Source organism: Burkholderia sp. MR1-5-21, assembly GCF_053427715.1.
In genome coordinates this window covers 111,147-167,410 of sequence record NZ_JBSAXD010000009.1, presented here as the reverse complement: position 1 = coordinate 167,410, position 56,264 = coordinate 111,147, and the positions used below count along the sequence as shown (strand labels likewise).

Below are 56,264 nucleotides of genomic sequence, written 5' to 3'. Positions count from 1 at the left end.
CAGGTCGGGAAAGTTGAGGATGCGGAACGAAATCAGCACCCCGAGGGCGACGAGGCTGAAGATCAGGCCGATCTCCAGTGCGCCCAGTAACGAGAACAGAGACATGGTGGGAAATCCTGTTGCTTCCCGGCCGTACGGATGCGGCCGGGCGAAGCGGACGGGCCGCCCCGGTAAGGGCCGCCCGTCCAGCGGTTTCATGCAGGCCCGGTCGGGGCCTTCGAGCCCGGCGTTCGGCCGGCGACGGCTTACCTGATGACCGTCTTCGCTTCCTTGACGAGCTCCGGCGACAGCGTCGCGCCCTGCTTCGCGGCCGCCGACGTGTTCACGAACAGTTCGAGGTTGCTGCTCGTCTCCGACGCGATCGCGCCCGGCTTCTCGCCCTTCAGGATCCGCGCGACGACCTTGCCCGTCTGGCGGCCGAGGTCGCCGTAGTTGATGCCGAGCGCCGCGATGCCGCCGCGCTTCACGCTGTCGGTGTCGCCCGCGACGAGCGGGATCTTCGCTTCGTTCGCGACCTTCACGAGCGCTTCGTACGCGGATACGACGTTGTTGTCGGTATTCGTGTAGATCACGTCGACCTTGCCGATCAGGCTCTTCGCGGCCGGGCCGATGTCGACGGTGCGCGGCGCGGCCGCCTCCTTGAGCGTCATCCCCTGCTTCGCGAGGATCTCCTTCAGCGCCTTCACGACGACGACCGAATTCGCCTCGCCCGGGTTGTAGACCATGCCGACCGTCTTCGCATTCGGCACCACGCGCTTGATCAGCGCGACCTGGCGGTCGAGCGGCAGCTTGTCGGACACGCCCGTCACGTTGGTGCCCGTCGGGCCCCAGCCCTTCACGAGCTGCGCGGCGACCGGATCGGTCACGCCCGAGTAGACGACCGGCACGCTCTTCGTCGACGCGACGACCGCCTGCGCGGCCGGCGTCGCGATCGCGACGATCACGTCCGGCTGGTCGCCGATGAACTTGCGCGCGATCTGCGCGGCGGTGCCGGTGTTGCCCTGCGCGCTCTGGTATTCCCCCACTTGAGCTTGTCGTCGCCGTAGCCTTCGGCCTTCAGTTCGGCGCGCACGCCGTCGCGGATCGCGTCGAGCGCCGGGTGATCGACGATCGACAGCACCTTGACGGTCTGCGCCTGCGCGGCGCCGGCCAGCGCCAGCGCGGCGACGCCGGCCGTGATCGAACGGATCGCGAATTTCTTCAACGGCTTCATGGGTGAGTCTCCCCCGTATTGTCGGTTTTGGATGATGGATTTCGCGCATCGGCCCGGCCCTGCGGCCGGCGGCGAACCGCACGAGGATACCATTTAAGCAGACTACCGCCTGACTCTAAGATTACAGGGGACAAACCATTTGTACGGCCCGTTCGGGCACCGCGAATACGGCCGGATGCCCGGCAGGCGGGGGCGTCCGTTCGATCGCAACCGCCGCGCTGGCGATGCATGAAAAAAGGGCCTGCATGTGCGCAGGCCCTTGTTCAGACGGCGGGATGCGCTCAGAACGACGCGACCATCGAGCCCTTGAACTGCTTCTTGATGAATTCCTTCACTTCCGGCGACTGGTACGCCTTGACCAGCTTCTTCACCCACGGCTGGTCCTTGTCCTTCGCGCGCACGGCGATCAGGTTCGCGTACGGGCTCGTCAGCGCTTCGAGCGCGAGCGCGTCCTTGGTCGGCTGCAGGTTCGCGGCGAGCGCGTAGTTCGTGTTGATCACGGCCGCGTCGACGTCGGACAGCACGCGCGGCAGTTGCGCGGCGTCGAGCTCGGAGATCTTCAGCTTCTTCGGGTTGTCGGCGATGTCGAGCACGGTCGCGTTGTTGCCGCCCGTGCCGGCGCCTGCCTTCAGCTTGATCAGGCCTTGCGTCTGCAGCAGCAGCAGCGCGCGGTTCTCGTTCGACGGATCGTTCGGCACCGCGAGCTTCGCGCCTTGCGGCAGGTCCTTCAGCGCCTTGATCTTCTTCGAGTAGATGCCCATCGGCGAGATGTAGGTCAGGCCCGCGCTGACGATCTTGTAGCCGCGCTGCTTCACCTGGCTGTCGAGGTAGGGCTGGTGCTGGAAGCTGTTCGCGTCGAGGTCGCCCGCGTCGAGCGCCGCGTTCGGCTGCACGTAGTCGTTGAACTCGATCACCTTCACGTTCAGGCCTTCCTTGTCCTTCGCGACCTTCTGCACGACCTGCCAGACTTCCGCGTCCGGGCCGGACACCGTGCCGACCTTGATCACCTTGTCCTCGGCGTGTGCGCCAGCCGACATCGTCAACGCGGCGCCGGTTGCCAGCACGGAAAACACCTTCAGGAGACTGCGACGGTTCATCTGTTTCTCGCTTTCTTGCTTACTGAAAAAAAGGGGCGCGATACGGGTATGTCCCGGCTCGCAGGAAAGGGGCAAATGGTGTCACAGGATCGGCGGGAAGTGAAATACATCCCGCTCATATGGGTATGCGGCAAGCAGGCAGACGGCGGCGCCGGACGGACGCCGTCTTCGGCTTCAGCGCTGCGCCGCTCCCGCAGGATCCGATGCTGCGGCGCGACAGCGCCAGCGGGCTGTGCTACAAGAACGCCTTGCCGGCGCATCGCGCGCCGGCGACTTACCGAGGCCAGTCATGTACGTCATCGACATTCACTACACCGCGTCGCTCGAGCGTATCGACGACGCGCTCGAACGCCATCGCGCGTATCTGCAGCCGCTGCTGGACAGGGGAATCTTCATTGCGACGGGGCCGAAGGTGCCGCGCGACGGCGGCGTGATCCTCGCGGCCCGCATCGATCGGGACGAACTGGAAGCGATCCTGCAGACCGACCCGTTCGTCACGGAAGGCCTCGCGACGTACCGCGTGACCGAGTTCCGGATGACGCGCGCGGCGCCGGGCCTCAACCTGCCCGCGCTGCCTTGACGTGAACAGCACGGTCCGCGTGCGCGGGTGCGCGTCGACCGCGCGGCAGACACCGGGCGGCAGCGGATAAACTGCGAAAGCAAGGAAAGGAAGAGGAAGCGCGCATGACGACGCGCGCAGCGCTGCCGCACGAGGCGGCAGGCGTTGCCGCCAGGCGGCCGGCGCCGATCAGCCGATCAGCAGTTTCAGGTCATGCACCCACGGGCCCGGGCCCTGGCCGTCGCGCACGAACAGGCGCAGCTTGCCGTTCGTATCGAACACATAGCTGGCGGCGGTGTGATCCATCGTGTAGCTGCCGGGCGTCTTGCCCGGCACTTTCGCGTAATAGACGCGGAAATCCTTCGTCACCTTCTTCAGCTGTGCGTCGTCCGTCGGGCGCAGGCCGATGAAAGACGGGTCGAACGCCGGCACGTACTGGCCGAGCAGCGCAGCCGTGTCGCGTTCCGGATCGACGGTCACGAACAGCACCTGCACGCGCTTCGCGGCATCCGGCCCGAGCTGCTTGAGCGCCTCGGACAGCTCGGCCATCGTCGTCGGGCAGACATCCGGGCAGTGCGTGTAGCCGAAGAACATCACGACGGCCTTGCCCTTGAAATCGGCGAGCGTGCGCACCTTGCCGGTCGTGTCGGGCAGCGCGAAATCGCTGCCGAACTGCGTATTGCCGGTGATGTCGAGATTCTGGAATTTCGGCGCGTTGTCGCACGCCGCGAGCAGCGAAGCGAGCGCCAGCGCGCACGCGAACAGCCAGCCTTGGCGCGCGTGGCGCCCGAACCATGAGTGGAGCATTGCGTTCAAACCGTGCGATTACACGCCGAGCAGCGGGCGCGCATAGTGGTCGACGAGCAGCGCCGCGAACAGCAGCGACAGATAGACGATCGAGTAACGGAAGGCCTTGCGGGCAAGGTCGTCGGAGTAATCGCGGTAGATCTTCCACGCATACGCGAGGAATACCGCGCCGAGCAGCACGGCGCTCGTCAGGTAGACGGCCCCGCTCATCCCCGAGATGAACGGCATCATCGTGACCGCGAACAGGATCACCGTGTAGAGCAGGATGTGCAGCCGCGTGAACTTCTCGCCGTGCGTGACGGGCAGCATCGGCAGGCCCGCGTTCTCGTAGTCCTTGCGGCGATACAGCGCGAGCACCCAGAAATGCGGCGGCGTCCACACGAAGATGATCAGCACGAGGATCCACGCGTCGCCGGGCAGCGCGCCCGTCACCGCGGCCCAGCCGAGCGCCGGCGGCATCGCGCCGGACGCGCCGCCGATCACGATGTTCTGCGGCGTCATCGGCTTGAGCAGCAGCGTGTAGATCACCGCGTAGCCGACGAACGTCGCGATCGTCAGCCACATCGTCAGCGGGTTCGTGAACGTGTAGAGCGTCCATGCGCCGACGCTGCCGAGCACGGCCGAGAACAGCAGGATCTGCACGGTCGTGATCTCGCCGCGCGCGGACGGACGCCATGCGGTGCGGCGCATCATCGCGTCGATCTTCTGCTCGACGAGACAGTTGATCGCGAACGCCGCGCCCGCCAGCAGCCAGATGCCGACCGTGCCGCCGACCAGCACCTTCCAAGGCACCATGCCCGGTGTCGCGAGAAACATGCCGATCACCGCGCAGAACACCGCGAGCTGCGTGACACGCGGCTTCGTCAGCGCCATGTACTGGGAAAACCGGCTACCGGGCGATTGGGAAAGGGTGCTTTGCATGGGGACGGTCACGCCGGGGCGGCGTCGCGCGCAGGCAGCGCGACACGGCCGGGGCGGCTTGAAAGGATGCGAAAGTTTAACATGACGACGAGCAGCAGCAGGATCGCGGCGCCGCCGTTGTGGGCCACCGCGACCGGCAAAGGCCACTGCAGCACGATATTCGTCAAACCCGTCACGAACTGCAGCACGACGACCAGCAGCACGCCGTTCGCGGGACGCCGCAGCGACGCGAAACGGCGCATCTTCAGCGCGAACGCGACGAGGTACGCGACGACGACGAACGCGAACGTGCGGTGCGTCCAGTGGATCGCGACGAGCGCGTCCTGCGTGATCGCCTCGCCGTCCTTCGTCATCCCGAGCGCGCGCCACAGGTGGAAGCCGTGCTCGAAATCCATCGGCGGGATCCACTGGCCGTTGCAGGTCGGGAAGTCGGTGCACGCGAGCACCGCGTAGTTGGTGCTCACCCAGCCGCCGAGCGCGATCTGCACGACGAGCAGCACGAGCGCCGCGAGCGCGGCCGCGCGATAGCCGCCGGCCTCGGGCTCGTACGCGGGCAGCGGCGTCTGCCGCGCGGCCAGCCAGCCGAGCGTGCCGAGCAGCGTCAGGCCGAGCAGCAGGTGGATCGTGACGATCACCGGCTGCAGCTTCATCGTCACCGTCCACGCGCCGAACGCGCCCTGCACGACGATCAGCAGCAGCAGGCTCGTCGGCCACCACGGCGACACGTGCAGCGGACGGCGGCGCAGACGCGCGGCCCACGCGATTACCGTCTGCGCGATGATCAGCACGCCGATCGCCATCGCGAAATAGCGGTGGATCATCTCGATCCACGCCTTCGTCATGCTGACGGGGCCGGTCGGCATCGCCTGGTGCGCGGCCGTGATCGCCGCATGCGCGATGAACGGCGACGACGTGCCGTAGCAGCCCGGCCAGTCCGGGCAGCCGAGGCCCGAATCGGTCAGCCGCGTGAAGCCGCCGAACATCACGAGATCGAGGGTCAGGAAGGTGGTGATCCACACCAGCTTGCGGAACTTGTTGTCGTCAGCCTTCACCCACACGTACGACAGCGGCAGCAGCGCGATACAGAAGCCGATCAGGCCGAGTTGCATTAGATACGACATCGGATTGCCTCGTCCTCTCGCGTTAGCCGATGCTCGACCACTTCAGCAGCTTCGTGACATCCCCCTTGATCTTGCTGGGGTTCGGGTCCTTCGGGAAACGCATCATCAGGTTGCCGTTCGGGTCGACCATGTAGATATGGTCGGTGTCCTGCGTGCCGGCATCGGCCGGCAGCCACGCGGCCACCGCCGCCGGATCGGCGATCAGCTTGAGCGTGTCCGGATACGCGGCGTCCACCTTCTCGGGGACCGGGCCCGCATCGCTGCGCAGCCACACCATCGTGATCCGGTGCCGTTCGCCGGCCTGCGTGACGCGCACCTGGCGCATGAAATAGAGCTTCTTCGCACACGCGTCGTCGCACGCGCTGCGATCGGTCATCACGAACAGCCAGACGCCGCGCAGCGACGCGAGCGGCATCGTCTTGCCGGTCTCGTCGGTCACGGTCAGCGCCGGCGGGATCGGGCGCTGCGGCTCGATCAGCGTGCCGTAGTTCGTCGAGCCGCCCTTCGGCTTGATCACGTAATAGGTGACATACGACGCGATCATCGGCGCCGCACAGATGAGCCCGAGCAGCACGAGCATCCAGCGGCCGCGCTTTCTGGCGGCCGGCGACACGGGCGCGGCACCCTGACGGGAAGATTGAATGGACAAATCAGACCTCTCGAAACATACCCGCGGCGTCGCCGCCGCGTCCGGACATCGCACGGCTCATGCGTCGGCCGACTTCTTCGCAGCGCGCCGCGCTGCGTACAAGCCGAAACCGAGCGCGGCCGCCGCCATGCCCCACCACTGAAACATGTAACCGTAATTGCGCTCGACGCCGGTCGTCGGCGCCGGCCAGTCGCGCACCAGCTTGTCGCCGTCGTCGCTCGTCTGCTGGATCACGAACGGCTGCAGCGGCAGGCCGGTTTCCTTCGCATACGCGGCGACGTCCAGGTTCTGGCGGATCTTCTGGTGCGCCGCCGAGCCGCCTTCGCCGAGCTCGAATGCGCGCGACGCGTCGGCGCGCGCAATCCCTTCGATCTCGATGTCGCCCGCGGGCGTCGCGAACGGCTCGATCGTCGTGCGATCGGCGATGTTGCGCGGCAGCCAGCCGCGATTCACGAGCACGTAGCCGCCGCCCGTGAGTTTAAACGGCATCACGACGTAAAAACCCGGCTGGTCGTTATACGGCCGATTGTCGAGGAACACCGCCTGCTCGGGCATGAAGCGCCCCGCCGCGCGCACGCGATGGAACTCGATCGACGCGAGCGGGATCGGCTGCGCGCCGACCTCGACGGGCGCCGCATGCTCGAAGCGCACGACGTTCGCCTGCAGCGCCTCCTTCTGATGCGCGCGGTCGCGCTGCCAGAAACCGAGACGGATCGTCACCGCGACAACCACGAGGATCAGCAGCGCGGGCAGCCAGCGGATCTTCATCGGGCCGCCCCGCAGGCACATTCACGAATGCGAAGTGCGATAATTATCCTCTTCCTTCCGAATTGCCGTCGTCCGGTACGCTTCATGCACATCCTCGTTCCCATCGCCTTCGTCCTGATCATCGCCAGCCTGGCTTCGGCGCTGTATTTCATGATGCACGACCGCGGCCACACGAAACGCATGGCATGGTCGCTCGCCACCCGCGTCGGGCTATCGATCTCGCTGTTCCTGTTCATCCTGTTCGCGAACTGGATGGGCTGGATCCATTCGACCGGGCTTCCAATCGGGCGCTGACGCATTCGCCGATGCCGACGATGTGACCGATGTGACATTTCGCCGCACGGCCGCGCCACCAAGCAAAAGCGCCGCCTGACTGACTGAGTCGCGGCGGCGCCTGGGTTCCCGGACGATGCGTTCACGCCGCCCGGCATCCATCAAACCAAACGGCCCGCGCATCGCTGCGCGGGCCGTCCTTCATTTACAGCCAGTAGACGACGACGTACAGGCCGAGCCAGACGACGTCGACGAAGTGCCAGTACCACGCGGCGCCTTCGAAGGCGAAGTGGTGTTCCGGCTTGAAGTGGCCGCGGATCATCCGCACCAGCACCACCGTGAGCATCGTGCCGCCGAGGAACACGTGGAAACCGTGAAAGCCCGTCAGCAGGAAGAACGTCGAACCGTACACGCCCGAGTTCAGCGTCAGGTTCAGTTCGTTGTATGCATGGTAGTACTCGAAGCCCTGCATGAACAGGAAGCACACGCCAAGCACGACCGTCGCGGCGAGCCACGCGATCGCCTTGCGGCGGTGGTCGTCACGCAGCGCGTGGTGCGACACCGTCAGCGTCGCGCCCGACGCCAGCAGGAACGCGGTGTTCAGCGTCGGGACCGGCCACGGGCCCATCGTCTTGAAGTGGCCGGCGAGCGCAGCCGGGCCTTCGTTCGGCCACACGGCGGAGAAGTCCGGCCAGATCAGCTTGTAGTCGAGGCTGCCGAGCTGGTGCAGCGCGATTTCACGCGCATAGAACAGCGCGCCGAAGAATGCGCCGAAGAACATCACTTCGGAGAAGATGAACCAGCTCATGCTCCAGCGGTACGAGCGGTCGACGTTCTTGCCGTACATCCCGCCTTCGGATTCGGCGATCGAGTCGCCGAACCAGTGGTACAGCGTGTAGAGCAGCCACAGCAGGCCAAGCAACGCGGTATACGGTGCCCAGTCGTGACCGTTGATCCACAGCGCCACCGATCCGAGCATGACCAGCAGGCCGCAGGCCGCGCTGATCGGATGCTGCGACGGATGCGGCACGAAATAGTACGGGGTCTGGTTTTGACCGCTCATGCTTGATTCTCCACTTCAGTCCAATTTGTGTACCGGAAACCGCTCCGGCTTTATTTCTCGCGCGGCGCGAAGGCCGCCGCTCTTTCCTTCGCGAAACGCCCGGGGCGTTCCGCGTTGCATTCTTTCGTCGCCCGTGGACTCGACCCGCCTCAGCCCACGACGGCGCGCACGATCAGGATCAGCACGCCGATGAACACGCCGGCCGCGAGCAACGCGACGATCAGCACGTGCAGCGGATTCAGTTGCGTTGCATCCGCTTCCAGGTCACGCCGCTTGCGCACGCCGAAGAACGACCACAACACCGCCTTCAACGCCTGGCCGAACGAGCCGCCCCGCTTGACTCCCGTCATCGCCCCGCCTCCGTCTTCATGCGCCCGGCTTCGTCGCGCCGGACTGTGTCGCTGTGCCGGCGCTCGTCTGCGCCGGCGTATTCAGTTCGAAGAACGTGTACGACAGCGTGATCGTCTTCACGTCCTTCGGCAGCTTCGGATCGATCACGAACACCACCGGCATCTTGCGCGACTCGTTCGCGGCCAGCGTCTGCTGCGTAAAGCAAAAGCACTCGATCTTCTTGAAGAACTCCGTCGCCTGCTTCGGCGCGTAGCTCGGGATCGCCTGTGCGACGACCGGACGGCCCTGGCCGTTCGTCACGTCGTACACGATCGTCGTCAGTTCGCCCGGATGCACGTCGAGGCTGTTGTGCTCCGGCTTGAAACCCAGCGGGCCGCGCGCGTTCGCGTCGAACTCGACCGACACCGTACGGCTCGTGTCGACCTGCGAGTTCTTCGCCTCACGCTCGCTGACGTCGCGCTGCACGAGGTTGTTGATGCCGGTGATCTGGCAGATTGCCCGATACATCGGCACGAGCGCGAAGCCGAAGCCGAACATCAGTCCCGCCACGACAAACAGCTTCACCAGCATCGAACGGTTGAACGCGCGATCCGCGTTCTCCGCTTCCGGCTTCGACATACGACAACGTCCTCGCTACTGCGTCAGTGAGTGGACAGCCACCACTGCTTGATCACGACACCCACAAAAAAAACGGCGGCGATCGCAAGCAGAATCAGGCCGAGCCGCTTGTTGCCCGCGCGGATCTGCTCGGGCGTGCGTCTTTGTTGTGGATTCCGGTTCATCTGAAACCTGCTGTGGAACGCTCCGCCTCGCCTGCCTGCGGCGGCAGGCGAAGCGGAACATCCGGTGAAACGAATTACTCGACGTGCGGCGGTTGCTCGAACGTGTGGAAGGGGGCCGGGCTCGGCACCGTCCACTCGAGGCCCGTCGCGCCATCCCACGGCTTGTCGGACGCCTTCTCCAGCTCGCCGCCGCCACGGTAGGCCGGCAGCACGACCGCGAACAGGAAGTACACCTGCGCGAGGCCGAAGCCGAATGCGCCGATCGTCGCGACCTGGTTGAAATCCGTGAACTGCGCCGGGTAGTCCGCATAGCGGCGCGGCATGCCCGCGAGACCGACGAAGTGCATCGGGAAGAACGTCAGGTTGAAGAAGATCATCGACGCCCAGAAGTGGATCTTGCCGCGCGTCTCGTTGTACATCCAGCCCGTCCACTTCGGTGACCAGTAGTACCAGCCCGCGAACAGCGCGAACAGCGAACCGGCCACCAGCACGTAGTGGAAGTGCGCCACCACGAAGTAAGTGCCGTGGTACTGGATGTCGAGCGGCGCCATCGCGAGCATCAGGCCCGTCAGGCCGCCGAACGTGAACACGAACAGGAAGCCGATCGCGAACAGCATCGGGGTCTCGAACGTCATCGAACCGCGCCACATCGTCGCCAGCCAGTTGAACACCTTCACGCCCGTCGGCACCGCGATCAGCATCGTCGCGTACATGAAGAACAGCTGGCCCGTGACCGGCATGCCGGTCGCGAACATGTGGTGCGCCCAGACCATGAACGACAGGATCGCGATCGATGCCGTCGCGTACACCATCGAGCTGTAGCCGAACAGCGTCTTGCGCGCGAACGCCGGGATCACCTGCGACACGATCCCGAACGCCGGCAGAATCATGATGTACACCTCGGGGTGGCCGAAGAACCAGAAGATGTGCTGGTACATCACCGGGTCGCCGCCGCCTGCCGCGTTGAAGAACGACGTGCCGAAGTGGCGGTCGAACAGCACCATCGTGATCGCGCCTGCCAGAACCGGCATCACGGCGATCAGCAGGTACGCGGTGATCAGCCACGTCCACGCGAACATCGGCATCTTCATCAGCGTCATGCCCGGCGCGCGCATGTTCAGGATCGTCACGACGATGTTGATGCCGCCCATGATCGACGACGCGCCCATCAAGTGGACCGCGAAGATCGCGAAGTCCATGCCCGGGCCCATCTGCGTCGACAGCGGCGCATACAGCGTCCAGCCCGCGGCCGTCGCGCCGCCCGGCGCGAAGAACGAGCCGACCAGCAGCACTGCTGCGACCGGCAGCAGCCAGAAGCTGAAGTTGTTCATCCGCGCGAACGCCATGTCGGACGCGCCGATCTGCAGCGGAATCATCCAGTTCGCGAAGCCGACGAACGCCGGCATGATCGCGCCGAACACCATGATCAGGCCGTGCATCGTCGTGAGTTCATTGAAGAACTCCGGACGCATGATCTGCAGGCCCGGCTCGAACAGTTCGGCACGGATGCCGAGCGCCATCACGCCGCCCGACAGGAACATGATGAACGAGAACAACAGGTACAGCGTACCGATATCCTTGTGGTTGGTGGCGTACAGCCAGCGCCGCCAGCCGTGCGGGGTTTCGTGCGCGTGGTCGTCGTGCGCGTGGCCCGCGGCTACGTCGTGCCCGATGCTAGACATGAGAATCTCCTAATGCGAATACGTCGACAAACACAGCGACACGTCAGGCCGCCGGGCCGATCTCGACACGCCGGGCTTCCTTCGCGTCAGCCCCGCCCGTGATCGTTTCCGGCTTCTTCATAATGATGCGGTCTTCCGCCACGCCCGCCGCCTTCAGCGCATCGCGCACGGCTTGCGCACGGTGCTTGGCGAGTTCGGCGTTCGCGTCGGCCGAGCCCGTCTTGTCGGTGAAGCCCGACAGCGCGAGTTTCGCGTCCGCATGTGCCTTCGCATAGTCGGCCGCCGCCGCGATCGCCGACTGTGCGTCGGCCGGCAGCACGCTCTTGCCCGTTTCGAAATAGATCGTCGACAGCGCGGCTGCAGCCTGGGCTGCCGGCGCCGATGCGGCCTGCGCCGGTGCCGAAGCCGCTTCCGCCGGCGCGGCGCCTGCGGTGTCTTCCGGCAGCTTGCCGTTACGTGCGTCCGTCACCTGCTTCGGTTGCAGCAGGTCGTTCTTGTGGTTGCCCCACGAGTTGCGCTCGTACGTGACGACCGCGGCGATGTCGAGGTCCGACAGCGACGACCAAGACGGCATCGCGCCCTTGCCGTGCAGCACGCGCTCGACGTGCGCGCCGATCGGGCCGTTCGCGATCGGGCTGCCGTCGATTGCCGGGAATGCGCCGAGACCCTTGCCGTTCGGCTGGTGGCACGCCGCGCAGTTCGCCTTGTAGACTTCCTCGCCGTGCGTGACGAGTTCAGCCATCGTGTAAATCCGGTGCGGATCGACCTCGGCGCCGGCCAGCTTGGCCTTCTGCGCGGTGACCCACTTCGCGTAGTCTTCATCCGACAGCACTTCGACCACGACCGGCATGTACGCGTGCTCCTTGCCGCACAGCTCGGTACAGAAACCGCGGAAGGTGCCGACCTTCTCGGCCTTGAACCACGTATCGCGCACGAAGCCGGGGATCGCATCCTGCTTCACGCCGAATGCGGGCACGTACCACGAGTGGACGACGTCGTTCGCGGTCGTGATGATGCGGACCTTCTTGTTGACCGGCACGACGAGCGGGTTGTCGACTTCCTGCAGGTAGGTATCGGTGATCGGCTGCTTGCCCATCACTTCGTCACGCGGGGTCGTCAGCGTCGACAGGAAGCTGATGCCTTCACCCGGGCCCTTCACGTAGTCGTAGCCCCACTTCCACTGGTAGCCGGTGACCTTGATCGTGAGATCGGCGTTCGTCGTGTCCTTCATCGCGACGACGGCCTTCGTCGCCGGCAGCGCCATCAGCACGACGATGATGAACGGCACGATCGTCCAGATGATTTCGACGGTCGTGCTTTCATGGAAATTGGCGGCCTTGTAGCCTTTGGATTTGCGGTGCGCGAAGATCGAATAGAACATCACGCCGAACACGCCGATGAAGATCACCGTACACAGGATCAGCATCATCGTGTGGAGATCGTAGAGCTCCTCGGCGATCTTCGTGACAGGCGGCTGAAAGTTGATCTCGTTGACGCGGGGACCGCCCGGGCTATCACCGACCGCCAGAGCAGCACCGGCAAAGAGCAATCCGCTGCATGCCAGCACGCCCGTGAGGGCTCGCTTGATTGTTTTCATAGCATCCTTACCCAAAATTTCCATTCAAACCCTCCCCCGTCGCAAGCCGCCTGAGCCGCACCTGCCACCCTCGCCGGTCGCCCCGTTCAACCGCAGCGCCGCAGCGACATCCGCAGCTCGTCGGCAAACTGCGCGCGCCGGTACTGCGCGAGATGCTGCCCGATCACGACGGTCTGCCCGCGCGACACCAGCCGAATCGGATCGCGTGGCGTCGCGCCCGGTTCGACCCGCACCCAGCGCGGGTTGAATTCGATCTGCGTGAGCCGTTCCGCATCCATCCGCTCGATCACGAGCCGGTGCGGAAACAGCCTGATGCGTTCGTAGTCGACCGCATGGCGCGCATGGATCGCAAACGCGATACCCACCGCCAGCAGCTCGATTCCGGTGAAAGGCATGACGAGCCACGCCCCCCACAACATCAGCATTGCCGCGATCGCCAGCGAAACGCTCGCAAGCGACGCGTAAAACAGCACGAACTGGCGCGGCGACACCGAACAGTTGCGCTTCATGAGCCAGTCCTCGAGGACCGGTTCAACGTCCGCTGCTTCCGTCGAAACCCTCGCTGCCTCCATCGCCGCCTCGCGCGAATGGCATGCGATGCATGCCTGCATCGGTCTCGTCGCCCCGTATTGCGGGGACCCCAGGGCGACAAGCTGACGCATTATAGGCGGGTTCAATGGCATCCACAAGCAAGCGCCTATCGCCGCGCAACCCAAGCGCGACAAGCTTTCCGGCCATTTCAGGGGTGATTTTGACCCCGCTTTGCATCGCTAATTTCAGACATAACAAAACCCCTCTTTACCGCTTTACCGATTCTTCGGACGTCCCTTTCCGATGTCTTCGATACGCACGATGCCGTGCCCTTCCGCGGTCGTGCGGGGCACTGCCTTCCACGCGTGCCCGTAGATCACCTCGAACGTCAGCGGAATCGTGCCGTCCGCGCGCCGGCGCGCGTCGAGCGCGTCGCCGAGCGCCTGCCGGAAGCGCCGCGTCGCGCGCTGCGGCGCCGCGCGCTCGAACGGATACGCGCCCCAGCGGCGCACGTCGGCCAGCAGCGAGTCGGGAGATTTGTAGGTGACGGTCAGCACTTCCTGGTCCATCACGGGGATGTCGAAGCCGCTCTCGACGAGCATGTCGCCGAGGTCGTGCATGTCGACGAAATCGATCACGCGGGGCGCCGCGGGCGCCATGCCGAGCGCGGCCTCGGCGTCGGCGCAGGCCGCGCGCAGCTCGCGCAGCGTATCGGGGCCGAGCGTGCTGAACATCAGCAGGCCGTCGACCCGCAGCACCCGCTGCCACTCGGGCAGCACCGTGTCGGGACGCGAATGCCAGTGCAGCGCGAGGTTCGACCAGAGCAGGTCGAACGCGCCCGCCGCGAACGGCAGCGCCGAGAAATCCGCCTGCGCGACGCGCGGGCCGCGCTGGCCGAGCGCCTTGCCCAGCGACGCGGGCAGCCAGCGGCGCCAGCTCGCCTGCTCGACCTCGCGCTGCCCCGCCCGCGCGAGCATCGCGCCGGACAGGTCGACGCCGAACACCGGCGCCTCCGGGAAGCGCGCGCGCAGCGCCGGCAGGTCGTCGCCCGCGCCGCAGCCCGCGTCGAGCACTGCCGTGGGGTTCACCTTGATGTATTCGAGACGCTCGCACATCCGCTGCGCGATCTCGCGCGGCAGGAACGCGACCGCGTCGAACGCGGCGGCACGGCGGTCGAAGATCCGCCGCAGACGCCGGGCGTCATAGGCCGGACGGCTGGATGAGGTCGATGCTGGGGACATGTCTGGCACACTGGCGAAGAGCCCGAAGTATACTCGCTCGCCCCGGAAGCTTCATTGAGACGGGGTGGCAGGAGCGTTGCGATGCCTCTCCGTCCGTTTCCGCCACAGCTGCGCGTCGTTGTGTCGCAGGTCAGCGCGATGGCTGCGCGTTTCGCAGCGGCCGCGCTGCCGAACCGCTGCGCGCTGTGCGGCAATTTGTCACATGCCGTGATCTGCACCGCATGCGACGACGCGTACTGGAACGAAGCGCGCACGCGCTGCACGGTCTGCGCGGTACCGCTCGCGCCGGGGCACGCCAGGCGTGCGGCCGGTTCCCGATGCGATTACCGGTGCGACGCGTGCCGCGCGACACCGCCGCCGTTCGATGCGACACTCGCGCTCGCCGATTACCGCGCGCCGCTCGACGGGCTCGCGCGCGGGCTGAAGTTTCATGCGCGGCTGGCGCTCGGCGCCGAGTTCGCGCTCCGGCTTGCGCGGCTCACCGCCGATGCGCGTGCCGCCGACGGCCGCTTCGACGTGATCGCGCCGGTGCCGCTCGCGCGCAGGCGGCTCGCCGCGCGCGGCTACAACCAGGCGTGGGCCATCGCGCGGCCGCTCGCCCGGCAGCTCGGCACGCGCGCCGACGCGGCGTTGCTCGTGCGCATCGCGGAAACCGCACCGCAATCGCGGCTCGACCGGCGCGCGCGGCGCGACAATGTCGCGGCGGCGTTCGCGGTCGCGGGGAACGTCGCGGGCCGCCACGTCGCACTCGTCGACGACGTGATGACGTCGGGTGCGACGCTTGCCGCCGCGGCGCAGGCGCTGAAGGCGGCGGGCGCCGCACGCGTGACGAATCTGGTTGCGCTGCGCACCGCCAGGGATTAACTAGAGCCTGTTCACGCCAATAACGGGCTTGCGCTGGCCCTAGATGGAGAAGCGGACCGCCCGCCGGCGGCCGCGACAGTCAGAAGAACCCGGCTGGCCGCGAGGCTGGCCCACCGAGTGCGGGCCCGCCAGGCGCGGCCGCCGAAACCGAACCATGTTCAACGTCGTCCTCGTCGCACCTGAAATTCCGCCGAACACCGGCAACGTGATCCGCCTGTGCGCGAATACCGGCGCACGGCTGCACCTGATCGAGCCGCTCGGCTTTCCGCTCGACGACGCGAAAATGCGCCGCGCAGGCCTCGACTATCACGAATATGCGAAAATGCGCGTGCATGCCGACTGGGACGCGTTCGTCGCGGCCGAAACGCCCGACCCCGTCCGGATGTTCGCGTTCACGACGCGTGGCTCGGGCCGCTTCCACGATCACGCGTTCCTGCCGGGCGACTGGTTCGTGTTCGGCTCGGAGACACGCGGCCTGCCCGCGCCGCTGCTCGAGCGCTTTCCGACCACGCAGCGCGTGCGCCTGCCGATGCGGCCCGGCAACCGCAGCCTGAACCTGTCGAATACGGTCGCGGTGGTCGTGTTCGAGGCGTGGCGGCAGGCCGGCTTCGAAGGCGGCGCCTGACACCCGCCCGGCCCGTGCGGCCGGCGCGGCCGGCACGCTAGACGCGCTCGAGCCGCGCCTGGTACAGCGCGAGCATGTCCGGCGCAAAGCACGCGAATATCACGCGCGCAAGATTCGGCGCCTGCGGCAGCATCTCGATGACCGTGCCGACCGCGATGTCGACCGCCTGCTCCGCCGGATAGCGATAGATTCCGCAGCTGATTGCCGGGAACGCGATCGACGTGCAGGCGACTTCCTCGGCCAGCTCGATCGCGCGCCGGTAGCACGACGCAAGCATCTCGGCTTCACGCTGGCCGCCGCCGTGCCACACCGGGCCGACCGCATGAATCACGTATTTCGCTGGCAGCCCGTGGCCGCGCGTGAGCTTCGCGTCGCCGGTTTCGCAGCCGCCAAGCGTGCGGCATTCGGCGACGAGGCCCGGGCCGGCCGCGCGGTGGATGGCGCCGTCGACACCGCCTCCGCCCAGCAGCGAGCCGTTCGCCGCGTTGACGATCGCATCGACCGCGAGAGTCGTGATGTCGACGACCTGCGCGTCGAGCGTGGTGGAACCGATCTGGGGCATGACGACCTCCCCGAACGAAGGAAACGATTCAAGCGTAGCCCGCTTTGCGCGGCCGCGCGACCACGCCGCACGACTTCCGCGCGCTACTCCGCGCGCGCGTCCCGGCGCAGCAGCCCGCTGACGGCGTCGCGCGGCGCGACGCCGTCGAACAGCACGCCGCAAACGGCTTCGGTGATCGGCATCTCGAGCGACTGCGCACGCGCGATCGCGAGCACCGCCTGCGCACAGCGCACGCCTTCGGCGACATGGCCGAGCGCGCCGAGGATATCGTTCAGCGAACGGCCGGCGGCCAGTTGCAGGCCGACCGTGCGGTTGCGCGACAGGTCGCCCGTCGCGGTGAGGATCAGGTCGCCGAGGCCCGTAAGGCCCGTGAAGGTTTCCGCGCGACCGCCGAGCGCGACGCCGAGCCGCGACATTTCCGCGAGGCCGCGCGTAATCAGCGCGGCGCGTGCGTTGAGGCCGAGGCCGAGGCCGTCGGCGATGCCGGTCGCGATCGCCAGCACGTTCTTCACCGCGCCGCCGACCTCGACGCCGACGACGTCGTCGCCTGTATAGATGCGCATCGCGCCGTGATGGAACGCCGCGAGCGTGCGCTCGCGGCACGCGGCCGACGCGCTTGCGATCGTCAGCGCGACCGGCAGCCCCTGGCCGACCTCGCGCGCGAAGCTCGGGCCGGACAGCACGCCGTTGCTCAGCTGTTCCGGCAGTTCGGCCGCGACCACCTGATGCGGCAGCAGATGCGTATCGGCCTCGAAGCCCTTGCAGACCCAGATCACGTGCGCGGGCACGCATCCGGCGTCGCGCATCGCGCGGCACAGCGCGCGCAGCCCGGCGACGGGCGCGCCGATCACGCACAGCGCGTCGTCCGCGGCGCCGTGCGCGAGCGCCGCGGCGAGATCTGCGTCGTAGCGCAATGCGTCGGGCAGCGCGATGCCGTCGAGATAGCGGGAATTTTCGTGCCGGGCCTGCAGCCCGGCGATGAGCGCGGCGTCGCGCGCCCAGAGAAGCGTATCGTGCCGCGCGGCCAGATGGCCCGCGAGCGCGGTGCCCCAGGCACCGGCGCCGAGAACGGCTACTTTCATACCCAGCACCGGTCCTTGGTCGTGCGTCAGTTCAGCGTCGAACCGTTCGGCGCGCCTGCTGCACCCGCGTGCTGCTGCTGCAGCTGCGCGAGACGCTGCTCGTAGAGCGCCTGGAAGTTGATCTCGGCGAGGTGGATCGGCGGGAAGCCCGCGCGCGTGATCGCGTCGGCAATGTTCGAGCGCAGGTACGGGAACAGGATCGTCGGGCACGCGATGCCGACGAGCGGGTCGAGCTGCTCGTCAGGAATGTTGCGAATGTCAAAAATCCCGGCCTGCTTCGCTTCGATCAGGAACGCGACCTTGTCCTTCACCTTGGCCGTCACGGTGCCCGACACGACGACTTCGAACACGCTGTCCGCGAGGCGCTCGGCCTTGACGTCGACCTCGACTTCAACCGACGGCATGTCCTGCTCGAGGAAGATCGCCGGCGAATTCGGCTGCTCGAGCGACATATCCTTCAGGTAGACGCGCTGGATGTTGAAGAACGGTTGGTTTTCGACGTCGGACATGTTGTTTCCCTAAAAGTGGTGACGGAGCGGCCGGCCGTTGCCGGCCGCTCCGGTTGATCCTGCGCGCCTGGCTGCGCAGCCGGCGGCCATTCTGCCCTAATCAGGCGGCTTGCAGAAGCGGCACGAGGCCGCCAGCGCGGTCGAGCTTCGACAGATCGTCATAGCCGCCGACGTGCGTGTCGCCGATGTAGATCTGCGGCACCGTGCGGCGGCCCGTGCGCGACATCATTTCGTCACGGCGCGACGGATCCTTGTCGATCAGCACCTTCTCGATCTGCTCGACGCCGCGCAGCTTCAGGAGCCGCTCGGCCTGGATGCAATACGGGCACACCTGGGTGCTGTACATGACCACTTTGTTCACTTCGCCACTCCTTGTTTGACGACCGGCATCCCGGCCTGCTGCCATGCGGCGACGCCGCCTTCGAGCACGTGCACTTCGGCATAGCCCGCCGCCTCGACCGCGCGCGCCGCCTTCTGCGACTGCTGGCCGTTCTGGCACACGAGCAGCACCGGGGTGCTCTTGTTCTTCGCGACCTGGGCGATCTTCGCGCCGATCTCGCCCGCCTCGACCTGGCGCGCCGACGGCAGGTGGCCGGCGGCGAACTCGGACGCGGGCCGCAGGTCGATCACGACCGCGTTGCGACGATTGATGAGCTGCGTCGCCTCGGCAGCCGACAGGCCGCCGCGGCCGCGGCGCAGCGCCGGCCAGGCCAGCAGGCCGCCGGATACCAGCAGGATCGCGATGAGGGCCAGGTTCGTGTAATCGGTAAAGAACGTCACGGAATTCCGCCGGAAAAAGAGAAATCGGGAAAGGACAATCCTGCCATTATAAAATAACCGACTTGCGCGGGCGTGACGCCCGGCGCACCGCTTCCTTCACTACCGACCGCAAGCATCCATGCACAAGCTCGTTCTCATCCGCCACGGCGAATCGACGTGGAACAAGGAAAACCGTTTCACCGGCTGGGTCGACGTCGACCTGACCGAACAAGGCGCCAATGAGGCCTACCGGGCCGGCGAACTGCTCAAGGAGGCAGGCTACACGTTCGACATCGCGTACACGTCCGTGCTCAAGCGCGCGATCCGCACGCTGTGGCACGTGCAGGACCGGATGGACCTGATGTACCTGCCCGTCGTGCACACGTGGCGCCTCAACGAGCGCCACTACGGCGCGCTGTCCGGCCTGAACAAGGCGGAAACGGCCGCCAAGTTCGGCGACGACCAGGTCCTCGTATGGCGCCGCAGCTACGACACGCCGCCGCCCGCGCTCGAGCCGACCGACGAACGCGCGCCGTATGGCGACCCGCGCTACGCGAAGGTACCGCGCGAGCAGCTGCCGCTGACCGAATGCCTGAAGGACACGGTCGCGCGCGTGCTGCCGCTGTGGAACGAGTCGATCGCCCCGGCGATCAAGGCCGGCAAGGATGTGCTGATCGCCGCGCACGGCAACTCGCTGCGCGCGCTGATCAAGTACCTCGACGACATCTCGGACAGCGACATCGTCGGCCTGAACATCCCGAACGGCGTGCCGCTCGTCTATGAGCTCGACGAGAACCTGAAGCCGATCAAGCACTACTATCTCGGCGATCAGGAAGCGATCGCGAAGGCGCAGGCCGCCGTCGCGAAGCAGGGCAAGGCGGGCTGATCCCGCCCCGCCGGGCCGGCCCTGCGCCGGCCCGGCGGGCCCTCGCGCGAACCTCCTCGCCCGGGTGCTGTCGAACCGGTTTCGACCCATTCCACTGGCAAGTCGGACGAACAGTTATACTTGTCCGCTACATCCCCGCTACCGCCACGCGCTTCCCGACCGCACCTGATCTCTATGCGTATGAAATTGAAGAACATCGGCCTGATTGCCGCGGGCCTTGCCACGGGCGTGTTCGCCACGCTGCAAATTTCCGCGTCGGCCGAGCAGACCGTCACGGCGCCGCTTCCCCTCGACCAGCTCCGCCTGTTCGCGGAAGTGTTCGGCCAGATCAAGCGCGAGTACGTCGAGCCGGTCGACGACAAGAAGCTGCTGACGGCGGCGATCAAGGGCATGGTGTCAAGCCTCGACCCGCACTCGTCGTTCCTCGACAAGACCGACTATGACGAGCTGCAGGAGCAGACGAAGGGCCGCTTCGCGGGTCTCGGCATCGAGATCTCGCAGGAAGACGGCCTCGTCAAGGTGATCTCGCCGATCGAAGATACCCCCGCGTTCCGCGCCGGCATCCGTCCGGGCGACCTGATCACCCGCATCAACGACAAGCCGGTGCGCGGCATGACGCTCGACAAGGCCGTCAAGCAGATGCGCGGCGAGCCGGGCACCAAGGTCACGCTGACGATCTTCCGCAAGAGCGACGACCGCACGTTCCCGGTCACGGTCACGCGCGCGATCATCAAGGTCCAGAGCGTGAAGATGAAGCTGCTCGACCCGGGCTACGCGTACATCCGCATCACGAGCTTCCAGGAACGCACGACGCCCGATCTCGCCGCGAAGCTGCAGGACATCGCGCGCCAGCAGCCGAACCTGAAGGGCCTGATCGTCGACCTGCGCAACAACGGCGGCGGCCTGCTGCAGAGCGCGGTCGGCGTCGCGGGCGCATTCCTGCCGCCGGATTCCGTCGTCGTGTCGACCAACGGCCAGATCCCCGATTCGAAGCAGGTCTACCGCGACACCTACGACAACTACCGCCTGCCGTCGTTCGACGGCGATCCGCTGAAGGGCCTGCCGCCGGTCTTCAAGACCGTGCCGATCGTCGTGCTGACCAACGCGTATTCGGCGTCCGCGTCGGAAATCGTCGCGGGTGCGCTGCAGGATTCGAAGCGCGCGCTGATCATGGGCAAGACGACGTTCGGCAAGGGCTCGGTGCAGACGGTCCGCCCGATGACGGCCGACACCGCGCTGCGCCTGACGACCGCGTACTACTACACGCCGAGCGGCCGTTCGATCCAGAACAAGGGCATCTCGCCGGACGTGCCGGTCGACCAGTACGCGGACGGCGATCCGGACGACGTGCTCGTGACGCGCGAAGTCGACTACACGAACCACCTCGCGAACACGCAGGATCCGAACGAGAAGAAGGAACAGGAAGATCGCGAGCAGCGCCGGATGGACCAGCTGCGCGTCCTGGAAGAGCAGAACGACAAGAAGACGCCCGAGCAGCGCCAGAAGGATCGCGACCGCAAGCCGGTCGAGTTCGGCAGTGCGGACGACTTCATGATGCAGCAGGCGCTCGCGAAGCTCGAGGGCAAGCCGGTGCAGGAGTCGAAGTCGCTGCTCGCGGAAGGCACGCAGGGTCCGACCGGCAAGTCGACGACGGCCTCGAAGGCCGCGGCGGCGGCCAAGCCGGCCGCGACGAAACCGGCGCCCGCTTCGGCGCCGCAATAAGCGCCGGCCAGCATCCGACGGGCCATCGCGGGAAGACCGCGATGGCCCGTTTTTCATGCGCGCCTAGAATACGTACGCAAAGTCCGCACAGCTCAGCACCGCGTCTCGCCTGCAGCCCACTCATGAACGACGATCAACTCCTCCGCTATTCCCGCCACATCCTCGTCGACGAAATCGGCATCGAGGCGCAGCAGCGCTTTCTCGACGCGCATGCGATCGTCGTCGGCGCGGGCGGCCTCGGCTCGCCCGCGGCGATGTATCTCGCGGCCTCCGGCGTCGGCACGATCACGCTCGTCGACGCGGACACGGTCGATCTCACGAACCTGCAGCGGCAGATCCTGCACGTGACGGCATCGGTCGGGCGCAAGAAAGTGGAATCGGGGCGCGACGCGCTCGCGCAGCTGAACCCGGACGTGACCGTGCACGCGGTCGCCGAGCGCGTCGACGACGCGTGGCTCGCCGCGCACGTGCCGCACGCGAGCGTCTTGCTCGACTGCACCGACAACTTCGCGACCCGCCACGCGATCAACCGCGCATGCGTCGCGCATCGCGTGCCGCTCGTGTCGGGCGCGGCGCTGCGCTTCGACGGGCAGATCAGCACGTTCGACTTCCGCGACCCGGCGGCGCCCTGCTACGCGTGCGTGTTTCCGGAAGACCAGCCGTTCGAGGAAGTCGCATGCGCAACGATGGGCGTGTTCGCGCCGACGGTCGGGATCATCGGCGCGATGCAGGCGGCCGAGGCGCTGCGCGTGATCGGCGGCATCGGCGCGACGCTGAACGGCCGGCTGATGATGCTCGATGCGCTGCGGATGGAATGGACGACGATGAAGATCGCGCGCCAGGCCGATTGCCCGGTGTGCGGCGGCCGGCACTGACGCCGGGCCGCACCGCACATGCCGCGCAGGCATGTGCGTGAGAAACAGGCTCAAGCAGGCTCAGGCGGCCGCGTCCGCGCGCGGCTCGGCGACCGACAGCCGCTTCAGCGCCGACTGCACTTCCTCGGGCTCGAACGCCGCGAGCACGTCGGCCGTCGGCTTTTCGAGCGCCTTCAGGTGCGCGCGCAGGATCTCCTGCTTGACGACGAGCAGCTGGCTCGGGTGCATCGAGAACTCGGTGAGCCCCATCCCGAGCAGCAGGCGCGTGAGCGCCGGGTCGCCCGCCATCTCCCCGCATACCGACACCGGCACGCCCGCACGCTTCGCCTCGCGCAGCGTGTACGCGATCAGGTGCAGCACCGCCGGATGCAGCGGATCGTACAGATGCGCGACCGCGTTGTCCGCGCGGTCGATCGCGAGCGTGTACTGGATCAGGTCGTTGGTGCCGATCGACAGGAAATCGACGCGCTTCAGGAACAGCGGCAGCGCGATCGCCGCGGCCGGGATCTCGATCATCGCGCCGACACGCACGTTCGGATCGTACGCGAGGCCCGCATCGTCGAGCTGGCGCTTCGCCTCGCGGATCAGGTCGAGCGTCTGGTCGATCTCCTGCGCGTGCGCGAGCATCGGGATCAGGATCTTCACCTGCCCGAACGCGGACGCGCGCAGGATCGCGCGCAGCTGCGTGAGGAACATCTGCGGCTCGGACAGGCTCCAGCGGATCGCTCGCAAGCCGAGCGCCGGGTTTGGCGCGGTCTCGTAGCCTTCGTCGAGCGCCTCGAGCGGCTTGTCGGCGCCGACGTCGATCGTGCGGATCGTCACCGGCATCCCCTTCATCCATTCGACCGCGCGCTTGTACGCGGCGAACTGCTCCTCCTCCTCCGGCATCTCCTTCTGGTGCATGAACAGGAATTCGGAGCGGAACAGGCCGACGCCGACCGCACCCGCCTCGACGGCCGCCTTCGCGTCGTCGGGCAGCTCGATGTTTGCGCACAGGTCGATCTTCGTGCCGCACAGCGTCTGCGTCGGCGAGAACTTGAGGCGCTGCAGCTTGCGTTGCTCGAGTGCCTTTTCGGACTGCCGGTACGAGTATTCCTCGAGGACGATCGGCGCCGGATCGACGATCACGATGCCCTGGTCGCCGTCGACGATGATCAGGTCGTCCTGCCGGATCAGCGCGCTTGCGTGCTGCACGCCGACCGCGGCCGGAATGCCGAGGCTGCGCGCGACGATCGCCGTATGCGACGTGCGTCCGCCGAGATCGGTGACGAACGCCTGGAACGACTGCGTCTTGAACTGCATCATGTCGGCCGGCGCGATGTCGTGCGCGACGACGATCATCTCGTCGGTGCCTTTCGCTGCACCGTTGAGCGCCTGCGCGGCGGACGGCGCGCCCGCGAGCGCCTTCAGCACGCGCTCGACCACCTGCTCGATGTCGGCCTTGCGTTCGCGCAGGTATTCGTCCTCGATGTCGTCGAAATGGCGCGTGAGCAGGTCGAGCTGCTCGGTCAGCGCCCACTCGACGTTGTAGCGCCGCGTGCGGATCAGGTCGATCGTTTCCTGCACGAGCATCGCGTCGCTCAGGATCATCGCGTGCACGTCGATGAACGCGCCCACTTCGCTCGGGGTGTCGTCCGTCAGGTCGGCGCGCAACGCATCGAGCTCGCGATGCACGGCTGCGAGCGCCGTGCGGAAGCGCTCGACCTCGGCGTCGATCTGGGTCGCCTCGACGAGGTAATGGGCGACGTCGAGCGCCGCCGGCGCGATCAGATACGCACGTCCGATCGCGATACCTCGTGAGACGGGAATGCCATGCAGCGTGAAGGACACGCGCACCTCCTCTGTACATGTAAAGCCGCGGCACACCGCTGCGATGCGCTTATGACCCCGGATAGCGATTATAAATTCCGCACCGCGCACCTGACTGCATGCAGCGCAGCATTACACGCACTGCATCAATCCTGCAGGCGAAAAAAATGCCGCGGGATCCGCGGCATTCTTGCTGGAAACGGCAACGATCCGGTGCCGTCGGTCACTGACCCTCGCCGAACTTGTCGGCAATCAGCTTCAGCAGCGCGTCCATCGCCTCCTTCTCGTCGGCCCCTTCGGTCTCGATCGTGACCGTGCTGCCGATGCCGGCCGCAAGCATCATCACGCCCATGATGCTCTTCGCGTTGATCTTGCGCCCGTTGCGCGACATCCAGACTTCGGACTGGAAGTTACCGGCCAGTTGCGTGAGCTTGGCCGATGCGCGTGCATGCAGCCCCAATTTATTGACGATGGTGGTTTCTTGTTGAAGCATGGTTCTTGTTCGGTCGAGGTTGCCGGCGGCGCCCGTCGGCGGATGGATCTGAAACGGGGAATGGAACGCGGTCAGGACGGTTCGGTACGCGGCCGCGGCTCCGGCGGAATCGGCGCGCACTGGCCGCAGCCGACTTCGGTCGGCGGCGGCGGCGTGCCCGCCGCGACCTCATGGACGCCCTTCGCGCCGCCGGACAGCGCCTTGTCGACAAGCTTTTCGAGCGGCAGCTGGCGGTAGCAGACCGCGCGCACCAGCATCGGCAGGTTGACGCCTGCGAGCACGCGCACGTTCGCGATCTTCGCGAGCTGGCCGGCGATGTTCGCGGGCGTCGCGCCGTACATGTCGGTCAGCACGATCGCGCCGTTGTCTTCCTGGAGCCGCGCGAGCTCGGCGTGCGCGAACGCCATCACCTGGGCCGGATCGTTGTCCGCATGCACGTCGATGCAGCCGATGCGCGCGGGCACGCCGCCGTAGATGTGCGCGATGCAGTCCCGCAGCGCGGTGGCGAGCGGGGCGTGCGCGATGATCAGAATCCCTGCCATGTCGGCCTCCGGCAGGCCGCCCCAAGAGGGCTGACCGCGCCCTCGGGGGGCAGCGAGCAAAGCGAGCGTGGGGGTCGTTTCATTTTCAGCCTTGCAACAAGTTCGGCCCGGCTGCCGGGCCAGCGGCACCTCGACGCCGGTGCCTGGCAAGCGGGCATTGTAGCAGGCCGGTCACCTCTTTCCGGCAGCGGGGGACCTGCGCGGCCGCCGCCGGTGTTGCGCGCACAAGACGCAGCTTGCTTACGACGCCGCGCGCTCCAGCGCGTCGATGAACATCGCGGCGACGTCGAAGCCCGTCTGCTCCATGATCTCGCGGAAGCACGTCGGACTCGTGACGTTCACCTCGGTCAGCCAGTCGCCGATCGCATCGAGCCCGACCAGCAGCAGGCCGCGTGCGGCCAGCACCGGCCCGAGCGTTTCGGCAATCTCGCGATCGCGCGCGGTCAGCGGCTGCGCGACGCCAAGCCCGCCCGCGGCGAGGTTGCCGCGCACCTCGTTGCCCTGTGGAATCCGCGCGAGCGAATACGGCACCGGCTCGCCGCCGATCAGCAGGATCCGCTTGTCGCCGGCCTTGATCTCGGGGATGTACTTCTGCGCCATCACCGTGCGCGCGCCGTCGTGGCTCAGCATCTCGACGATCGAGCCGAGGTTCATGCCGTCCGGCTTCACGCGGAACACGCCCATCCCGCCCATCCCGTCGAGCGGCTTCAGGATCACGTCGCCGTGCTCCGCGTGGAATGCGCGCAGCCGGTTCGCGTCGCGCGTGACGAGCGTCGGCGCGACGAACTGCGGGAATTCGCCGATCGCGAGCTTCTCCGAGTGATCGCGGATCGACTGCGCGCGGTTGAACACGCGTGCGCCCGCGCGCTCGGCCACCTCGAGCAGCCACGTCGACGTCACGTATTCCATGTCGAACGGCGGATCCTTGCGCATCAGCACCGCGCCGAACGACTCGACGCGGCGCGACTCGACGGCGCCGGCCTCGTACCACTGCTCGCGATGCAGGTCGTCCAGCTCGCCGACGAACGTAATGCGCCGCACGTCGGCCTCGACGGCGGACCCGGTCCACGCAAGGTGGCGCGGCTCGCACGCGTAGATCGCATGCCCGCGCCGCGCGGCCTCCGCCATCATCGCGTAGGTCGAATCCTTGTAGATCTTGAAGCGCTCGAGCGGGTCGGCGATAAAGAGAATGTCCATGCGGGTCCTGTCTTTGCGGTGCCGGCGCAGCGGCCGTTACACCTGGATGGCTTCCGGATCGGTCTTTTCCAGTTCGATCGACGACGCGATCAGCGACAGCCGCGCGACGACGCCGTACATGTAGAACCGGTTCGGCGGCGCGGCGCCCGGCTTGGCGCCTGCGTCCGGCAGCGCGGTGTGCTCGAAGCCGAGCGGCACGTAGTGCATGCCCGGCGCGTTCAGGTTCTGGTCGCGCTCGCGGCCGGCGTGCGTGCGGTAGAAACCGCCGACCACGTAACGGTCGATCATGTAGACGACCGGCTCGGCCACTTCGTCGCCGACCCGCTCGAACGTGTATACACCTTCCTGAACGATCACGTCGCGCACCGCGAGCCCGGCCTTCGACTCGGCCATCTGCGCGCGCTCGGCCTTCGACAGCCGGCCGATCTCGGCCGCATCGTGCACGGTCATCACGCCGCGCCCGGCGGTGCCGGCGTCGGCCTTCACGACGACGAACGGCTTCTCGCTGATCCCGTATTCGCGATACTTGCGCGCGATCTTCTTCAGCACGCCGTCGATCGCGTCGGCGAGCGCCTGCTCGCCTTCATGCGCCTGCCAGTCGACCCCTTCGACGTGCGCGAAATACGGATTCACCATCCACGGATCGACGCCGACCATCTTTGCGAACTTCTTCGCGACGTCGTCGTAGCACGAGAAGTGCGTCGACTTGCGGCGCACGGCCCAGCCCGCGTGCAGCGGCGGCAGCAGGTATTGCTCGTGCAGGTTCTCCAGCACGGGCGGGATGCCGGCCGACAGGTCGTTGTTCAGCAGGATCGAGCACGGATCGAAATTCTTCAGGCCGAGACGGCGCTGCGTGCGCTCGAGCGGTTCGAGCACGATCTTCTGGCCGTCGGCAAGCGTGATCGGCGTGATGTCGGTGATGCTCGGATCGAGCGAGCCGAAGCGCACGTTGAGGCCCGCCTGGCGCATGATCGTCGCGAGGCGCGCGACGTTTTCCAGATAGAACGCGTTGCGGGTCGGCAGCTCGGGAATCACGAGCAGGTTCTTCGCGTCCGGGCAGATCTTCTCGATCGCGGCCATCGCCGCCTGCACGGCGAGCGGCAGCACTTCGGACGGCAGATTGTTGAACGCGCCCGGAAACAGGTTGGCGTCGACCGGCGCGAGCTTGAAGCCCGCGTTACGCAGGTCGACCGAACAGTAGAACGGCGGCGTGTGTTCCTGCCATTCGAGCCTGAACCAGCGTTCGATCGCAGGCGTGGCGTCGAGGATCTTCTGCTCGAGCTCGAGCAGCGGGCCGTTTAACGCCGTAACGAGGTGGGGAACCATGAATCACTCGCGAGCGGGAGAATGAAGATTGTAGAGCAATTGCGTTGCCCATTTGGGGATTGTTCCCGGGATCACAAGGATATGGAGGAAGTTTCTGGCTATTGACCCGATAGTGGACAGGGTTATCCGCTACAGGGCCGCGCCGCAGGAGAAAAAAAACCCGCCGGGAAGGCGGGCCGAAGTCGCTGCGCTCATTCGTGGCGGGAGCGGCATCGAGGCCGCCCGCCGTATTTCGTTCAGGTTTATTCGACGTGTTCGCCGTGGAGGATCACGTCGAGGCCTTCGCGCTCTTCCTCTTCCGTCACGCGCAGGCCGATCGTCATGTCGATCAGCTTCAGCAGCACGAAGCTCAGGATGCCGCTGTAGACCAGCGTGATCAGCACGCCCTTCGCCTGCAGCAGCAGGCTGCCGTCCGCGCCGCCGATATCCTTGACCGCGAACACGCCCGTCAGCAGCGCACCGAGAATCCCGCCCACGCCGTGCACGCCGAACGCGTCGAGCGAATCGTCGTAGCCGAGCTTCGACTTGAGCCACGTCGCCGACCAGAAGCAGACCACGCCCGCTGCGATACCGATCACCAGTGCGCCCGTCACGCCGACGAAGCCCGATGCCGGCGTGATCGCCACAAGACCCGCGACCGCGCCCGACACGATGCCGAGCACCGACGGCTTGCCCTTCGCGATCCATTCCGCGAACATCCAGCCGAGCGCCGCGCAGGCCGTCGCGACTTGCGTCGTCAGCATCGCGAAACCGGCACGGCCGTCAGCCGCCACCGCCGAGCCCGCGTTGAAGCCGAACCAGCCGACCCACAGCATCGACGCGCCGATCATCGTCAGCACCAGGTTGTGCGGCGCCATCGATTCACGGCCGTAGCCAACACGCTTGCCGAGCACGAGGCACGACATCAGGCCCGCAATACCGGCGTTGATGTGCACGACGGTGCCGCCCGCGAAGTCGAGCACGCCGTCGGCCGACAGCCAGCCGGTCGGTTCCCACACCATGTGCGCGATCGGCACATAGACGATCAGCGACCAGAGCGCCATGAACACGAGCATCGCCGAGAACTTCATCCGGTCGGCGAACGCGCCGCAGATCAGCGCCGGCGTGATGATCGCGAACGTCATCTGGTAGACGAAGTAGACCGTCTCGGGAATCGTCGGCGCGAGGTGGCTGACGGTCAGCGTCGTCGCCTTGTCGCCGTGAATGTAGTTCATCCCGTGCAGGAACGCGCGCGACAGGCCGCCGATGAAGCCGTTGCCCGGCGTGAACGCGAGGCTGTAGCCGACCACCGTCCACAGCACCGTGATCAGCGCGGTGATCGCGAAGCTCTGCATCACCGTCGCGAGCACGTTCTTCTTGCGGACCATGCCCGCGTAGAACAGTGCGAGGCCCGGCACCGTCATGAACAGCACGAGCGCGGTGGAGGTCAGCATCCACGCGGTATCGCCCGAGTTGATCTTCGACGAATCGACCGAGAACGGCGCGGTCGGCGCGGCAGGCGCGGCCGGGGCCGACGCGGCGGCAGCGGCCGATGCTTCGGGTGCGCCCGAAGCCGGTGCCGCAGCGGCGGCGGAAGCGGCGGCCTCGGACGCAGCCGGCGCCGAAGCGGCCGGCGCAGCGGCAGCGGCCGATGCGTCGGCGGGCGCCGAGGCGGCAGGCGCGGACGCAGCCGCGGCCGACGCCGCGTCGTCCGCGAGCGCGGAGCCAACGCCGGCCGCGATCAGCGAGCCGGCCATCAGCAGGGACATCATAAGTTTGCGCATCTTGGTATTCCTCTTGTCTCGTCTTGTCTGTTACAGCGCGTCCGCGCCCGTCTCCCCGGTGCGGATCCGGATCACCTGCTCGATCGGCGTGACGAAGATCTTGCCGTCGCCGATCTTGCCGGTGCGTGCGGCCCGCTCGATCGCTTCCACCGCCTGGTCGACGAGATCGTCGGACACGGCTGCCTCGATCTTCATCTTCGGCAGGAAATCGACCACGTATTCGGCGCCCCGGTACAGCTCGGTGTGCCCCTTCTGGCGCCCGAACCCTTTCACCTCCGTCACCGTGATGCCCGAGACGCCGAGCGCCGAGAGCGCCTCGCGCGTCTCATCGAGCTTGAACGGCTTGATGATTGCGGTAATGAGTTTCATGAAGTCCTCTCGCTGGGTTGTCCCGTCGAATTGGTTGGATGTGTAGCGGACTCTCATGAGCAACTCGCATGCCATGTCGGCCCGAGCCCCGTCTCGAACCGCGTTGCGAGGGTCGCATCCCGCGACAAACCACGCCGGAGCCCGGCCGAACGGCCAACGTGGGGCGGGTTTGCTGGCGCCGGGCGAGGATCGTTGCTAGAGTGCACGCACGTCCCGAAATGCCGGGGCTTTCACCCATGCGGGCGCCATGCCCGGAAATCGCGCGCCGCACGCACCATTTCCGGTCATGCGTGCATCATGGGCACGTATGCAACTGAAGATGCACATTTTTTGTGCAATGAAGGGGAATCACATGAAGCAACCCAGCGACGTTTTCAACGACCTGCAGTCGCGCGTCAGCGACCTGCTGAAAAACTCGCCGGCCAAGGACGTCGAGCGCAACGTGAAAGCCATGCTGTCGCAAGGCTTCTCGAAGCTCGACCTCGTCACCCGCGAGGAATTCGATACGCAGGCGCAGGTGCTCGCCCGCACCCGCGTGCGCCTCGAGGAACTGGAAAAGCGCGTCGCGGAACTCGAGCAGAAGCTCGCCGCTTCGTAAGCCTGACGCATCAGCCTGATGTACAAGGCTTGATGGTCAAAGCCTGACTCGCAGGCATGAACGGGCCAGTGGCCGGTCCATGCCTGCCCCGCGCCAACAGCGCAGCACAGCAGTCGCCCCGTCGTTCTTTCATCCGCGCCACGCCGGCAAGCGCGCAACGATCACTCCCTTTTCCGTGGCAGGCGGCCCGACAGGCCGCCCGCCCGCTCAACAGGAGCCTCGCCATGTCGCTTGCCGTGGTGCGCAGCCGCGCACCGGCGGCCGGCCGCGCGCCGGACGTCACCGTCGAAGTCCATCTTGCCAACGGGTTGCCGTCGTTCTCGATCGTCGGCCTGCCCGATCTCGAAGTCCGCGAAAGCCGCGAGCGCGTGCGCGCCGCGCTGCAGAACTGCGGATTCGAGTTTCCCGTCCGCCGCATTACCGTCAATCTCGCGCCCGCCGACCTGCCGAAGGAATCCGGCCGGTTCGACCTGCCGATCGCGCTCGGCATCCTCGCCGCGAACGGCCAGATCCCCGCCGACGCGCTGGCCGGCCGCGAATTCGCCGGCGAGCTGTCGCTGACCGGCGCGCTGCGGCCGATGCGCGGCGCGTTCGCGATGGCCTGCGGCGCCGCGCGGGACTGGCGGGCGGGTGGAACGGGCTCGGGCTCCGGTTCCGGATCACGTTCGGGTTCGGGCGAGGTTTCCGGCTCCGCAACAGCGTCACCCGCACCCGAGCTGTATCTGCCGCTCGACAGCGCGGGCGAGGCCGCGCTCGTGCCGGGTGTCACCGTATTCGGCGCGCCCGACCTGCCCGCGCTGTGCGCGCACCTCGCCGGTACGCCGGACGGGCGGCTCACGCCGGTCGCGGTGCCCTGTCTCGACGGATTGCCGGCGCCATCCGCTCCCGACCTCGCGGACGTGGTCGGCCAGCGCGGCGCCCGGCGCGCGCTCGAAGTCGCGGCCGCCGGCGGGCATCACATGCTGATGGTCGGACCGCCGGGCGCCGGCAAGTCGATGCTGGCCACCCGGCTGCCGGGGCTCCTGCCGCCGCTGACCGACGACGAGGCGCTGACGTCGGCCGCGCTCCTTTCCGCGAGCCGCATCGGCTTCTCGCCCGCGCAATGGCGGCAACGGCCGTTTCGCTCGCCGCACCACTCGTCGAGCGCCGCGGCGCTGGTCGGCGGCCGCAATCCGCCGCAGCCGGGCGAGATCACGCTCGCGCACCTCGGCGTGCTGTTCCTCGACGAATTGCCGGAATTCGACAGGCATGTGCTGGAAATGCTGCGCGAGCCGCTGGAGGCCGGCCGCATCACGATCTCGCGTGCGGCGCTGCAGGCCGACTTCCCGGCCGCCTGCCAGCTGATCGCCGCAATGAACCCGTGCCCGTGCGGCTGGCACGGCGATCCGTCCGGCCGCTGCCGCTGCTCGCCGGACGTCGCCGCGCGCTATCTGCGCAAGCTGTCGGGGCCGCTGCTCGACCGCATCGATATCCAGATCGACCTGCCCGCGCTGACGCCGGCCGAACTGTCGGCGCGCGCGTCGGCGCCCGGCGAGCCGAGCGCGGCGGTCGCCGCACGCGTCGCGTTGGCACGGGCGCGGCAGCTCGACCGCCAGGGCAAGACGAATCACATGCTGACCGGGCGCGAAACCGATGACCTGTGCCGGCCGACCGACGAAGGCGAGCGCCTGCTGCGCGAGGCCGGCGAGCGGTTCGGCTGGTCGGCGCGCGCGTATTACCGCGTGCTGAAAGTCGCCAGGACGATCGCCGATCTCGCCGGCGACCCGCTGCCGACTGCCGCGCAGATCGCCGAGGCGATCCGCTACCGGCGGGCGCTGACGGCCCTCTGAGGACAAAATCCGCCTGTCAAGACTTGACTTATGCACAATTCCGCGCATCCGGGTCCGGAACCCACCGCAACAGGCCGTATGCGAAGCGGAATCCGCATGCCTTTGTTTTTATTGATTTTTCTGAAGCGGCGCGCGCACGGCCAATCCGCCCGGAACCCCATCCGGCGCGGGCGGCGGGCCGATTGCGGCAACTTTTCAACAAAGTTATCCACATGCGCCGTGGATAACCGAAAAACCCTCGCAAAATCCGGCGATTAGCTGCGAATGCTGCGAAGGAACTTTCAGTTGTCGCCGCGCTCTGAGGCACCCTCGCCGGCCCGATTCAGTCGAGCTTCAGCGAACCGAAGAACTGATCGAGTTGCTCCTGCGCGATCGGCGCGTCGGAGATCGCGACCGCCTGGTACGCGTGCCGGCCGCGCGCGACGAACCGCGCGACGATCGTCTTGCGTGCGCGGTCCTGCCCCGCCGCCGCGCCGGCCACGCGCAGCTCGACCCCGTTCACCGCGCCGCCGGACGCGAGCGGCACCGGCACCGCGGCCGTCTGCGGCGCGCCGTCCAGGTTTCGGGAAAGGCCGTCGCGCAGGTAGTCGAGCGCCGCGCGGCGGGTCTCGTCGCGGTCGTCCGGCAGCATCACCGTGCCGACCGCGAACACCGCGCCATCCAGGTGCGCCGCCTGCATCCGCATCTTCATCGGCGTGCCGCCGATCGTCACCGCGTGCTCGTCGACGGTCGGCTTGGCGGGCAGGTCGATCGTGTAGCCGGCGTCGTTGTGCAGCGTGCGCCAGTCGTACGGCGGCGAGCACGCGGCGAGCACGGCGCTTGCGCACACGAGTGCGGCGAAGCGCCGCAGTGGACGAAAAAGGGGACGCAGCGGATCGGCAAATACCTTCGGCATGGTGCGGAGCAGAGCTGGCAAAATGCGCATTATGCGTCGAACGGGAACGCCGGGATGTGTGATGGCCACCGGTACGCGCGCCGCATTCGCGCTAAAATAAACGCCGAATTTCGACGTCCTTGGCCATGTCCGGCGTCACCGACCGACTTCGAGAGCACCGCAGATGAACTCCACGCCTTCTTCCTCAAGCCGCCGCGCGGGCCCGATCCGCTATGTGGCGGCCGTCGTCGTCGTGGCCGCGATCGCCGTGGCCGGCTTCTTCGCGTTCAACGGCAAGTCCAGCGTGCCGGATGCGACCTTCACGCTGCTGTCGGGCCAGAAGGTATCGACCAGCGGCGACTTGAAGGGCAAGGTCTACCTGATCAACTTCTGGGCGACGAGCTGCGCGACCTGCATGCAGGAGATGCCGCAGATGGTCGATACCTACAATCGCTTCAAGGGACAGGGCCTGGAATTCGTCGCGGTCGCGATGAACTACGACTCGCCGATGTACGTCGCGAACTACGCGCAGACGCGCCAGTTGCCGTTCAAGGTCGCGCTCGACGACGGCAGCGCCGCGAAGCAGTTCGGCAACGTGCAGCTGACGCCGACGACCTTCGTCGTCGACAAGGACGGCAAGATCCTGAAGCGCTACGTCGGCGCGCCGCAGTTCGCGGAACTCGACGCGCTGCTCAAGAAGGCGCTCGACAACGCCGCCTGAGCGCTCGCCCGGACGATTCCGCACCGATGGGCGCCCGACGCGCCCGTCAATGCAAAACGGACCGCATGACCGGACATCGCCGGTTCATCGGTCCGTTTCTCTTTGGCGGTCCCGTTATCGGTCCGTTTCGCCTTTGGCCGACAATCCGTACCGCTTCATCTTCTCGTAGAGCGTCGCCTTGCCGACGTGCAGCCGGTCGGCGGTCGCCGCGACCGCGCCGCCCGTCTGGTTCAGCGCCTCGGCGATCACCGCGCGCTCGAACTGCTCGATTCGCTCCTTCAGCGTCTGCTCGTTCGCGTCGTCGTCCGCCGCCGCCGCGTCCTGCGGCATGTCGGCGACGCCGAGCACGAACCGGTCGGCCGCGTTGCGCAGCTCGCGCACGTTGCCGGGCCAGTCGCGCTGCAGCAGGCTCGCGCGCTGCCGGTCGGTGAGCACCGGCGCCGGGCGGTCGTAGCGCACGGCCGCGTCGAGCATGAAGTGCTCGAACAGCGGCACGATGTCCTCGCGGCGCTCGGCGAGCGGCGGCAGCGCGATCGTCACGACGTTGAGCCGGTACAGCAGGTCGCGCCGGAACGTGCCGGCCGCGACCTGCTCGCTCATGTCGCCCTTCGCGGCCGCGACGATCCGGCAGTTCACGCGAATCGGCTGGTTCGAGCCGAGCCGCTCGAGCACGCCGTCCTGCAGCACGCGCAGCAGCTTCACCTGCAGCGCGAGCGGCATGCTTTCGATCTCGTCGAGGAACAGCGTGCCGCCGGACGCGTATTCGAGCTTGCCGACCCGGCGCTTCGCGGCGCCCGTGAACGCGCCCGGCTCGTAGCCGAACATCTCCGATTCGAACATCGGCTCGGGCAGCGCGCCGCAATTCACCGCGATGAACGGCTTGTCGCGGCGCGGCGACAGCTCGTGCAGGCTGCGCGCGATCAGCTCCTTGCCGGCGCCCGTGTCGCCGTTGATCAGGACCGACGCATCGGTCGGCGCGATGTTCGCGATCAGCCGCCGTACCTGCTCGATCGCCGGACTGCGGCCGATGATGCGCGGCGCGACGACGTTCTGCTCGGCGAGCTCGCGGCGCAGCGCGTGGTTCTCGAGCACGAGCGCGCGCCGCTCGAGCGCGCGCCGCACCGTCTCGATCAGCCGTTCGGCCGCAAACGGCTTCTCGATGAAGTCGTACGCGCCGTCGCGCATCGCCTGCACGGCCATCGAGATGTCGCCGTGGCCGGTGACGAGAATCACCGGCACGTCCGGCACGCGTTCGCGGCATTGCGCAAGCAGGTCGAGCCCGCTCGCGCCGGGCAGGCGGATGTCGCTGACGATCACGCCGGCGGTGTCGGCGACGATCGCCTTCTCGGCAGCCTCGGCCGACTCGAAGCCGGTCACGTCGAAGCCCGCCAGCTGGAGGCTCTGCACGCTCGCGCGGCGCACGAGTGCGTCGTCTTCGATATAGATCACTTGCAGCCGGTTGGCCATCGTACTCACTTGCTCCTGATGGGCGTCGTTGCCCTCGGACGGCGCGGCGACAGCGCGTGCGCGGGTCGGCTCACGCCGGTTTTCCACCGTTCGGCACACGCTCAGCGCGCGCCCGTCTGCTCGGACACGGAGTCCGGATGATGCGTGCGGGCGCGCCGCAACGTCAAGACGAACTGCGCGCCGCCGCCCGGCGCATTGCGCGCGGTCAGCGAGCCGCCCGCATCGCTCGCGATCGACGACGAGATCGCGAGCCCGAGACCGAGCCCGCGCCCCATTTCCTTCGTCGTGAAGAACGGCTCGAACAGGCGCGGCAGCAGGTCGGGCGGGATGCCCGGACCGTTGTCGCGCACCTGGATCGCGAGCGTCGCGGCCGACACGTCGATCGCGACCTCGATGCGCGGGGCGGCGGTGCCCGCCACCGCATCCAGCGCGTTGCCGAGCAGGTTGATCAGCACCTGTTCGAGACGCAGGTCCTCGCAACGCGCGACGAGTTCCGGATGGTCGTTCGCGAGATCGAGCGGCGCATCCGACGGGGACGTCCGCGCGCCGTCGCCTGTGGGCGACACCGGTGATTGGGGCGACATGGCCGCGTCCCGCAGCGTCAGCACGAGCGCGACGCCGCGCAGCCGTTCGTCGAGCAGCGCCAGCACGCTGCGCAGCGCGCGCACGACGAGCGCCTGCTCGTTGCGCGGCCGCGCGCGGCCGACGAACAGCTTCAGCTGGTTGGTGATCTTGCCCATCCGCTCGGTGAGCGCGGCGATCGCCTCGAGGTTCTCGCGCGCCGCGCCCTGCTCGCCGCGGTCGAGCAGCACGCGCGTGTTGTCGGAGAAGCTGCGCAGCGCCGCGAGCGGCTGGTTCAGCTCGTGCGTGATGCCCGCCGCCATCTGGCCGAGCGCCGCGAGCTTGCTCGCCTGGATCAGCTCGTCGTGGGCGGCGCGCAGCTCCTGTTCCGCGCGGATCCGGTCGCCGACCTCCTTCTGCAGCTGCTCGTTCGCCTCGGACAGGTCGGCCGTGCGCTCCTCGACGCGCCGGTTCAGCTCCGCATACGCCTGCTGCAGCAGCGCGCGGCCGCGGATCATCTCGCGCACGCGCGCACGGCGCATCCGCCAGTAGAACGCGAGCAGCGCGACCGACACGAAGCCGAAGCCGGTGACGATCGTCGCGTTGCGCGCGTCGGCGTCGACGGGCGCGATCGGCGCGAGCGTGACGAGCGTCCAGTCGGGCTCACCGATGCGGCGCTGCGTCGCGAGATAGCGCGGCGCGCGGCGGCCATGGCCGATGCGCGCAATTTGCGCATCCGCACCGAGCACCTGCTCGACGCGCAGCGGCAGCGGCGTGACCGGCTGCTGCGCATACTGGCGGGTCTCGTAGATCGACGCGGCAACCGGGCCGGTCAGCGGCCGCAGCGTGTGGTATTTCCATGCGGGCACCGACGACAGGAACACGACGCCGTGGTCGTCGGTGACGACGAGCGGCTCGGACGCGTCCGCGCCCTGGAACCACTCGAGATTGAGCTTCACGACGACGACGCCGACGATCCGGCCGTCGCGCCACACGGGCTGCGAGATGTAGTAGCCGGGATCGCGCGAGATCGTGCCGATCCCGAAGAAGCGGCCGACCTGGCCGTGCATCGCATCGATGAAATACGGTCGGAAACGGTATCCGATCCCGACGAAGCTGTCGGGCGCGCGCCAGTTGCTCGCGGCGACGCACAGGCCGTCCGCGCCGATCAGGTAGGTGACGGTCGCGTGCGCGTGCTCGTTGAGGTCTTCGAGATAGCGGTTCGCGCGCGCCGCGTAGTCGGCGCGCTTCGGCTCGGCAAGCAGGTCCTGCACGAGCGGGTGGCTGCCGAGCAGGTACGGCAGCGACTCATAGCGGTCGAGCGTGCTCTTGAGCGCGCTGGTGGTGCGATCGACGCGCACCGCGGCGTTGCGCTGCAGCTCGTCGATGCCGCGCCGCCAGGTGATGGTCCACGTCAGCGCACAGGCCGCGGCGAGCGCGGCGGCGAGCGCGAAGAGGACGAGCAGGCGGCGCTTCACGGTGACGGCTTCCTGACGGTGCGGATCGTCTATTGTGTCATAGCCGTCCGCCTCTGCCCTGCCGCTGCAGCGGACGCCGTCATGCGGCGCGCGGCGCGCGTGCGGCGCCGCCGCCTGCTCCTTCATGACGTCAGACGCCGGCCGTCTCGGTGGTGACGACTTCGCCGCCGCCGTTCAGCGCCTGGCGCAGCTTCGCGCGGTCGAGCTCCTTCTCCCACGCGGACACGACGACCGTCGCGACGCCATTGCCGACGATGTTGGTCAGCGCGCGGCACTCGCTCATGAAGCGATCGATGCCGAGGATCAGCACCATGCCCGTCAGCGGGATGGTCGGCACGACGGCGAGCGTCGCGGCGAGCGTGATGAAGCCCGCGCCCGTGACGCCGCTCGCGCCCTTCGACGTCAGCATCGCAACCGCGAGCAGCGTGAGCTGCTGCATCCACGTGAGCTCGATGTTGGTCGCCTGCGCGATGAACAGCACGGCCATCGTCATGTAGATGTTGGTGCCGTCGAGGTTGAACGAGTAGCCGGTCGGCACGACGAGGCCGACGACCGAGCGCGAGCAGCCGGCCTTCTCGAGCTTCTCCATCAATTGCGGCAGCGCGGCTTCCGACGAACTCGTGCCGAGCACGATCAGCAGCTCTTCCTTGATGTACGACACGAAGCGGATGATCGAGAAGCCGGTCATGCGCGCGATCGTGCCGAGCACGACGAGCACGAACACGACCGACGTCAGGTAGAACGTGCCGATCAGCTTGAGCAGCGGCACCAGCGAGCCGACGCCGTACTTGCCGATCGTGAACGCCATCGCGCCGAACGCGCCGATCGGCGCGAGCTTCGTGACGATATGCACGATGCCGAACAGCACGCGCGTGAGCCCGTCGATGAAGTCGGTGACGACCTTGCCGCGCTCGCCGAGGTGCGCGAGCACGCTGCCGAACAGCAGCGCGATCAGCAGGATCTGCAGGATCTCGCCCTGCGCGAACGCGTCGACCATCGTGTTCGGGATGATGTGCATCAGGAAGTCGACCGTCGACTGGCCGTGCGCCTTCGCCGCGTACGACGCGACTTCCTTGCCGTTCAGCGTCGCCGGATCGATGTTGAAGCCCACGCCCGGACGCAGGATGTGCGTGGCCGCGAGGCCCAGCACCAGCGCGAAGGTCGACACGATCTCGAAGTACAGCAGCGCCTTGCCGCCGACGCGCCCGACCTTCTTCATGTCCTCCATGCCGGCGATGCCGGTCACGACCGTACAGAAGATGATCGGCCCGATCACCATCTTGATCAGCTTGATGAAGCCGTCGCCGAGCGGCTTCATGTCGACGGCGAGGGACGGATAGTAGTGGCCGAGGATCACGCCGACGATGATGGCGAAGATCACCTGCACATAGAGCACTTTGTAGATGGGTTTCTTCTTCACGATGATTCCTGATGAAGGGTAGATGAGCCGGTGGAAACGGCGTCACGCGCGCGGGCGAATGCCAGGGGAAGTGGAAGTCATTCGCCCGCGCGGCTGCCGTGCCGCAACAAGCGATGCCTCAGGACATCCGGGGGAGGAGGAAGGCGTCGGTCATCGGTTGTCTCCTTGCTGTAGTAGTTGAGGCCGGAGGTCGGCCGTGCCTTCTATATCGCAAGGTCGATGCCAGGTCTCGAATACCCTTCAAGCCGTTGTTTTTATTGTATTTCTCATAATGCGGCAGACCCGGAAATCCGGGATTCCGGAAATCCGGAATCCATCCGTCCGGCGATCCGGACGGATGTGTCGTTTCATCACATGAATCAATGCTGTACGGCCTGGCCGGCCAGCACGCCGGTCTGCGCATAGAACTCCTGCTGCGCGAACGCTTCGCGCTCGCGGCGCGCGCGTTCGCCGCGGTCGGCGAGCGAGCCGACGACGATGCCGGCGAACGCGAGCGGCACCGACACGAGCGCCGGGTTGTCGAGGAATACCGGCGCATGCGCGTGGTGCAGCACGTCGACCCACACCGACTTCGACAGCAGCGTGAGCACGACCGCCGATGCGAGGCCGAGACCGCCGCCCAGCACCGCGCCGCGCGTCGTCATCCCGCGCCAGAAGATCGACATCGCGAGCACCGGGAAATTCGCGCTCGCCGCGACCGCCGCGACGAGGCCGACCATGAACGCGACGTTGATGTGCTCGAACAGGATCGACAGGCCGATCGCGACCGCCGACAGCACGATCGTCGCCGCGCGCGAGATACGCATCTCGACGCGCTCGTCGGGCTTGCCGCGCGCCCACATCTGCGCGTACAGGTCGTGCGAGATCGTCGTCGCGCCGGCGAGCGTCAGGCCCGCGACCACCGCGAGGATCGTCGCGAACGTGACGGCCGCGATGAAGCCGTAGAACCAGTTGCCGCCGACCGCCTGCGCGAGCTTCACCGCGACCATGTTCGAGCCGCCGAGCAGGTCGTGCGTCAGGTTGAACGTGCCGTTCGCGCCGAGCCGGAAGAATTCCGGATGCTGCGCAAGCAGCACGATCGCCGAGAAGCCGATCACGAACGTCAGCAAGTAGAAATAGCCGATGAAGCCGGTCGCGTAGAACACCGACTTGCGCGCCTCCTTCGCGTTCGGCACCGTGAAGAAGCGCATCAGGATGTGCGGGAAGCCGGCCGTGCCGAACATCAGCGCGATGCCGAGCGACAGCGCGTTGGCCGGATCGCGGATCAGCTTGCCGGGCCCCATGATGCCGAGCGCGCCCGGATGCACGGCCACCGCGCGGCGGAACATCTCGTCGACGTTGAAGCCGAACTCGCCGAGCGCGAGCAACGCGAGCAGCGTTGCGCCGCACAGCAGCAGCACGGCCTTGATCACCTGCACCCAGGTCGTCGCGGTCATCCCGCCGAAGAACACGTACACCACCATCAGCACGCCGACGATCAGCTCCGCGGTGCCGTACGACAGCCCGAACAGCAGCTGGATCAGCTTGCCCGCGCCGACCATCTGCACGACGAGGTACAGCACGACGATCGTCAGCGAGTTCGCGGACGTCAAGAGCCGGATCGGCCGCTGTGCGAAGCGGTACGCGACGACGTCGACGAACGTGAACTTGCCGAGGTTGCGCAGCGGCTCGGCGATCAGGAACATCACGAACGGCCAGCCGACGAGGAAGCCGATCGAATAGATGAGCCCGTCGAAGCCGAACATGAACACCATCCCGGAGAGCCCGAGGAACGACGCGGCCGACATGTAGTCGCCCGCGATCGCAAGGCCGTTCTGCAGGCCGGTGATGCCGCCGCCGGCCGTGTAGAAGTCGCGCGTCGAGCGCGTGCGGCGCGCGGCCCAGCGCGTGAGCGCGAGCGTCGCGAACACGAACGCGAAGAACATGCCGATCGCGACGGGGTTCAGTTCGACCTTGTCGGGCATCGGCCCGGCGGCAACGGACACCGCATGCGCGGCGGCCGGCACGGCGGCGCAGAGCGCGCCGAGCGCGAGGCGCGGGGCAAGAGCCGGGACAAGACGCGGGACGAAAGGCAGGAAATGACGCATCGGGGCCTCCGTCACGAACGCTCGAGGATCGCATCGACCGCGCGGTCGAACGAACGGTTCGCGCGCAGCACGTAGCACGCGGTCAGGCCGATCGCGACCAGGATGATCGCGATGCCGGCGACGATCCCGACGGTCGTCGTCGCGCCTCGGTAGAGCGGCGCCGCGAGCACGTGCGGCGCGAGCGCGACGAGCAGGATGAAGCCGTAGTACGTCGCGATCATCAGCGCCGTCAGCACGAAGCTGAAGCGGCGCCGCGTGCGCACGAGCTGCTGATAGTCACGGCGCGCCGTGACCTGTTCGATGACGGAAATCTCCATGATGTCTCCTGTCGACCAGAGTTGGCGCTTTAGCGCTTACTCTGGTCCCATGCTTCGCGGTCGACCGGAGTCAGTGCTTCAGCACTCACTCCGGTCCCATGCAAGGCCCATCGTCGTCTCGCGAGGGTCGTCGTGTAGTCGATCGGCGCGCGATCCAGCCCGCCCGCGCCGCGGCGGTACGAATCGATTCAGACCACGCGATCCGCTCGGAGTCTCGCGACATCGTCCGCCGACAGCCCAAGCCAGCCGCCGAGCACGTCCTCCGTGTCCGCACCAAGCACGGGCGGCGCGCCCCGCACCGGCAGCCGCGTGCCGTCGAAACGGTACGGCGGCGCGAGCACGTCGACGCCGCCCGCGACCGGATGCGGCTGCCGCGTGACGAGCCCCGCGCTGCGCGCACGGTCGGACGTCAGCGCCTCATGCAGGCCGAGTACTTCGCCGCACGGAATGCCGGCGTCGGCAAGTCCTGCAAGCAGCGTCGCGCGCGATCGCTTCGCAAGCTCGCCGCGGATTTCCGGCAGCAGTTTTGCGCGGTTCTCCGAACGGCCGAGGTTGGTCTGGTAACGCGGGTCCGCAGCAAGGTCGGGCCGCCCGATCACGTCGCAGAAGCGCGCGAACTGCGTGTTGTTGCCGACCGTGATCACGAGCGGGCCGTCGGCCGCATCGAACACGCCGTACGGCACGATCGACGGATGCGCGTTGCCGTAGCGCGGCGGGTCCTTCTCCATCAGCAGCGCGTCGAGCCCGTAGTACGCGGTGATCATCAGCCCGCAGTCGAACAGCGCCATCTCGATGCGCCGCCCGCGCCCGGTCGCGTGCCGTTCGTACAACGCCGCGAGGATCGCCTGCGCCGAGTACATCCCGGTAAACAGGTCGACCGCCGCGACGCCGAACTTCAGCGGCGGCTGGTCGGCCTCGCCGTTCAGCGCCATCAGCCCCGCCTCGCCCTGCACGACGAGGTCGTAGCCGGGGCGTCCCGCTTCGGGCCCCGAACGGTCGTAGCCGGAAATCGCGCAGTGCACGAGACGCGGGTTCAGGCCGGCCAGCGCGTCGTAGCCGAGGCCGAGCTTTTCTGCGCCGCCGAGCTTGAAGTTGTGGATCAGCACGTCGGCCTGCGCGGCCAGCTCGCGCACGAGGCGCTGCCCCGCTTCGGTCTGCAGATCGATGCAGATCGAGCGCTTGCTGCGGTTCACGCTGTTGAAGTAAGTCGTCTCGGTGTCGCCGATCCGCAGCCCCCAGTCGCGCGTATCGTCGCCGCGTGCCGGATGCTCGACCTTGATCACCTCCGCACCGAAATCGGCGAGCACCATCGCGCACCACGGCCCGGCCAGCACGCGCGAGCAATCGAGCACCTTGACGCCGGCGAGCGGCAGCGCGCGTTGCGTGTCGTTGTCCATCGTCGTCTCCTCCGTCTTCGATTTATTGCTTCGACAATGCGATGTAACGCGCGAGGTGATGGTCCTCGTCGCCGAGCTGGTGATCGATCATCACGAGGCGCTTCGCGTAATGCGACAGCGGCAGCTCCCACGTCATGCCGATCCCGCCATGAAGCTGGATGCTCTCCTCCGCGACGAGCGTGCCGATCCGGCCGATGCTGTACTTGGCCGCGGCGAGCGCGCGTTCGCGCACGACCCGCGGCGCATCGAGCTGCGCGGCCGCGTTGATCACCGCCGAGCGCGCCTGCTCGACCTCGAGCAGCAGGTCGGCCATCCGGTGCTGCAGCGCCTGGAAGCTGCCGATCGGCATGCCGAACTGCTTGCGCGTGCGCAGGTAGTCGAGCGTGTGCTCCTTCGCGACGTCCATCGCGCCGAGCGCCTCCGCCGACAGCGCGAGCAGGCCGAAGCCGAGCACGCGTTCGAGCAGCGCGGCGCCTGCGTTGCTGCGCTCGTCGCCACCGGCGTGCGGATCGGCCAGCGCGGCGTCGGCCGGCAGCGCGACGCGGTCGAAGCGCACTTCCGCCGCACGGCCGCCGTCGATCTTCCGGTAATCGCGCAGCGACACGCCCGTCGCATTCGCGGGCACGACGAACAGGCCGATGCCCGCTTCATCGTCGTCGTTGCCGGCCATGCGCGCGCTGACGACGAAGAACGCTGCCTGCGCGGCCTGGTCGACGACACCCTTCGCGCCTGTCAGCACCCAGCCGTCGCCATGTCGTTCCGCGCGCGTGCGCACCGTCGTCAGTTCATAGTGCGAGCCCGGCTCGTCGTGCGCGAATGCGGCGCTCGCACGGCCGTCGATCAGCGCGGCGAGCCTGTCGCGATGCGCGTCGCCGCCGGCAAGCGCGAGCGCACGGCCCGCGAGCAGCGCGCCGAGGAACGGCTCGACGACGAGCCCGCGCCCGAGACACTCGAACACGACCGCGATGTCGAAGCCGGCGCCGCCGAAGCCGCCGTCGGCCTCCGGAAACAGCGCGCCGATCGCGCCGAGTTCGGCGAAGCGTTCCCACATCGTCCGGTCGAAGCCTTCCGCCGATTGCGCGATGCGGTCGCGCACCGGGAACGCGTATTGCTCGCCGATGAAACGGTTCAAGGTATCCGCCAGCATCCGGCGGTCTTCGGTATGTCTGAAGTCCATTGCCGCTCCTTACAGCCCGAGCATCATCTTCGCGATGATGTTCTTCTGGATCTCGTTCGAGCCGCCGAAAATCGACAGCTTGCGGTTGTTGAAGTACTGAAGCGCGGCACTCGCGGCCTCTTCCGGCCCGACCGGCTCGCCGTCGTCATCGGCATCGAGCGCCTCTTCGACGAACGGCTGCGCGTACGGCCCCATCGCGCGCCGCATCAGCGACGTGATTTCCTGGCGGATCTGCGTGCCGCGGATCTTCAGCATCGAGCTTTCCGCGCCCGGCACGCCGCCGCCCGCGACCGCGGCCAGCACCCGCAGGTTGGTGGTCTTCATGTTGTCGAGCTCGATCTCGACGCGCGCGACGCGCGCCGCGAAGTACGGATCGTCGGCGAGCGGCCGGCCGTTCTTCCTCACCTTCGCGGCAACGTCACGGAGCCGGTCGAGCGCGGCCGTCGAGAAACCGACGCCCGCGATGTTCGTGCGCTCGTAGGTCAGCAGGTATTTCGCATAGGTCCAGCCGCGGTTCTCCTCGCCGACGAGGTTCTCGGCCGGCACGCGCACGTCGGTGAAGAACACCTCGTTCACCTCGTGTTCGCCGTCGAGCGTGACGATCGGGCGGACCTCGACGCCCGGCGAATTCATGTCGACCAGCAGGAAGCTGATGCCCTCCTGCTTGCGCACGTCGGTCGCGGTGCGCACGAGGCAGAAGATCATGTTCGCGTAGTGGCCGAGCGTGGTCCACGTCTTCTGGCCGTTGACGACGTAGTGGTCGCCCTGCGCGTCGATGCCCCGCACCGCGTTCGTCTTCACCGACGCGAGGTCGGAACCCGCGCCCGGTTCCGAGTAGCCCTGGCACCACCAGTCGGTGCCGTCGAGGATGCGCGGCAGCCAGTGGCGCTTCTGCGCTTCGTTGCCGTACTTGATCAGCACCGGGCCGAGCATGTTCACGCCGAACGGCACGATGCGCGGCGCCCCCGCGAGTGCACACTCGTTGTCGAACAGGAACTTCTGCGCGACGCTCCAGCCGGGGCCGCCGTATTCGCTCGGCCAGTGGCTCGCGAGCCAGCCGCGCGCGTTGAGGATCGCGTGCCATTCGCGCATGTCGTCGCGCGTCAGGTGCAGGCCGCCCTTCACCTTGCGCGACATGCGCTCGGGCAGCTGTTCTTGCAGGAAGCGCTGCACTTCGATGCGGAATGCTTCCTCTTCGGGAGTGAAATTGAGATCCATTGGGTATCCGTAACGAATTCGGGACGACGTTCAGTCGAGATGGTTCAGGCTCGCGAAGTCCGCACCGCGCTCGACGAGTTCGACGATGAGCGGCGACGGCTTCCAGAACAGCGGATCTTCCTTCGCGAACGCGCGGATGTCGGCCAGCACGTTCGCGAGGCCGACCGTGTCCGCGTAGTGCATCGGGCCGCCGCGATAGCGCGGGAAGCCGTAGCCGTGCAGGAACACCGCGTCGACGTCGAGCGGGCGCAGCGCGATCTTCTCGTGCACGACGTTCGCGCCTTCGTTGATCATCGCGGCGAGATAACGGCGCAGGATTTCGTCGTCGGTGAACGTGCGCGGCGCAATGCCCTTCTTCGCGCGCTCGTCGGCGACGATCGCGTCGACTTCCGGATCCGGCGTGCCGGTACGTGCGCCGTCCGGATACAGGTAGTAGCCGCGCCCCGTCTTCTGGCCGAACCAGCCGCGCTCGCACAGCCGATCGGAAATCCCGACATAGCGGGCGCGCGGATCGCGCGTCGCCGCGCGGCGCTTGCGGGTCGCCCAGCCGATGTCGCCGCCCGCGAGGTCGACGACCTGGAACGGCCCCATCGGGAAGCCGAACGCGCGCACCGCGCTGTCGATCTGGTACGGCGACGCGCCGTCCTCCATCAGGTAGTCGGCCGCGGTGCGATAGACGGCGAGGATGCGGTTGCCGATGAAGCCGTCGCACACGCCCGCGCGCACCGGCGTCTTCTTCAGCTTCTTCGCGAGCTCGAACGCGGTCGCGACGACGTCGGGGCTCACGCGCGCCGGCACGACGATCTCGAGCAGCTTCATGATGTTGGCCGGCGAGAAGAAATGCAGGCCGATCACGTCGGACGACCGGTCGATGCTCTCGGCGATCCGGTCGATGTCCAGATACGACGTATTGGTCGCGAGCACCGCGTCCGGCTTGCACGCACGCGCGAGATCGGCGAACACCGCCTGCTTGACGGCCAGGTCCTCGAACACGGCCTCGATCACGACGTCGGCCTGCGCGAGCGCGTCGTACGACGTGCTGCCCTTGAAGCGCGCCAACCGCGCCGCGTGCGCGGCGGGCGTCATCCGGCCTTTCACGACGAGGCCGTCGTACACCTTCTCGACGTGCGCGCGGCCGCGTGCGAGCGACGCGTCGTCGCGCTCGATCATCGTCACCGGCAGCCCCGCGTCGAGGGCGGCTACCGCAATGCCCGCGCCCATCGTGCCGCCGCCGACCACGCCGATCCGCTCGACCGGCCGCGCGTGCGCGCCGCGCGCCTCGGGCACCTTCGCCGCTTCGCGCTCCGCGAAGAATGCGTGCACGAGACCCGCGCGCTGCGGGCTGTCGATGCATTGCAGGAACAGGCTGCGCTCGAGCTTCATCCCCGTGTCGAACGACTGCGTGAGCGCGGCCTCGACCGCATCGACGATCTTCGCCGGTGAGAACAGCCCGCGCGACTTCTTCACGATGTCGGCGCGCGCCGCGTCGATCGCGGCCTGCGCGGCCGCGCGGTCCGCGAGCCCCTGCGCGTCGCGGGTACGCCGCGCGCCCGCGCCGAGCGACAGCAGTTCCTGCACGTAGGCGAGCCCTTCGGCCAGCGTGTCGTCGCTGTGCGCGAGACGGTCGACGAGGCCGAGCGCGAGCGCCTCGTCCGCGCTCGCGTGGCGGCCGGACAGCATCAGGTCGAGCGCGGCCTTCGCGCCGATCAGCCGCGGCGCGCGCTGCGTGCCGCCCGCGCCGGGCAACAGGCCGAGCGTCACTTCGGGCAGCCCGAGCTTCGCGCCGGGCACCGCGAGCCGGTAATGCGCGGCGAGCGCGACCTCGAGACCGCCGCCGAGCGTCGCGCCGTGCAGCGCGGCCACGACCGGCTTCGCGCTCGATTCGATCCGCTCGCACACGTCCGGCAGCGAAGGCGGCACCGGCGGCTTGCCGAACTCGCGGATGTCGGCGCCCGCGATGAAGTTGCGCCCCGCGCCGACGAGCAGCACCGCGTGGATCGCGGGGTCGCGCTGCGCGGCGTCGACCGCGTCGGCGAGGCCGAGCCGCACGTCGGCGGACAGCGCGTTGACGGGCGGATGGTCGATCGTGACGACGAGCACCTTGTCGCGCCGTTCGCGCGTGACCGTGCCGGTTTCGGAAGAGGTGGGTGAGTTCATCGTGTCTCCGGTGCCACGCAAAGCTGTCGACCGGACCTGGCGCTTCGGCGCTCGGTTCGGTCCCATGCAAGGCGGGAAAAGTCTCCGGCCAGGTGCCGGGTATGACTCGATTCTCGATTGATCGAGATTCATTGACAATTCCGACGGCTTTTTACAAGCTGTCAAAACTCATTTGACACTGGATATTGTCAGACCGTTGAAGCGGCCTGGCGGGAGACACCGGCAATGGACCTGAACGCGCTGACGCTGCTGGTCGAGATCCTCGACGCGGGCAATCTCAGCAAGGCCGCGCAGCGGCTGAAAATGAGCCGCGCGAACGTCAGCTACCGGCTGAACCAGCTCGAGCGCTCGATCGGTCAGCAGCTCGTGCGGCGCACGACGCGCCGCATCGAGCCGACCGAGATCGGCCTGAAGCTGTACGAGCATGGCCGGCGCATCCGCAACGAGCTGCTCGCCGCGCAGGAATCGGTGACGACGCTCGGCCAGGACCTGCAGGGCCGCGTGCGGTTGTCGGTGCCGAGCGGCTACGGGCAGCTCGTGATGTCCGAGTGGCTGATCGCATTCAAGCGCCTCTATCCGGGCATCGTGCTCGACGTCGTGTTCGAGAACCGCGTCGAGGACCTGCTGCGCGACGAGGTCGACATCGCAATCCGCGTGATGTCCGAGCCGCCGCAGAACCTCGTCGCGCGCGACATGGGCGCGGTGCGCTACGTCGCGTGCGCGTCCCCCGCGTTCGCCGCCGCGCACGGGATGCCGGCCGGGCTCGACGCGCTGCGCGACGCGCCCGTGATCACGGCGACCGTGATCAACCGGCAGTTGCGGATCGCCGCGTATCTCGGCGACGAGCGCCATGAGGTGCTGCTCGAGCCGACGGTGATCTCCGAGAACTTCCTGTTCCTGCGGCAGGCGATCCTCGCGGGGCTCGGCGTCGGCATCGTGCCGGACTACGTCGTGCACGACGACGTGCGGCGCGGCGCAGTCGTCACGTCGCTCGACGCGTACCGGCTGTCCATCTTCGGCACGCACATGTACATGCTCTACATGCCGAACCGGCACCACACGCGCGCGACCGCGACGTTCATAGAGTTCATCCTCGAACAGGCCGGGAAGACCGGCCGGGGCGGGCCGGACGCGCTGCGTCAGGGTTTCCGGTCGGATGACAATCGGCTTGCGGCGCGGCGACAATAGCGCGCCGGAGCGACTGGCGGGAAACGGCCGCCGGACGCGGGATGCCCGGCGTCCACGGCCGGCTGGTTGAGGTTGGACGTGCGTTGGACGTGCGTCGCCGGTTACCCGTCGCTCCATTTCATATTCACTGCTGCCGAGGGTTCAATGTCCGACCGGATTCGTCCGCGCCCGCGTTCGTGGGCGTTGTTCGCCGCCGCTGCACTCGTCGCGTTCAATGCCGCCTGCACGTCCCCCGCCCCGCTCGCGGGCGCGGCGGCCGCCGCGCCGGCCGCCGCTTCCGGCACGCTCGCGCCGGCCGTGCATGCGCCCGAACTGTCGTCGGGCTGGACCGACAAGCCGGGCTGGACCGCGCAGCGCTACATGATCGCCGCCGCGAACCCGCTCGCGGCGCAGGCCGGCTACGAGATGCTGAAGGCGGGCGGCACCGCGATCGACGCGGCGATCGCGACGCAGATGGTGCTCGCGCTCGTCGAGCCGCAATCGTCGGGCCTCGGCGGCGGCGCGTTCATGCTGTACTTCGACGGCAAGGCGACGCAGGCGTACGACGGCCGCGAGACCGCACCGGCCGCCGCGACCGAGCGCCTGTTCTACGGCCCGACCGGCCAGCCGATGAGCTTCTACGAAGGTGTCGTCGGCGGACGCTCGGTCGGCACGCCGGGCGTGCTGCGGATGCTCGACATGGCCCACCGCGCGCACGGCAAGCTGCCGTGGCGGCGGCTGTTCCAGCCGGCGATCCGGCTGGCCGAGCACGGCTTCACGATCAGCCCGCGGCTCGCGATGCTGATCGCGAACGACCCGTACCTGATGAAGGATCCCGTCGCGCGCGCGTACTTCTACAACAAGGACGGCACGCCGAAGCCGGCCGGCACGATCCTGAAGAACCCGCCGCTCGCGGTCGTGCTGCGCCAGGTCGCGGACCACGGCGCGAACGCGTTCTACTCGGGCGCGATCGCGCGCGACATCGTCGCGAAGGTGCGCAAGCACCCGACCAACCCGGGCCTGCTGTCGCTGCAGGATCTTGCGCACTACAAGGCGAAGGTGCGCGAGCCGCTGTGCACCGACTACCGGCGCTCGGTCGTCTGCGGGATGCCGCCGCCGTCGTCGGGCGGCCTCGCGATCGCGCAGATGCTCGGCATCCTCGACGCGATGCCCGACTGGCAGCAAATCGGTGCGCAGAAGCCTGTGCGCAACGACGTCGGCTTCGAGCCGACGCCGTTCGCCGCGCACGTGTTCAGCGAGGCGGGCCGCCTCGCGTACGCGGACCGCGCGCGCTATGTCGCCGATCCGGACTACGTGCCGCTGCCGGGCGGCAACTGGGCGAGCCTCACCGACAAAACCTATCTCGCGCAGCGCGCGCACCTGATCGGCAACGGCAGCATGGGCACCGCGCAGGCCGGCATGCCGCAGGGGGCGACGGCCGTGATGGCCGACGACCGCAGCCCCGAGCTGCCGTCGACATCCGACATCGCGATCGTCGACCGCTACGGCCAGGCGCTGTCGATGACGACGAGCGTCGAGGATGCGTTCGGCTCGCGGATGATGGTGCGCGGCTTCCTGCTGAACAACCAGCTCACCGACTTCTCGTTCGTATCGAGCGAGAACGGCCGGCCGGTCGCGAACCGCGTGCAGCCCGGCAAGCGGCCGCGCTCGGCGATGGCGCCGGAGCTCGTGTTCGACAAGAAGACGAAGCAGGTCACGATGATCGTCGGCTCCGCGGGCGGGCCGGCAATCATCAACCACGTTGCGAAGACGCTGATCGGCGTGCTCGACTGGGGGATGACGATGCAGCAGGCGATCGCGCTGCCGAATTTCGGCTCGATGAACGGGCCGACGCAGCTCGAGCGCGGCCGCGTGTCGGATACGCTCGTCGATGCGTTGAAGAGCCGCGGACACGACGTGCAGGTCGTCGAGATGAACTCCGGACTGCAGGGGATCCAGCGGCTGAACGTCGAGGGCCGCACGGTCTGGTTCGGCGGCGCGGATCCGCGGCGCGAAGGGATTGCGATGGGGGATTGAGCGGGCGGCCGCTCCGGCTCACCCCCGCCCCTTCCACGGCACGACCCGCCGCTCGACCCAGCGCATCCCGAGATCGAACAGCCACGCAATCGCGCCGATGATCAGGATCCCCATCACGACGATGTCCGTGCGGAGGAAGCTCGACGCGTTGAGCACCATCTGCCCGAGCCCGGCCGTCGCGGCGACCATCTCGGCCGCGACGAGCGTCGTCCAGCCGAAGCCGATCGCGATCCGCAGGCCCGTCAGGATCTCCGGCAGCGCGGCCGGCAGCACGACGTGCCGTACGATCTGCGCGAAGCTGCCGCCGAGCGAATACGCGGCGTTGATCTGCTCGACCGTCGCCGCGCGCACGCCGGCGCGCGCGGCCATCGCGATCGGCGCGAAGCATGCGAGGAAAATCACGACGAGCTTCGCCGTCTCGTCGATGCCGAACCAGATCACGACGAGCGGCAGGTACGCGAGCGGCGGCAGCGGCCGGTAGAACTCCAGCAGCGGATCGAGCACGCCGCGCGCGACGCGGCTCACGCCCATCAGGATGCCGGCCGGCACGCCGATCGCGGTCGCGAGCAGGAATGCGCCGAACACGCGCGCAGCGCTCCACAGCAGATGCTCGGACAGCGGCAGGCCACCCTGGATGCGGCCGTGCCACGCGTCGACGAACGCCGCCCAGACGGCTTCCGGCGCGGGCAGGAACAGCGGCGGCAGCCACTGCCGATGCGTCGCGACCCACCACAGCACGACCAGCGCCGCGACCGTCGCCGCGCTCAGCCCCGCCGTCTTCCCCTGCCCCGGCAACCGGTAGCGGCGCGATGGGAGCGAAGGGTGCGATGCGCGCGCGGAGTGCGCTGCCCCCTGACGCCGCGTCGTGCGATCGCCCTGCTCGAAACCCGCGGCCGCGCGATCGGCCGCCCACGAATCCTGCGTGCTCATGCTGTCCTGCCTGTGCAAAATGCTGATCCGACCGCGCCCGACGGACGCGCCCTGCCGCGCCAGCTCGCGCGTCACGCGGCTTCCCCGACGGCTTCGTCGCGATGCAGATACGCGATCAGCCGTTCGCGCCACGCGATGAAATCGGGTGACGACTTCACCACGCGCGCATCGCGCGATTCGACGTAGCGGCGCGCGAACGGCAAGTCGAAAGTCTCCGCGATCCGGCCGGGGCCCGGCGTCATCACGACGAGACGCGTCGCGAGGAACAGCGCCTCCTCGACGTCATGCGTGATGAAGAACACCGTCTTGCCCGTGCGCGCCCATACGTCGAGCACGAGCGCCTGCATCGTGCCGCGCGTCATCGCGTCGAGCGCGCCCATCGGCTCGTCCATCAGCAGCACGTGCGGATCGCTCGCGAGCGCGCGTGCGATGCCGACGCGTTGCTGCATCCCGCCCGACAGCTCGTACGTGCGCGCATGCGCATGGCGCTCGAGCCCGACGAGCGCGAGCATCTCGCGCGCGCGTTGCGTGCGCTCGGCCTTGGGCACACGCGCGAAACGCAGCCCGAGCGCGACGTTGTCGAGCACGTCGAGCCACGGCAGCAGCGCGTACTTCTGGAACACGACGCCGCGATCCGCGCCGGGGCCCGTCACGGGCACGCCGTCGACCCGCACGTCGCCGGTCGTCGGCGCGACGAAGCCGGCCATGCAGTTCAGCAAGGTCGTCTTGCCGCAGCCGGACGCGCCGAGCGCGACGACGAATTCACCCGATTCGAGCGTCAGGTCGACCTGCGCGAGCGCCTGCGTCGTCGGACGCCGGCGCTCGCCCGGATAGGCGACCGATACCTGACGGACTTCCAGCGTGCTCATGTCGTCCTCCGCCATGCGTCGCCGCGCTCAGCGCGCGGCCTTCTGCACGAACTGCGGATCGACGCCGACCGAGTAGTCGGCGAGCACCGTCTGGATCGTGCCCTGCGTCTTCAGGAACGCGGCCGTCGCAGCGAGCGACTTCGCGGCGCCCGATTGCGCGCCGCCGCCGAGCCACGTCGGCGATGCCTGCTCGGCCGGCGTCGGGAACGCGTAGAGCGCGAGGCTCGCCGGCACGTCCTGCGCGTTCGCGCCGGACACCTTCGCGATGGCCGCGACCTGCGCCGTACCGACCGTCCATGCGGCGGCGTGCGCGCGGTAATCGGCGTCGGCGGCGGCGAGCACCTTCACGAAGCGCGTGACGAACTCGGGGTTGTCGCGCGCGAACTTGCGGCTCACGACGAAGCCGTCGAACGTCGCCTTGCCGCTTTGCTTCGCGACCTGCCCCGACGTCGTCAGCACCGTGCCCGACTGCTTGACCTTCGCGAGCACGGGATCCCAGATGTAGGTCGCGTCGATGTCGCCGCGCGTCCATGCAGCCGCGACTTCGGGCGGACGCAGGTTGACGATCTTCACGTCGTTCGGATTGACGCCCGCGGCCTGCAGCGCGACGAGCGTATGGAAGTGCGACGTCGACACGAACGGCACGCCGATCTTCTTGCCCTTCAGCCCCGCGACGCTCGTCACGCCCGAACCGTTGCGCGCGACGAGGGCCTCGGCGTCGTTGATGTTGTCGAGCACCCAGAACAGCGAGATGTCGAGCCCCTGCGACAGGCCGGCCGCGATCGGGCTCGAGCCCGCCTCGCCGAGCTGCACCGAGCCCGACGCGAGCGCGCGGATCACGTCCGCGCCGCTGTCGAGCTTGCGGAACGTGACCTTGTAGCCGGTCGCCTTCTCGACTTCACCGCTCGCCTGCGCGTAGCGCCACGGCACGACCATGTCCTGGTACGCGATCACGACTTCGCGCGATTCGGCGTGCGCCGCGCCGAGCGCGGCAAAGGCGGTCAGCGCGACGACCGCGCGGCGGATGAAGCTGAAACGGGACATGCGGCTCTCCTTCGGAATGCGGGCCTTGCTGCGGGAGAGCCGACTATAGGAGGTTTGCGCGCGGCGGGAGCGAACTTATCCTGCGAAGCTATCGACGCCGTTTCAGCTTTGCTTTCCACGCCGGATTGGATCGCGCGTCCGGTCGGGTGGCAATTGTCGTGCGCAAGCCGCCTCTGGCGGAACGGCATGTGTCGACGATGAATCAATCCGCCCGCCCCCCCTGGACACACACCAGGCGCGGGTCCGGGCGCCCCTTCTGCCAGGACGTAGCCTGGTCGAGCGACATCACGAATCAAATTCGCAACATTCCGCCGGCCGCGTCGCCGCCGGACGCACCACCGGCGGGCCGAGAGCGGCATTTTTGCTGGCCCGGCCCGATATATGCAGCGCCCCGGAAGCTCGTGTCTCGCGCTCGTCCGCTCGCGGACGAACGTTGCGATACCCCGGAATGCGGATGTCCTGAGCCATGCCTGACCGTCGCGGCGCTCGTCGGATGGTCGATTGGCACCCGGGCAAGCCAATCCGCCGGCAGAAGAGCGAAACCGGAGGCGTGTCTCGTGATAAGTCCTCATCTGGCCAGTCTGCGCGCCAGGATCAAACATGCGTTGGGTCGGCTGGTTCCAGCAGCGTTTGCCATCACGCTTCTGACTTCATCCCTTCGCGCAGATTCGCAGGCGAGCCAGCCCTCATTCAGCCGGGTCTCCGCAACCGCGTATGGCACGGTTCTCGATTCGTGCGGCGTGACTCAGACAGCCGTCACCATCTCGACCTTTGGTACGACAGACTTCAAGAATGCATCCAATGCCGCAGCTTCGGTCGTCGTCTATCGCTTTGATCGTTGCAAACGCTCGCCCGTCTTCGCTTACGGCGCTTCACGGCGATGTGATCTTTCAGTCGGGGCGGCCGACGGCAGCCGATGGCCGGAATCCGTGACGGTCTCGGGACAGTTGCCGCTGAGCGTATTTACTTCGAGCGGCAATCGCCGGGACGCCGCGACGTTCGAGTTGACCTTGCATCTGGTCAACGCGCCGCCGGAACACGGCGACGACAATCAGACCGGCACTGCGGGCAACGGCCTGTACGACTACAGTGTCGACACAACCGGTGCAATGACGCTGCCTGCGTTGGGGCTGCGGTCATTTCCGTTGCCGAATGGCCAAATGAAGTTTGAAAGATGAAAAAAAGCCCGCACACTGCGGGCTTTTCCAGGCTCGTCCGACGACGAAGCGAGACGTTCAGACCACGCCGGCCCCATGCGCCTGCAAATCGGCGTGATAGCTCGAGCGCACCATCGCGCCGACGGCCGCGTGCGTGAAGCCCATCTTGTACGCCTCTTCCTCGTACATCTTGAAGGTATCCGGATGCACGTACGCGCGCACCGGCAGGTGGTGCTCGGACGGCTGCAGGTACTGGCCGATCGTCAGCATGTCGACGTCGTGCGCGCGCAGGTCGCGCATCACCTGCAGGATTTCCTCCTCGGTCTCGCCGAGGCCGACCATCAGGCCCGACTTCGTCGCGACGTTCGGATGCAGCGCCTTGAAGTCCTTCAGCAGCTTCAGCGAGTGCGCGTAGTCCGAACCCGGGCGCGCTTCCTTGTACAGGCGCGGCACCGTTTCGAGGTTGTGGTTCATCACGTCGGGCGGCGCGGCATTCAGGATCGAGATCGCGCGGTCGAGGCGGCCGCGGAAGTCCGGCGTCAGGATCTCGATGCGGGTCTCGGGCGACTGCTCGCGCGTTTCGCGGATGCACTCGACGAAGTGGGCGGCGCCGCCGTCGCGCAGGTCGTCGCGGTCGACGCTCGTGATCACCACGTACTTGAGCTTCAGCGCGGCGATCGTGCGCGCGAGGTTCTTCGGCTCGTCCGCGTCGAGCGGATCGGGGCGGCCGTGGCCGACGTCGCAGAACGGGCAGCGGCGCGTGCACTTGTCGCCCATGATCATGAACGTCGCGGTGCCCTTGCCGAAGCATTCGCCGATGTTCGGGCAGCTCGCTTCCTCGCACACGGTGTGCAGGTTGTGCTCGCGCAGGATCGTCTTGATCTCGTTGAAGCGCGAGCTGCCGGTGGCCGCCTTCACGCGGATCCACTCGGGCTTCTTCAGCCGCTCGATCGGAACGACCTTGATCGGGATGCGCGCCGTCTTCGCCTGCGCCTTCTGCTTGGCGGTCGGATCGTAGGCAGGGGTCGCGGCCGGGTCGGCCGGTGCGGGGGAAGCGGTAACGTCAGTCATTCGAATGTTCCAGTGCCTGCGGCTTGTCGGCGGCCGCGGATTCGCCATCGAGGTTGGCAATCAGACGGCCCACCAGCGTGTGGGCGACGTCGTTCCAGTCGGCGGCAACCTCGAGGCTCGCCATGTCGACGGTTTCCAGTCCGGCATAGCCGCACGGGTTGATCGCGAGAAACGGACGCAGATCCATTTTCACGTTCAGGCTCAGCCCGTGATAGCTGCAGCCGTTGCGGATCTTCAGGCCGAGGGCCGCGATCTTCGCGCCTTCGTGCACGCCGGATGCCACGTAGATCCCCGGCGCGCCCGCCTTGCGGACCGAAGCGAGATTATACGCCGCGAGGGTTTCGATCACGGCCTCCTCGATCTTCGTCACGAGCGTGCGCACCATCAGCTTGCGCCGGCGCAAGTCGAGCAGCAGGTACGCGACGATCTGGCCGGGGCCGTGGTAGGTGATCTGCCCGCCGCGGTCGACCCTGACGAGCGGCACGCCGCTGTCGGCCACCAGCAGGTGGGCCGGGTCGCCCGCCTGGCCGAGCGTGTAGACGGGCGGATGCTCGACGACCCAGATCTCGTCGCCGGTGTCGGCCGTGCGCGTGTCGGTGAACGCGCGCATCGCGTCGAAGCTCGCCTCGTACGGCTCGACGCCGCGCCAG

At 67.7% G+C, this 56,264-nt stretch carries 55 protein-coding genes and 1 pseudogene (2 of these 56 cut by a window edge); 13 read left to right on the top strand and 43 right to left on the bottom strand.

The window, feature by feature from the left end; genetic code table 11:
- The 3 genes and pseudogenes from ACV229_RS15000 to ACV229_RS14990 form a co-directional block, all read right to left on the bottom strand.
- A protein-coding gene (locus ACV229_RS15000) for an ABC transporter permease (RefSeq protein WP_448083898.1) crosses the window boundary here: on the bottom strand, positions 1–105 show its start. Its footprint begins 792 nt before the window's first position; 105 of the gene's 897 nt are visible here — the first part of the coding sequence; it begins with the start codon at positions 103–105; its stop codon lies off the left edge, out of view.
- Between the two features lie 140 nt (positions 106–245).
- Positions 246–1,213 (bottom strand): annotated as a pseudogene (locus ACV229_RS14995) (ABC transporter substrate-binding protein).
- Between the two features lie 281 nt (positions 1,214–1,494).
- Positions 1,495–2,310 carry a MetQ/NlpA family ABC transporter substrate-binding protein gene (locus tag ACV229_RS14990; protein ID WP_448083897.1) on the bottom strand — a complete coding sequence of 272 codons (816 nt, stop codon included), beginning with the start codon at positions 2,308–2,310 and terminating at the stop codon, positions 1,495–1,497.
- A 289-nt stretch (positions 2,311–2,599) separates the two neighbouring features.
- Between ACV229_RS14990 and ACV229_RS14985 the strand changes: the two genes are divergently transcribed.
- A complete protein-coding gene (locus ACV229_RS14985; protein WP_448083896.1) occupies positions 2,600–2,890 on the top strand; it encodes a YciI family protein in 291 nt (96 codons plus the stop codon).
- A gap of 168 nt (positions 2,891–3,058) precedes the next feature.
- Here the strand turns inward: ACV229_RS14985 and ACV229_RS14980 are convergent, their stop codons facing one another.
- From ACV229_RS14980 to ACV229_RS14960, 5 genes are all read right to left on the bottom strand, one after another.
- Complete coding sequence (locus ACV229_RS14980; protein ID WP_448083895.1) at positions 3,059–3,676, bottom strand: SCO family protein; 618 nt, start codon at positions 3,674–3,676, stop codon at positions 3,059–3,061.
- Positions 3,677–3,694: 18 nt separating this feature from the next.
- A complete protein-coding gene (cyoE, locus tag ACV229_RS14975) occupies positions 3,695–4,597 on the bottom strand; it encodes a heme o synthase (protein ID WP_448083894.1) in 903 nt (300 codons plus the stop codon).
- An 8-nt stretch (positions 4,598–4,605) separates the two neighbouring features.
- Positions 4,606–5,718, bottom strand: coding sequence for a COX15/CtaA family protein (locus ACV229_RS14970; protein ID WP_448083893.1), 1,113 nt, complete (start codon positions 5,716–5,718; stop codon positions 4,606–4,608).
- Positions 5,719–5,740: 22 nt separating this feature from the next.
- The gene (locus ACV229_RS14965; protein WP_448083978.1) at positions 5,741–6,361 is read right to left on the bottom strand and encodes an SCO family protein; all 621 of its coding nucleotides are present in this window, start codon (positions 6,359–6,361) and stop codon (positions 5,741–5,743) included.
- A 63-nt stretch (positions 6,362–6,424) separates the two neighbouring features.
- Positions 6,425–7,135 carry an SURF1 family protein gene (locus tag ACV229_RS14960; RefSeq protein ID WP_448083892.1) on the bottom strand — a complete coding sequence of 237 codons (711 nt, stop codon included), beginning with the start codon at positions 7,133–7,135 and terminating at the stop codon, positions 6,425–6,427.
- 84 nt (positions 7,136–7,219) lie between these two features.
- On the opposite strand from ACV229_RS14960, the gene ACV229_RS14955 reads away from it, so the two are divergent.
- A complete protein-coding gene (locus ACV229_RS14955; RefSeq protein WP_448083891.1) occupies positions 7,220–7,429 on the top strand; it encodes a twin transmembrane helix small protein in 210 nt (69 codons plus the stop codon).
- Positions 7,430–7,613: 184 nt separating this feature from the next.
- Here the strand turns inward: ACV229_RS14955 and ACV229_RS14950 are convergent, their stop codons facing one another.
- The 8 genes from ACV229_RS14950 to ACV229_RS14915 all read right to left on the bottom strand — a co-directional run bounded on the left by ACV229_RS14950 (position 7,614) and on the right by ACV229_RS14915 (position 14,655).
- Positions 7,614–8,471, bottom strand: coding sequence for a cytochrome c oxidase subunit 3 (locus tag ACV229_RS14950; protein ID WP_448083890.1), 858 nt, complete (start codon positions 8,469–8,471; stop codon positions 7,614–7,616).
- A 149-nt stretch (positions 8,472–8,620) separates the two neighbouring features.
- Complete coding sequence (locus tag ACV229_RS14945) at positions 8,621–8,821, bottom strand: DUF2970 domain-containing protein (protein ID WP_371141675.1); 201 nt, start codon at positions 8,819–8,821, stop codon at positions 8,621–8,623.
- A 16-nt stretch (positions 8,822–8,837) separates the two neighbouring features.
- On the bottom strand, positions 8,838–9,440 hold the full coding sequence (locus ACV229_RS14940; protein ID WP_448083889.1) for a cytochrome c oxidase assembly protein: 603 nt from the start codon (positions 9,438–9,440) through the stop codon (positions 8,838–8,840).
- Between the two features lie 23 nt (positions 9,441–9,463).
- The gene (locus tag ACV229_RS14935) at positions 9,464–9,604 is read right to left on the bottom strand and encodes a cytochrome oxidase small assembly protein (RefSeq protein ID WP_042586883.1); all 141 of its coding nucleotides are present in this window, start codon (positions 9,602–9,604) and stop codon (positions 9,464–9,466) included.
- 74 nt (positions 9,605–9,678) lie between these two features.
- Positions 9,679–11,286, bottom strand: coding sequence for a cytochrome c oxidase subunit I (gene ctaD, locus ACV229_RS14930; RefSeq protein ID WP_448083888.1), 1,608 nt, complete (start codon positions 11,284–11,286; stop codon positions 9,679–9,681).
- A 43-nt stretch (positions 11,287–11,329) separates the two neighbouring features.
- Positions 11,330–12,907 carry a cytochrome c oxidase subunit II gene (coxB, locus tag ACV229_RS14925; RefSeq protein ID WP_448083887.1) on the bottom strand — a complete coding sequence of 526 codons (1,578 nt, stop codon included), beginning with the start codon at positions 12,905–12,907 and terminating at the stop codon, positions 11,330–11,332.
- A gap of 62 nt (positions 12,908–12,969) precedes the next feature.
- A complete protein-coding gene (locus ACV229_RS14920; protein WP_448083886.1) occupies positions 12,970–13,494 on the bottom strand; it encodes a DUF2244 domain-containing protein in 525 nt (174 codons plus the stop codon).
- Between the two features lie 195 nt (positions 13,495–13,689).
- Complete coding sequence (locus ACV229_RS14915) at positions 13,690–14,655, bottom strand: methyltransferase domain-containing protein (protein ID WP_448083885.1); 966 nt, start codon at positions 14,653–14,655, stop codon at positions 13,690–13,692.
- An 81-nt stretch (positions 14,656–14,736) separates the two neighbouring features.
- On the opposite strand from ACV229_RS14915, the gene ACV229_RS14910 reads away from it, so the two are divergent.
- The gene (locus tag ACV229_RS14910; RefSeq protein WP_448083884.1) at positions 14,737–15,519 is read left to right on the top strand and encodes a phosphoribosyltransferase family protein; all 783 of its coding nucleotides are present in this window, start codon (positions 14,737–14,739) and stop codon (positions 15,517–15,519) included.
- Between the two features lie 154 nt (positions 15,520–15,673).
- On the top strand, positions 15,674–16,144 hold the full coding sequence (gene trmL, locus ACV229_RS14905; protein ID WP_448083883.1) for a tRNA (uridine(34)/cytosine(34)/5-carboxymethylaminomethyluridine(34)-2'-O)-methyltransferase TrmL: 471 nt from the start codon (positions 15,674–15,676) through the stop codon (positions 16,142–16,144).
- A gap of 37 nt (positions 16,145–16,181) precedes the next feature.
- On the opposite strand, the gene ACV229_RS14900 is transcribed toward trmL, so the two are convergent.
- From ACV229_RS14900 to ACV229_RS14880, 5 genes are all read right to left on the bottom strand, one after another.
- Positions 16,182–16,706 carry an O-acetyl-ADP-ribose deacetylase gene (locus ACV229_RS14900; protein WP_448083882.1) on the bottom strand — a complete coding sequence of 175 codons (525 nt, stop codon included), beginning with the start codon at positions 16,704–16,706 and terminating at the stop codon, positions 16,182–16,184.
- A gap of 83 nt (positions 16,707–16,789) precedes the next feature.
- Positions 16,790–17,788 carry an NAD(P)H-dependent glycerol-3-phosphate dehydrogenase gene (locus tag ACV229_RS14895; protein WP_448083881.1) on the bottom strand — a complete coding sequence of 333 codons (999 nt, stop codon included), beginning with the start codon at positions 17,786–17,788 and terminating at the stop codon, positions 16,790–16,792.
- A 26-nt stretch (positions 17,789–17,814) separates the two neighbouring features.
- Positions 17,815–18,297: a protein-export chaperone SecB gene (secB, locus tag ACV229_RS14890; protein WP_448083880.1), complete on the bottom strand. Its 483-nt coding sequence runs from the start codon at positions 18,295–18,297 to the stop codon at positions 17,815–17,817.
- 100 nt (positions 18,298–18,397) lie between these two features.
- The gene (gene grxC / locus ACV229_RS14885; RefSeq protein WP_448077051.1) at positions 18,398–18,658 is read right to left on the bottom strand and encodes a glutaredoxin 3; all 261 of its coding nucleotides are present in this window, start codon (positions 18,656–18,658) and stop codon (positions 18,398–18,400) included.
- Positions 18,655–19,077, bottom strand: coding sequence for a rhodanese-like domain-containing protein (locus ACV229_RS14880; protein WP_448077050.1), 423 nt, complete (start codon positions 19,075–19,077; stop codon positions 18,655–18,657). The genes grxC and ACV229_RS14880 overlap by 4 nt, the downstream gene beginning before the upstream one ends.
- 118 nt (positions 19,078–19,195) lie before the next feature.
- Between ACV229_RS14880 and gpmA the strand changes: the two genes are divergently transcribed.
- The 3 genes from gpmA (at position 19,196) to ACV229_RS14865 (ending at position 22,539) form a co-directional block, all read left to right on the top strand.
- Entirely contained in the window at positions 19,196–19,942 is a 747-nt protein-coding gene (gene gpmA / locus ACV229_RS14875; RefSeq protein WP_448083879.1) for a 2,3-diphosphoglycerate-dependent phosphoglycerate mutase, read from the top strand.
- Positions 19,943–20,116: 174 nt separating this feature from the next.
- Entirely contained in the window at positions 20,117–21,664 is a 1,548-nt protein-coding gene (locus ACV229_RS14870) for a S41 family peptidase (protein WP_448083878.1), read from the top strand.
- 122 nt (positions 21,665–21,786) lie between these two features.
- Positions 21,787–22,539, top strand: a complete 753-nt coding sequence (locus ACV229_RS14865; RefSeq protein ID WP_448083877.1) for a HesA/MoeB/ThiF family protein — start codon at positions 21,787–21,789, stop codon at positions 22,537–22,539.
- Between the two features lie 60 nt (positions 22,540–22,599).
- Here the strand turns inward: ACV229_RS14865 and ptsP are convergent, their stop codons facing one another.
- The 7 genes from ptsP to ACV229_RS14830 form a co-directional block, all read right to left on the bottom strand.
- Positions 22,600–24,369, bottom strand: a complete 1,770-nt coding sequence (gene ptsP / locus ACV229_RS14860; protein WP_448083876.1) for a phosphoenolpyruvate--protein phosphotransferase — start codon at positions 24,367–24,369, stop codon at positions 22,600–22,602.
- Positions 24,370–24,571: 202 nt separating this feature from the next.
- Entirely contained in the window at positions 24,572–24,841 is a 270-nt protein-coding gene (locus ACV229_RS14855) for an HPr family phosphocarrier protein (protein ID WP_448083875.1), read from the bottom strand.
- A gap of 71 nt (positions 24,842–24,912) precedes the next feature.
- The gene (locus ACV229_RS14850) at positions 24,913–25,383 is read right to left on the bottom strand and encodes a PTS sugar transporter subunit IIA (protein WP_448083874.1); all 471 of its coding nucleotides are present in this window, start codon (positions 25,381–25,383) and stop codon (positions 24,913–24,915) included.
- Between the two features lie 240 nt (positions 25,384–25,623).
- Positions 25,624–26,580, bottom strand: coding sequence for a glutathione synthase (gene gshB, locus ACV229_RS14845; RefSeq protein WP_448083873.1), 957 nt, complete (start codon positions 26,578–26,580; stop codon positions 25,624–25,626).
- Between the two features lie 36 nt (positions 26,581–26,616).
- A complete protein-coding gene (gene gshA, locus ACV229_RS14840; protein WP_448083872.1) occupies positions 26,617–27,906 on the bottom strand; it encodes a glutamate--cysteine ligase in 1,290 nt (429 codons plus the stop codon).
- A gap of 242 nt (positions 27,907–28,148) precedes the next feature.
- Positions 28,149–29,669: an ammonium transporter gene (locus tag ACV229_RS14835; protein WP_448083871.1), complete on the bottom strand. Its 1,521-nt coding sequence runs from the start codon at positions 29,667–29,669 to the stop codon at positions 28,149–28,151.
- A gap of 30 nt (positions 29,670–29,699) precedes the next feature.
- On the bottom strand, positions 29,700–30,038 hold the full coding sequence (locus ACV229_RS14830; RefSeq protein ID WP_006398175.1) for a P-II family nitrogen regulator: 339 nt from the start codon (positions 30,036–30,038) through the stop codon (positions 29,700–29,702).
- A 352-nt stretch (positions 30,039–30,390) separates the two neighbouring features.
- On the opposite strand from ACV229_RS14830, the gene ACV229_RS14825 reads away from it, so the two are divergent.
- Both ACV229_RS14825 and ACV229_RS14820 read left to right on the top strand, forming a co-directional pair.
- Positions 30,391–30,636 (top strand): accessory factor UbiK family protein, encoded by a 246-nt coding sequence (locus tag ACV229_RS14825; RefSeq protein WP_448077040.1) that lies wholly within the window; start codon positions 30,391–30,393, stop codon positions 30,634–30,636.
- A 224-nt stretch (positions 30,637–30,860) separates the two neighbouring features.
- Positions 30,861–32,465 carry a YifB family Mg chelatase-like AAA ATPase gene (locus ACV229_RS14820; RefSeq protein ID WP_448083870.1) on the top strand — a complete coding sequence of 535 codons (1,605 nt, stop codon included), beginning with the start codon at positions 30,861–30,863 and terminating at the stop codon, positions 32,463–32,465.
- A gap of 322 nt (positions 32,466–32,787) precedes the next feature.
- Here the strand turns inward: ACV229_RS14820 and ACV229_RS14815 are convergent, their stop codons facing one another.
- Entirely contained in the window at positions 32,788–33,360 is a 573-nt protein-coding gene (locus ACV229_RS14815) for a hypothetical protein (protein ID WP_448083869.1), read from the bottom strand.
- Between the two features lie 163 nt (positions 33,361–33,523).
- On the opposite strand from ACV229_RS14815, the gene ACV229_RS14810 reads away from it, so the two are divergent.
- Positions 33,524–34,060, top strand: a complete 537-nt coding sequence (locus ACV229_RS14810; protein WP_448083868.1) for a peroxiredoxin family protein — start codon at positions 33,524–33,526, stop codon at positions 34,058–34,060.
- Positions 34,061–34,174: 114 nt separating this feature from the next.
- On the opposite strand, the gene ACV229_RS14805 is transcribed toward ACV229_RS14810, so the two are convergent.
- The 9 genes from ACV229_RS14805 to ACV229_RS14765 form a co-directional block, all read right to left on the bottom strand.
- Complete coding sequence (locus tag ACV229_RS14805; RefSeq protein WP_448083977.1) at positions 34,175–35,527, bottom strand: sigma-54-dependent transcriptional regulator; 1,353 nt, start codon at positions 35,525–35,527, stop codon at positions 34,175–34,177.
- Positions 35,528–35,628: 101 nt separating this feature from the next.
- Positions 35,629–37,692 (bottom strand): sensor histidine kinase, encoded by a 2,064-nt coding sequence (locus ACV229_RS14800; RefSeq protein WP_448083867.1) that lies wholly within the window; start codon positions 37,690–37,692, stop codon positions 35,629–35,631.
- A 4-nt stretch (positions 37,693–37,696) separates the two neighbouring features.
- Positions 37,697–38,986 carry a dicarboxylate/amino acid:cation symporter gene (locus tag ACV229_RS14795; protein ID WP_448083866.1) on the bottom strand — a complete coding sequence of 430 codons (1,290 nt, stop codon included), beginning with the start codon at positions 38,984–38,986 and terminating at the stop codon, positions 37,697–37,699.
- Positions 38,987–39,345: 359 nt separating this feature from the next.
- A complete protein-coding gene (gene actP / locus ACV229_RS14790) occupies positions 39,346–41,073 on the bottom strand; it encodes a cation/acetate symporter ActP (protein ID WP_448083865.1) in 1,728 nt (575 codons plus the stop codon).
- An 11-nt stretch (positions 41,074–41,084) separates the two neighbouring features.
- Positions 41,085–41,390, bottom strand: coding sequence for a DUF485 domain-containing protein (locus tag ACV229_RS14785; protein ID WP_448083864.1), 306 nt, complete (start codon positions 41,388–41,390; stop codon positions 41,085–41,087).
- A gap of 188 nt (positions 41,391–41,578) precedes the next feature.
- The gene (locus tag ACV229_RS14780; RefSeq protein ID WP_448083863.1) at positions 41,579–42,787 is read right to left on the bottom strand and encodes a CaiB/BaiF CoA transferase family protein; all 1,209 of its coding nucleotides are present in this window, start codon (positions 42,785–42,787) and stop codon (positions 41,579–41,581) included.
- A gap of 22 nt (positions 42,788–42,809) precedes the next feature.
- On the bottom strand, positions 42,810–43,964 hold the full coding sequence (locus ACV229_RS14775) for an acyl-CoA dehydrogenase family protein (protein WP_448083862.1): 1,155 nt from the start codon (positions 43,962–43,964) through the stop codon (positions 42,810–42,812).
- 9 nt (positions 43,965–43,973) lie between these two features.
- Complete coding sequence (locus ACV229_RS14770) at positions 43,974–45,182, bottom strand: acyl-CoA dehydrogenase family protein (RefSeq protein WP_448083861.1); 1,209 nt, start codon at positions 45,180–45,182, stop codon at positions 43,974–43,976.
- 30 nt (positions 45,183–45,212) lie between these two features.
- Complete coding sequence (locus tag ACV229_RS14765; protein WP_448083860.1) at positions 45,213–47,339, bottom strand: 3-hydroxyacyl-CoA dehydrogenase NAD-binding domain-containing protein; 2,127 nt, start codon at positions 47,337–47,339, stop codon at positions 45,213–45,215.
- A gap of 225 nt (positions 47,340–47,564) precedes the next feature.
- Here ACV229_RS14765 and ACV229_RS14760 point away from each other — a divergent pair, with 225 nt between their 5' ends.
- Together ACV229_RS14760 and ggt are read left to right on the top strand one after the other, a co-directional pair.
- Positions 47,565–48,527 carry a LysR family transcriptional regulator gene (locus ACV229_RS14760; protein WP_448083859.1) on the top strand — a complete coding sequence of 321 codons (963 nt, stop codon included), beginning with the start codon at positions 47,565–47,567 and terminating at the stop codon, positions 48,525–48,527.
- 144 nt (positions 48,528–48,671) lie between these two features.
- On the top strand, positions 48,672–50,543 hold the full coding sequence (ggt, locus tag ACV229_RS14755) for a gamma-glutamyltransferase (RefSeq protein ID WP_448083858.1): 1,872 nt from the start codon (positions 48,672–48,674) through the stop codon (positions 50,541–50,543).
- A gap of 18 nt (positions 50,544–50,561) precedes the next feature.
- Here the strand turns inward: ggt and ACV229_RS14750 are convergent, their stop codons facing one another.
- From ACV229_RS14750 to tauA, 3 genes are read right to left on the bottom strand one after another with little or no spacing between them, the layout of a single operon-like run.
- The gene (locus tag ACV229_RS14750) at positions 50,562–51,548 is read right to left on the bottom strand and encodes an ABC transporter permease subunit (RefSeq protein ID WP_448083857.1); all 987 of its coding nucleotides are present in this window, start codon (positions 51,546–51,548) and stop codon (positions 50,562–50,564) included.
- Entirely contained in the window at positions 51,545–52,342 is a 798-nt protein-coding gene (locus tag ACV229_RS14745; protein ID WP_448083856.1) for a taurine ABC transporter ATP-binding protein, read from the bottom strand. The genes ACV229_RS14750 and ACV229_RS14745 overlap by 4 nt, the downstream gene beginning before the upstream one ends.
- Positions 52,343–52,369: 27 nt before the next feature.
- Entirely contained in the window at positions 52,370–53,386 is a 1,017-nt protein-coding gene (gene tauA, locus ACV229_RS14740; RefSeq protein WP_448083855.1) for a taurine ABC transporter substrate-binding protein, read from the bottom strand.
- 557 nt (positions 53,387–53,943) lie between these two features.
- Between tauA and ACV229_RS14735 the strand changes: the two genes are divergently transcribed.
- Positions 53,944–54,564, top strand: a complete 621-nt coding sequence (locus ACV229_RS14735; protein WP_448083854.1) for a hypothetical protein — start codon at positions 53,944–53,946, stop codon at positions 54,562–54,564.
- A 57-nt stretch (positions 54,565–54,621) separates the two neighbouring features.
- Here ACV229_RS14735 and lipA read toward each other — a convergent pair whose 3' ends face one another.
- Together lipA and lipB are read right to left on the bottom strand one after the other, a co-directional pair.
- On the bottom strand, positions 54,622–55,614 hold the full coding sequence (gene lipA, locus ACV229_RS14730; protein ID WP_448083853.1) for a lipoyl synthase: 993 nt from the start codon (positions 55,612–55,614) through the stop codon (positions 54,622–54,624).
- Positions 55,607–56,264, bottom strand: partial view of a lipoyl(octanoyl) transferase LipB gene (gene lipB / locus ACV229_RS14725; protein ID WP_448083852.1) — the 3' portion only. 98 nt of this gene lie beyond the right edge of the window; 658 of the gene's 756 nt are visible here — the last part of the coding sequence; its start codon lies beyond the right edge, outside the window; it ends in the stop codon at positions 55,607–55,609. Before lipB ends, lipA begins: the two co-directional genes overlap by 8 nt.

Bases quoted from the DNA above. Each gene is read 5' to 3' on its own strand.
- ACV229_RS14745 (WP_448083856.1), bottom strand. From the start codon at position 52,342: ATGAGCACGCTGGAAGTCCGTCAGGTATCGGTCGCCTATCCGGGCGAG.
- ACV229_RS14825 (WP_448077040.1), top strand. From the start codon at position 30,391: ATGAAGCAACCCAGCGACGTTTTCAACGACCTGCAGTCGCGCGTCAGC.
- ACV229_RS14940 (WP_448083889.1), bottom strand. From the start codon at position 9,440: ATGTCGAAGCCGGAAGCGGAGAACGCGGATCGCGCGTTCAACCGTTCG.
- gshA (WP_448083872.1), bottom strand. From the start codon at position 27,906: ATGGTTCCCCACCTCGTTACGGCGTTAAACGGCCCGCTGCTCGAGCTC.
- ACV229_RS14910 (WP_448083884.1), top strand. From the start codon at position 14,737: ATGCCTCTCCGTCCGTTTCCGCCACAGCTGCGCGTCGTTGTGTCGCAG.
- secB (WP_448083880.1), bottom strand. From the start codon at position 18,297: ATGTCCGACGTCGAAAACCAACCGTTCTTCAACATCCAGCGCGTCTAC.
- ACV229_RS14775 (WP_448083862.1), bottom strand. From the start codon at position 43,964: ATGGACTTCAGACATACCGAAGACCGCCGGATGCTGGCGGATACCTTG.
- ACV229_RS14990 (WP_448083897.1), bottom strand. From the start codon at position 2,310: ATGAACCGTCGCAGTCTCCTGAAGGTGTTTTCCGTGCTGGCAACCGGC.
- ggt (WP_448083858.1), top strand. From the start codon at position 48,672: ATGTCCGACCGGATTCGTCCGCGCCCGCGTTCGTGGGCGTTGTTCGCC.
- ACV229_RS14895 (WP_448083881.1), bottom strand. From the start codon at position 17,788: ATGAAAGTAGCCGTTCTCGGCGCCGGTGCCTGGGGCACCGCGCTCGCG.
- ACV229_RS14835 (WP_448083871.1), bottom strand. From the start codon at position 29,669: ATGCGCAAACTTATGATGTCCCTGCTGATGGCCGGCTCGCTGATCGCG.
- lipA (WP_448083853.1), bottom strand. From the start codon at position 55,614: ATGACTGACGTTACCGCTTCCCCCGCACCGGCCGACCCGGCCGCGACC.
- ACV229_RS14985 (WP_448083896.1), top strand. From the start codon at position 2,600: ATGTACGTCATCGACATTCACTACACCGCGTCGCTCGAGCGTATCGAC.
- ACV229_RS14830 (WP_006398175.1), bottom strand. From the start codon at position 30,038: ATGAAACTCATTACCGCAATCATCAAGCCGTTCAAGCTCGATGAGACG.
- trmL (WP_448083883.1), top strand. From the start codon at position 15,674: ATGTTCAACGTCGTCCTCGTCGCACCTGAAATTCCGCCGAACACCGGC.
- ACV229_RS14900 (WP_448083882.1), bottom strand. From the start codon at position 16,706: ATGCCCCAGATCGGTTCCACCACGCTCGACGCGCAGGTCGTCGACATC.
- ACV229_RS14785 (WP_448083864.1), bottom strand. From the start codon at position 41,390: ATGGAGATTTCCGTCATCGAACAGGTCACGGCGCGCCGTGACTATCAG.
- actP (WP_448083865.1), bottom strand. From the start codon at position 41,073: ATGCGTCATTTCCTGCCTTTCGTCCCGCGTCTTGTCCCGGCTCTTGCC.
- ACV229_RS14815 (WP_448083869.1), bottom strand. From the start codon at position 33,360: ATGCCGAAGGTATTTGCCGATCCGCTGCGTCCCCTTTTTCGTCCACTG.
- ACV229_RS14805 (WP_448083977.1), bottom strand. From the start codon at position 35,527: ATGGCCAACCGGCTGCAAGTGATCTATATCGAAGACGACGCACTCGTG.
- ACV229_RS14935 (WP_042586883.1), bottom strand. From the start codon at position 9,604: ATGAACCGGAATCCACAACAAAGACGCACGCCCGAGCAGATCCGCGCG.
- ACV229_RS14780 (WP_448083863.1), bottom strand. From the start codon at position 42,787: ATGGACAACGACACGCAACGCGCGCTGCCGCTCGCCGGCGTCAAGGTG.
- ACV229_RS14865 (WP_448083877.1), top strand. From the start codon at position 21,787: ATGAACGACGATCAACTCCTCCGCTATTCCCGCCACATCCTCGTCGAC.
- ACV229_RS14945 (WP_371141675.1), bottom strand. From the start codon at position 8,821: ATGACGGGAGTCAAGCGGGGCGGCTCGTTCGGCCAGGCGTTGAAGGCG.
- ACV229_RS14760 (WP_448083859.1), top strand. From the start codon at position 47,565: ATGGACCTGAACGCGCTGACGCTGCTGGTCGAGATCCTCGACGCGGGC.
- ACV229_RS14915 (WP_448083885.1), bottom strand. From the start codon at position 14,655: ATGTCCCCAGCATCGACCTCATCCAGCCGTCCGGCCTATGACGCCCGG.
- ACV229_RS14820 (WP_448083870.1), top strand. From the start codon at position 30,861: ATGTCGCTTGCCGTGGTGCGCAGCCGCGCACCGGCGGCCGGCCGCGCG.
- ACV229_RS14810 (WP_448083868.1), top strand. From the start codon at position 33,524: ATGAACTCCACGCCTTCTTCCTCAAGCCGCCGCGCGGGCCCGATCCGC.
- ACV229_RS14870 (WP_448083878.1), top strand. From the start codon at position 20,117: ATGCGTATGAAATTGAAGAACATCGGCCTGATTGCCGCGGGCCTTGCC.
- ACV229_RS14955 (WP_448083891.1), top strand. From the start codon at position 7,220: ATGCACATCCTCGTTCCCATCGCCTTCGTCCTGATCATCGCCAGCCTG.
- ACV229_RS14770 (WP_448083861.1), bottom strand. From the start codon at position 45,182: ATGGATCTCAATTTCACTCCCGAAGAGGAAGCATTCCGCATCGAAGTG.
- ctaD (WP_448083888.1), bottom strand. From the start codon at position 11,286: ATGTCTAGCATCGGGCACGACGTAGCCGCGGGCCACGCGCACGACGAC.
- ACV229_RS14970 (WP_448083893.1), bottom strand. From the start codon at position 5,718: ATGTCGTATCTAATGCAACTCGGCCTGATCGGCTTCTGTATCGCGCTG.
- ACV229_RS14850 (WP_448083874.1), bottom strand. From the start codon at position 25,383: ATGGCAGGGATTCTGATCATCGCGCACGCCCCGCTCGCCACCGCGCTG.
- ACV229_RS14980 (WP_448083895.1), bottom strand. From the start codon at position 3,676: ATGCTCCACTCATGGTTCGGGCGCCACGCGCGCCAAGGCTGGCTGTTC.
- coxB (WP_448083887.1), bottom strand. From the start codon at position 12,907: ATGGAAATTTTGGGTAAGGATGCTATGAAAACAATCAAGCGAGCCCTC.
- ACV229_RS14960 (WP_448083892.1), bottom strand. From the start codon at position 7,135: ATGAAGATCCGCTGGCTGCCCGCGCTGCTGATCCTCGTGGTTGTCGCG.
- gpmA (WP_448083879.1), top strand. From the start codon at position 19,196: ATGCACAAGCTCGTTCTCATCCGCCACGGCGAATCGACGTGGAACAAG.
- tauA (WP_448083855.1), bottom strand. From the start codon at position 53,386: ATGTCCCGTTTCAGCTTCATCCGCCGCGCGGTCGTCGCGCTGACCGCC.
- cyoE (WP_448083894.1), bottom strand. From the start codon at position 4,597: ATGCAAAGCACCCTTTCCCAATCGCCCGGTAGCCGGTTTTCCCAGTAC.
- ACV229_RS14855 (WP_448083875.1), bottom strand. From the start codon at position 24,841: ATGCTTCAACAAGAAACCACCATCGTCAATAAATTGGGGCTGCATGCA.
- ACV229_RS14920 (WP_448083886.1), bottom strand. From the start codon at position 13,494: ATGCAGGCATGCATCGCATGCCATTCGCGCGAGGCGGCGATGGAGGCA.
- ACV229_RS14800 (WP_448083867.1), bottom strand. From the start codon at position 37,692: ATGAAGGAGCAGGCGGCGGCGCCGCACGCGCGCCGCGCGCCGCATGAC.
- ACV229_RS14765 (WP_448083860.1), bottom strand. From the start codon at position 47,339: ATGAACTCACCCACCTCTTCCGAAACCGGCACGGTCACGCGCGAACGG.
- gshB (WP_448083873.1), bottom strand. From the start codon at position 26,580: ATGGACATTCTCTTTATCGCCGACCCGCTCGAGCGCTTCAAGATCTAC.
- ACV229_RS14950 (WP_448083890.1), bottom strand. From the start codon at position 8,471: ATGAGCGGTCAAAACCAGACCCCGTACTATTTCGTGCCGCATCCGTCG.